General features: G+C 42.1%; 43 protein-coding genes, 1 pseudogene and 3 CRISPR repeat arrays (2 of these 47 cut by a window edge). Of the genes and pseudogenes, 16 read left to right on the top strand and 28 right to left on the bottom strand.

The window, feature by feature from the left end:
* The 3 genes from ABN764_RS00465 to ABN764_RS00455 all read left to right on the top strand — a co-directional run.
* A protein-coding gene (locus ABN764_RS00465) for a methyl-accepting chemotaxis protein (RefSeq protein WP_446670647.1) crosses the window boundary here: on the top strand, window positions 1-1,314 show its 3' portion. Its footprint begins 747 nt before the window's first position; the window shows 1,314 of its 2,061 coding nt (coding positions 748-2,061); its start codon lies beyond the left edge, outside the window; the stop codon is at window positions 1,312-1,314.
* 260 nt (window positions 1,315-1,574) lie between these two features.
* Window positions 1,575-3,623: a methyl-accepting chemotaxis protein gene (locus ABN764_RS00460; protein WP_446670646.1), complete on the top strand. Its 2,049-nt coding sequence runs from the start codon at window positions 1,575-1,577 to the stop codon at window positions 3,621-3,623.
* A gap of 444 nt (window positions 3,624-4,067) precedes the next feature.
* Window positions 4,068-4,256, top strand: coding sequence for an aspartyl-phosphate phosphatase Spo0E family protein (locus ABN764_RS00455; protein ID WP_065293698.1), 189 nt, complete (start codon window positions 4,068-4,070; stop codon window positions 4,254-4,256).
* A gap of 229 nt (window positions 4,257-4,485) precedes the next feature.
* On the opposite strand, the gene ABN764_RS00450 is transcribed toward ABN764_RS00455, so the two are convergent.
* The 7 genes from ABN764_RS00450 to ABN764_RS00420 all read right to left on the bottom strand — a co-directional run bounded on the left by ABN764_RS00450 (window position 4,486) and on the right by ABN764_RS00420 (window position 12,553).
* Window positions 4,486-5,052 (bottom strand): TetR/AcrR family transcriptional regulator, encoded by a 567-nt coding sequence (locus tag ABN764_RS00450; RefSeq protein ID WP_446670888.1) that lies wholly within the window; start codon window positions 5,050-5,052, stop codon window positions 4,486-4,488.
* Window positions 5,053-5,176: 124 nt separating this feature from the next.
* A complete protein-coding gene (locus ABN764_RS00445) occupies window positions 5,177-6,862 on the bottom strand; it encodes a long-chain fatty acid--CoA ligase (RefSeq protein WP_446670645.1) in 1,686 nt (561 codons plus the stop codon).
* 62 nt (window positions 6,863-6,924) lie between these two features.
* Window positions 6,925-7,704: an enoyl-CoA hydratase/isomerase family protein gene (locus ABN764_RS00440; RefSeq protein ID WP_446670644.1), complete on the bottom strand. Its 780-nt coding sequence runs from the start codon at window positions 7,702-7,704 to the stop codon at window positions 6,925-6,927.
* Between the two features lie 65 nt (window positions 7,705-7,769).
* Window positions 7,770-8,855, bottom strand: a complete 1,086-nt coding sequence (locus tag ABN764_RS00435) for a phosphotransferase family protein (protein WP_446670643.1) — start codon at window positions 8,853-8,855, stop codon at window positions 7,770-7,772.
* Window positions 8,856-8,942: 87 nt separating this feature from the next.
* On the bottom strand, window positions 8,943-9,719 hold the full coding sequence (locus ABN764_RS00430) for an SDR family oxidoreductase (RefSeq protein WP_072727788.1): 777 nt from the start codon (window positions 9,717-9,719) through the stop codon (window positions 8,943-8,945).
* An 85-nt stretch (window positions 9,720-9,804) separates the two neighbouring features.
* Entirely contained in the window at window positions 9,805-11,031 is a 1,227-nt protein-coding gene (locus tag ABN764_RS00425) for an acyl-CoA dehydrogenase family protein (RefSeq protein ID WP_446670642.1), read from the bottom strand.
* Between the two features lie 163 nt (window positions 11,032-11,194).
* Window positions 11,195-12,553: a cohesin domain-containing protein gene (locus tag ABN764_RS00420; protein WP_446670641.1), complete on the bottom strand. Its 1,359-nt coding sequence runs from the start codon at window positions 12,551-12,553 to the stop codon at window positions 11,195-11,197.
* A gap of 484 nt (window positions 12,554-13,037) precedes the next feature.
* Between ABN764_RS00420 and ABN764_RS00415 the strand changes: the two genes are divergently transcribed.
* Entirely contained in the window at window positions 13,038-13,325 is a 288-nt protein-coding gene (locus ABN764_RS00415) for a divalent metal cation transporter (protein WP_446670887.1), read from the top strand.
* A 159-nt stretch (window positions 13,326-13,484) separates the two neighbouring features.
* Entirely contained in the window at window positions 13,485-13,874 is a 390-nt protein-coding gene (locus ABN764_RS00410; protein WP_174811425.1) for a BsuPI-related putative proteinase inhibitor, read from the top strand.
* Window positions 13,875-13,912: 38 nt separating this feature from the next.
* Here ABN764_RS00410 and ABN764_RS00405 read toward each other — a convergent pair whose 3' ends face one another.
* On the bottom strand, window positions 13,913-14,368 hold the full coding sequence (locus ABN764_RS00405) for a macro domain-containing protein (RefSeq protein ID WP_446670640.1): 456 nt from the start codon (window positions 14,366-14,368) through the stop codon (window positions 13,913-13,915).
* An 847-nt stretch (window positions 14,369-15,215) separates the two neighbouring features.
* Here ABN764_RS00405 and ABN764_RS00400 point away from each other — a divergent pair.
* Together ABN764_RS00400 and ABN764_RS00395 are read left to right on the top strand one after the other, a co-directional pair.
* The gene (locus tag ABN764_RS00400) at window positions 15,216-15,719 is read left to right on the top strand and encodes an ArsR/SmtB family transcription factor (RefSeq protein ID WP_446670639.1); all 504 of its coding nucleotides are present in this window, start codon (window positions 15,216-15,218) and stop codon (window positions 15,717-15,719) included.
* Between the two features lie 26 nt (window positions 15,720-15,745).
* Window positions 15,746-17,047: an MFS transporter gene (locus ABN764_RS00395; protein ID WP_446670886.1), complete on the top strand. Its 1,302-nt coding sequence runs from the start codon at window positions 15,746-15,748 to the stop codon at window positions 17,045-17,047.
* Between the two features lie 528 nt (window positions 17,048-17,575).
* Here the strand turns inward: ABN764_RS00395 and ABN764_RS00390 are convergent.
* From ABN764_RS00390 to ABN764_RS00370, 5 genes are all read right to left on the bottom strand, one after another.
* Window positions 17,576-21,613 carry a non-ribosomal peptide synthetase gene (locus ABN764_RS00390; protein ID WP_446670638.1) on the bottom strand — a complete coding sequence of 1,346 codons (4,038 nt, stop codon included), beginning with the start codon at window positions 21,611-21,613 and terminating at the stop codon, window positions 17,576-17,578.
* Window positions 21,610-24,699 carry a non-ribosomal peptide synthetase gene (locus ABN764_RS00385; protein WP_446670637.1) on the bottom strand — a complete coding sequence of 1,030 codons (3,090 nt, stop codon included), beginning with the start codon at window positions 24,697-24,699 and terminating at the stop codon, window positions 21,610-21,612. The genes ABN764_RS00390 and ABN764_RS00385 overlap by 4 nt, the downstream gene beginning before the upstream one ends.
* A gap of 40 nt (window positions 24,700-24,739) precedes the next feature.
* Entirely contained in the window at window positions 24,740-25,741 is a 1,002-nt protein-coding gene (locus tag ABN764_RS00380) for a TauD/TfdA family dioxygenase (protein ID WP_446670636.1), read from the bottom strand.
* Between the two features lie 18 nt (window positions 25,742-25,759).
* Window positions 25,760-28,573, bottom strand: a complete 2,814-nt coding sequence (locus ABN764_RS00375; protein WP_446670635.1) for a condensation domain-containing protein — start codon at window positions 28,571-28,573, stop codon at window positions 25,760-25,762.
* 135 nt (window positions 28,574-28,708) lie between these two features.
* Window positions 28,709-28,939, bottom strand: a complete 231-nt coding sequence (locus tag ABN764_RS00370; RefSeq protein WP_446670634.1) for a hypothetical protein — start codon at window positions 28,937-28,939, stop codon at window positions 28,709-28,711.
* Between the two features lie 79 nt (window positions 28,940-29,018).
* Here ABN764_RS00370 and ABN764_RS00365 point away from each other — a divergent pair.
* The 8 genes and pseudogenes from ABN764_RS00365 to ABN764_RS00330 form a co-directional block, all read left to right on the top strand.
* Window positions 29,019-29,246: pseudogene (locus ABN764_RS00365) on the top strand (bacterial surface protein); the annotation flags it as partial.
* Window positions 29,247-29,320: 74 nt separating this feature from the next.
* Window positions 29,321-29,500 carry a hypothetical protein gene (locus ABN764_RS00360; RefSeq protein WP_446670633.1) on the top strand — a complete coding sequence of 60 codons (180 nt, stop codon included), beginning with the start codon at window positions 29,321-29,323 and terminating at the stop codon, window positions 29,498-29,500.
* Window positions 29,501-30,666: 1,166 nt separating this feature from the next.
* Entirely contained in the window at window positions 30,667-31,944 is a 1,278-nt protein-coding gene (locus tag ABN764_RS00355) for an ABC transporter substrate-binding protein (RefSeq protein ID WP_446670632.1), read from the top strand.
* A gap of 150 nt (window positions 31,945-32,094) precedes the next feature.
* Window positions 32,095-32,481, top strand: coding sequence for a hypothetical protein (locus tag ABN764_RS00350; RefSeq protein ID WP_174809034.1), 387 nt, complete (start codon window positions 32,095-32,097; stop codon window positions 32,479-32,481).
* Between the two features lie 64 nt (window positions 32,482-32,545).
* Complete coding sequence (locus ABN764_RS00345; RefSeq protein WP_446670631.1) at window positions 32,546-33,844, top strand: ABC transporter substrate-binding protein; 1,299 nt, start codon at window positions 32,546-32,548, stop codon at window positions 33,842-33,844.
* A gap of 245 nt (window positions 33,845-34,089) precedes the next feature.
* The gene (locus ABN764_RS00340; RefSeq protein WP_446670630.1) at window positions 34,090-34,539 is read left to right on the top strand and encodes a hypothetical protein; all 450 of its coding nucleotides are present in this window, start codon (window positions 34,090-34,092) and stop codon (window positions 34,537-34,539) included.
* A 160-nt stretch (window positions 34,540-34,699) separates the two neighbouring features.
* Entirely contained in the window at window positions 34,700-35,065 is a 366-nt protein-coding gene (locus tag ABN764_RS00335; RefSeq protein WP_021253174.1) for a hypothetical protein, read from the top strand.
* A 371-nt stretch (window positions 35,066-35,436) separates the two neighbouring features.
* Window positions 35,437-35,700, top strand: coding sequence for a hypothetical protein (locus ABN764_RS00330; protein ID WP_446670629.1), 264 nt, complete (start codon window positions 35,437-35,439; stop codon window positions 35,698-35,700).
* Between the two features lie 263 nt (window positions 35,701-35,963).
* On the opposite strand, the gene ABN764_RS00325 is transcribed toward ABN764_RS00330, so the two are convergent.
* From ABN764_RS00325 to ABN764_RS00270, 12 genes are all read right to left on the bottom strand, one after another.
* Window positions 35,964-36,128 (bottom strand): aspartyl-phosphate phosphatase Spo0E family protein, encoded by a 165-nt coding sequence (locus tag ABN764_RS00325; RefSeq protein ID WP_268627846.1) that lies wholly within the window; start codon window positions 36,126-36,128, stop codon window positions 35,964-35,966.
* A 365-nt stretch (window positions 36,129-36,493) separates the two neighbouring features.
* Window positions 36,494-37,777 (bottom strand): helix-turn-helix domain-containing protein, encoded by a 1,284-nt coding sequence (locus tag ABN764_RS00320; RefSeq protein ID WP_446670628.1) that lies wholly within the window; start codon window positions 37,775-37,777, stop codon window positions 36,494-36,496.
* A 235-nt stretch (window positions 37,778-38,012) separates the two neighbouring features.
* Window positions 38,013-38,905: direct repeats of the CRISPR family, unit length 30 nt; unit sequence GTTTCAAATCCTCATAGGTACGTTCAATAC.
* A gap of 194 nt (window positions 38,906-39,099) precedes the next feature.
* Window positions 39,100-39,363: a CRISPR-associated endonuclease Cas2 gene (gene cas2 / locus ABN764_RS00315; protein ID WP_446670627.1), complete on the bottom strand. Its 264-nt coding sequence runs from the start codon at window positions 39,361-39,363 to the stop codon at window positions 39,100-39,102.
* An 8-nt stretch (window positions 39,364-39,371) separates the two neighbouring features.
* The gene (gene cas1b / locus ABN764_RS00310; RefSeq protein ID WP_446670626.1) at window positions 39,372-40,373 is read right to left on the bottom strand and encodes a type I-B CRISPR-associated endonuclease Cas1b; all 1,002 of its coding nucleotides are present in this window, start codon (window positions 40,371-40,373) and stop codon (window positions 39,372-39,374) included.
* Between the two features lie 3 nt (window positions 40,374-40,376).
* Entirely contained in the window at window positions 40,377-40,886 is a 510-nt protein-coding gene (gene cas4 / locus ABN764_RS00305; RefSeq protein ID WP_446670625.1) for a CRISPR-associated protein Cas4, read from the bottom strand.
* A gap of 11 nt (window positions 40,887-40,897) precedes the next feature.
* Window positions 40,898-43,231: a CRISPR-associated helicase Cas3' gene (cas3, locus tag ABN764_RS00300; RefSeq protein ID WP_446670624.1), complete on the bottom strand. Its 2,334-nt coding sequence runs from the start codon at window positions 43,229-43,231 to the stop codon at window positions 40,898-40,900.
* Window positions 43,219-43,902 (bottom strand): CRISPR-associated protein Cas5, encoded by a 684-nt coding sequence (gene cas5, locus ABN764_RS00295; protein ID WP_446670623.1) that lies wholly within the window; start codon window positions 43,900-43,902, stop codon window positions 43,219-43,221. The genes cas3 and cas5 overlap by 13 nt, the downstream gene beginning before the upstream one ends.
* 9 nt (window positions 43,903-43,911) lie before the next feature.
* Window positions 43,912-44,871: a CRISPR-associated protein gene (locus ABN764_RS00290; RefSeq protein WP_446670622.1), complete on the bottom strand. Its 960-nt coding sequence runs from the start codon at window positions 44,869-44,871 to the stop codon at window positions 43,912-43,914.
* A 4-nt stretch (window positions 44,872-44,875) separates the two neighbouring features.
* Window positions 44,876-46,867 (bottom strand): hypothetical protein, encoded by a 1,992-nt coding sequence (locus ABN764_RS00285; RefSeq protein ID WP_446670621.1) that lies wholly within the window; start codon window positions 46,865-46,867, stop codon window positions 44,876-44,878.
* A 12-nt stretch (window positions 46,868-46,879) separates the two neighbouring features.
* On the bottom strand, window positions 46,880-47,632 hold the full coding sequence (cas6, locus tag ABN764_RS00280) for a CRISPR-associated endoribonuclease Cas6 (RefSeq protein ID WP_446670620.1): 753 nt from the start codon (window positions 47,630-47,632) through the stop codon (window positions 46,880-46,882).
* Between the two features lie 165 nt (window positions 47,633-47,797).
* The gene (locus tag ABN764_RS00275; protein WP_446670619.1) at window positions 47,798-48,082 is read right to left on the bottom strand and encodes a transposase; all 285 of its coding nucleotides are present in this window, start codon (window positions 48,080-48,082) and stop codon (window positions 47,798-47,800) included.
* 410 nt (window positions 48,083-48,492) lie between these two features.
* A CRISPR array of direct repeats spans window positions 48,493-49,054; the repeat unit is 30 nt; unit sequence ATTTCAATTCCTCATAGGTACATTCAAAAC.
* Between the two features lie 243 nt (window positions 49,055-49,297).
* Window positions 49,298-49,510 carry a helix-turn-helix domain-containing protein gene (locus ABN764_RS00270; RefSeq protein ID WP_065294466.1) on the bottom strand — a complete coding sequence of 71 codons (213 nt, stop codon included), beginning with the start codon at window positions 49,508-49,510 and terminating at the stop codon, window positions 49,298-49,300.
* A gap of 158 nt (window positions 49,511-49,668) precedes the next feature.
* Between ABN764_RS00270 and ABN764_RS00265 the strand changes: the two genes are divergently transcribed.
* Window positions 49,669-49,944 carry a hypothetical protein gene (locus tag ABN764_RS00265; RefSeq protein ID WP_446670618.1) on the top strand — a complete coding sequence of 92 codons (276 nt, stop codon included), beginning with the start codon at window positions 49,669-49,671 and terminating at the stop codon, window positions 49,942-49,944.
* 291 nt (window positions 49,945-50,235) lie between these two features.
* Window positions 50,236-51,398: a CRISPR direct-repeat array (repeat unit 30 nt; unit sequence GTTTCAATTCCTCATAGGTACGTTCAAAAG).
* Window positions 51,399-51,677: 279 nt separating this feature from the next.
* Here the strand turns inward: ABN764_RS00265 and ABN764_RS00260 are convergent.
* The 3 genes from ABN764_RS00260 to ABN764_RS00250 form a co-directional block, all read right to left on the bottom strand.
* Window positions 51,678-53,147, bottom strand: a complete 1,470-nt coding sequence (locus ABN764_RS00260; RefSeq protein WP_446670617.1) for an MDR family MFS transporter — start codon at window positions 53,145-53,147, stop codon at window positions 51,678-51,680.
* Window positions 53,144-53,371 carry an MbtH family protein gene (locus ABN764_RS00255; protein WP_315743978.1) on the bottom strand — a complete coding sequence of 76 codons (228 nt, stop codon included), beginning with the start codon at window positions 53,369-53,371 and terminating at the stop codon, window positions 53,144-53,146. Before ABN764_RS00255 ends, ABN764_RS00260 begins: the two co-directional genes overlap by 4 nt.
* A 161-nt stretch (window positions 53,372-53,532) precedes the next feature.
* On the bottom strand, window positions 53,533-57,671 hold the 3' portion of the coding sequence (locus ABN764_RS00250) for a non-ribosomal peptide synthetase (RefSeq protein ID WP_446670616.1). Its footprint extends 3,076 nt past the window's final position; the window shows 4,139 of its 7,215 coding nt (coding positions 3,077-7,215); its start codon lies off the right edge, out of view; it ends in the stop codon at window positions 53,533-53,535.

Here is a 57,671-nt window from a genome sequence, read left to right as displayed (position 1 = left end):
AATAAGCTTAAATCGATTTTCCAGGCTTCTGGAAACAAGGAAATTGTTCGCGGTAATCTTGACGATGCCGATCAATATGTTCTGTATTCGAAGATTCCAGGAGCAGACTGGACTGTATTCTCGTTCGACAGTTATGCGAACATTAAGCGCCCACTCGATCATTTATTTATGAACATATCACTCATAACGATCGGCGCTCTGCTACTGTCTGTAGCTGCTGGCTTACTTATCTCGCTTTCGATAACACGGCCAATAGGCAGATTAACAGAATCGTTCAAGAAGCTGGCGTCCGGCGATCTCACCGTCGCTGCTACAGGAAGCTATAAGAGTGAATTCAAAGACCTGGCAGACAGCTTCACGGTCATGGTAGAACAAAATAAAAACTTGATTGGCCACATGAACCGCTCCATTGCACAGTTGAATACAAATACAGACGAATTGGACGCTGCTTCCAAACAAACGAATATATCCATTCAGGAAACTTCGATCACCACGATGGAAATCGCAAAAGCGATGGAATCTCAATCGTTCGATACGGAACATATTGTTAATCAATTCAGTGATCTCGGTGACAAAATCGCAGTCGTTAACCAATTGTCGTCGGCAGTTAAGGAGCGTACGGACTCTATTATTGACGTCTTCCATACCGGAAATGAAGTTATCAACCAGCTCATCCGGGCTCATGACGACAGCGAGAAAGAGGTCAGTTCCATTTCGACCATAACCACCAAGCTAGAGGCAAGCTCGATCAGCATTGCTTCGATTACGGAAGCGATCGGCAAAATCGCCAAGCAAACGAACTTACTAGCACTGAACGCATCGATTGAAGCCGCTCGCGCCGGTGAACATGGCCGAGGATTCGGTGTCGTTGCTTCCGAAGTCAGACAGCTCGCAGAACTGTGTGCGCAGCAGTCTAGCGACATTGAGGAAATCATTACAAATAACCTAAGCTTGACCAAGGAGGCGAACGATTCCGTACGCAGTCTCCAAAACGTATCCACTCAGCAAGATCAATATGTCGACCAGACAAAACAAGCATTCGAAGTGATCCTGAATAATGTCATGGATATCACCAAACAGATTAAAGACATGGCCCATGAGATCGATATTATGAAACAGAACAAAGATGACGTTATGGAGCTCGCACAGAACTTATCCGCCTCTGGCGAAGAAGTATCGGCTTCCGTTGAGGAGGTTACTTCGACCATTCAAGTGCAATCAGCTATGGTGCAGCAATTGTCCTCGATGATTGAGGAGATTGACAGCCTTACCAAGCAGCTGAAGGAAGCTTCTTCGAAATTTAAAACCGAATAGCATGCAAAATGGGGCTCCCAAAAGTCATTTGACATGACTAGGGACGCCCCTTTCTTTATTTCTGCATGACTCAAGTGTTCACCGCGCCCACTTACCGGAATTTACCTATATAAAAACACGTAAATATTTCCGTTGAATAGATTAACAGACTTCTGATCATATTTGTCCAAATAGTTGGAAGGAGGCATATACAGAGATGGAAAATCGGATTTACATAGGAGTCATAGGAACATATTTTGTACATCAGGGGTGAGACGAGGATGATAAAACCTAAGAAGTGGGGCTTTCGCATCGGGAATATGTCACTGCAAGTAAAGCTTCCGTTGTTAATCAGCACCTTGGCGGTATGCATGTTGATCGGAACGAGTTCCATATTGTACTGGTACGGATCCGACATGCTTTTGAAGGAAAGCAAGAACAACATGATTTTGAATGCCAACCGCATCGGTGAAGGGTTATGGTCGTCCGTGCAACTGGAGGAGCAGTCCATTTATTTGGCGTCTATTAATCAGACATACCTCTCCTTGCTGCAGCTTCGGGCGGAGCATTCCTTAGAGGATGCAGATTTTTTCTCTGAACGTAATCCGCTTTTCACGAAGGCAAATAAGGTGATGGCTGATAGTCTCAAAACGAGCTCGGGCAGTCTCATCGATAAGAACGGCATCATCATTGCGAGTTCGAACCGAGACAACATTGGAAGCAGCCGCACTGATCGAGCCTATTTCCAAGCGGCAATGAAAGGACAATCGTTCATCAGCGAGTCGATTGTATCCAAAAGTACCGGCAGTCAGGTGGTTGTGTTCGCACAACCAATCCTGGGGGATGGCGCGGATGTTGAAGGTGTTTTTATTATGACCGTGAACACCTCGTTTTTTGTAGATCAACTGAAGCATGCGGACGATAATGGGCAAGGAAGCACCATAATCTTGGATCGCGAAGGCAGAACCATCTTCCACTCGAACAATAATTCGGCAATCGGAAAGATGGTCGAATCCGACAAATTTAATTCAGTCGTTCAGACTCCGGTTAAGGGGCAAATCTCCCGAGGAGGTATTGAGGATCCGGAATACTTTATCCGTTATTCCAAAATTCCGAAAGCAGATTGGACAATTGTGGTACAAAACAGCTATAAGAACATTAAGAAACCTCTTAATGATCTATTCGCCAAAATATCGATCATTACGCTTGTTGCCCTATTGATATCCTTGACGGTGGGTATCCTCATCTCACGTACGATTACGCGGCCAATCGCAAGACTAACCGACTTATTCAAGACATTGGCGTCCGGCGATCTTACCGTTGCTGCAACAGGCAACTACAAGAGTGAATTCAAAGACTTGGCGGATAGTTTCACCGTCATGGTCGAACAAAATAAGAGCCTGATTTCCCAAATGAATCACTCAATCGAGCATTTGAACACAAGCACAAATGAATTGGATACCGCCTCCAAGCAAACGACGATATCCATTCAGGAAACATCGATTACGACCATGGAAATCGCCAAAGCTATAGAGTCCCAAGCGCTTGATACCGAGCAAATCGTAAATAAGTTCGGTGATCTCGGGGATAAAATTGCAGTTGTCAATCAATTGTCATCCGCTGTGAAGGATCGGACGGATTCCATTATTGAAGTCTTCCATAGTGGAAATGAAGTCGTGAATCAGCTTATTCATACCCATGGTGACAGTGAACAGGAAGTTGCTTCAATCGCAGCCATCACGGCCAAGCTGGAGGAAAGCTCCTTGCGCATTGCCTCCATTACGGAAACCATTGGCAAGATTGCAAAGCAAACGAACTTGCTCGCCCTTAACGCATCGATAGAAGCCGCACGAGCTGGGGAGCATGGCAAAGGATTCGCTGTTGTTGCTTCCGAAGTAAGACAATTGGCAGAGCTATGTGCAAAGCAGTCAAGCGAGATCGAGGAAATCATCACAGACAACCTAAGCTTGGCGCAGGAGGCAAACGGATCAGTAAGAAGCCTTCAACATGTGTCAACCAAGCAAAATCAATATGTAGACGATACGAAGCTGGCGTTTGAAGCCATTTTGAACAACGTTGTTGACATTACAGAACAAATCAAGGGCATGGCCTACGAAATGGACAACATGAAGCGGGGCAAAGAGGACGTTATGGAACTGGCTCAGAACTTGTCCGCTTCTGGCGAAGAAGTGTCTGCTTCCGTTGAGCAGGTAACCTCTACGATTCAAGTACAATCGGCTATGGTGCAGCAATTGTCCTCGATGATTGAGGAAATTGACAGCCTTACCAAGCAACTGAAGGAAGCTTCTTCGAAATTTAAAACCGAATAGAAAGAAAAATAGACCGTTTCCTTACTGGGAACGGTCTATTTAATATTATCGTGTGGAACGATTTTCCTATTCTATTGTCATGCCTCTCCTATCATGATCCGCATTGTATCGTTTTATCATAGGTTACTTCTTTTATCTATAATTCGAATCTGCAATATCTCATTTTACTCGATTTGGTCATCTCGCGATGCGAATTGGAGCTTGTACTTTTGTCCCATTTTATAGAAAAACCCTTCACAAACTCTCCCAAATCTCCGATAAACATCATAATATCTCCCAACTTATATTTCCTTAGGATAAAATACCCTCAACACAATAATCACATTTATCTTGCTAATGGAACACATTCAGCAAGTTTTAGATTCAAAAAAAAGTTGATGTGGTATATTTTCCATTATAGGAGCCAGAATGAGCCAGAAACATTTATCAACGTAGAGAGGGTGAGTGGCTATTGCCCCGTCTAATTCTGATGATCAGCAAAAAAAAGATTTGAAAGATAAAATCGAGCGAATTCGCCAGCAATTGCTTAAAGTGGCAACAGAGAGAAAAAGCCTTACCGATGAGAAGGTAATTGTCTTAAGCCAAGAGCTGGATCATCATCTATTAAAGTTCCAGCAGGAAACAAGGAAATGAACGATTCCAGGTAGAACCTTTCGAAACAGTCGGGTGTACGAAACTTGCGATTACGCGATGATTGTCTTGCACAAGCAAAAAGCAGACCACGGATTGCTTGGTCTGCTCCTTGCCGGGGATAGATTCGAAACGGGAGGTCTCGTCTCTATAGTGGCCAATAAATACGATGAAATTGCCGTGATTCACGAACCTCCACAGCCTGAAGCGTATTGTCAATTAAGAATACGTGCTATTGCTTATTCAAACCATTCAAAAACATCCTCGTATAGATCGAAGCAACCTCGACATCGGATACGGCGCCTTCCGGATTGAACCAGGTGTAACACCAGTTACAGGCACCAAGGATACCGAATGTCATCATATCCGCCGGGATATCATTGCGGAATTCTCCGTTCTCCATTCCCTGCTCGATGACGGATTGTAAATTGAACCGGAACTGATCCCGCTTCCCCTTGATTACATTCAGATCCTCGCCCGAAATATGAATAAGTTCGCGAAAAAATATCCGTGCGCTGGCACCCTTTTCTGCGATTTCCCGAATCATCATGTTGATTACGCCAGCCAGCTTTTCCTGACATGATCTATCCGGGCGATCAAAAATGGTTTGCTGTTCTGCTAGTAAATAGTCAATATATTGCAGATGAATATGCGTTAACAGCTGTTCTTTGCTCGTAAAATAATAATAAAAGGTGCCCTTTGTCACGCCGAGCGTGTCGACAATATCTTGAATCGAGGTTTCGCTGAACCCTTTCGATTCGAACAGCGCAATACTGTGTCTGATGATTTTATCCTTCATGGACAGCTCCAAGCGTGATTCTCCCCTCATGTCGAATAATATGTTTCTATGTTAGCTTGAACAATAGAGACATGTAAAGGGAACAAGTGGATATTTTGCATTTCAAATCGTTGATACGATTCTTCTATCTGGAGCTCGATTTTTCCCCGGCTTTCTTCCATGCCTCGTCCTGCAATTTGCGCCACAAAATTTTGCCGCTGCCAGTAACCGGAAGCGAAGCGACAAATTCGATAATTCGAGGGTATTTATAAGCTGCCATGTGCTCCTGCGCCCAGCTTATCATATCGCCTTCCGACACGTTGCCGCGCTCCCCTTCGCGCAGGACGATGTAAGCCTTGATTTCCTCTCCCTTGCGCTCATCCGGAATGCCAATGACGCATACTTCTTGGATCGCCGGATGCCGATATAGAATCGATTCTACTTCCGTCGGCCATACTTTGAATCCCGAAGCGTTAATCATGCGCTTCATTCGATCGACGATGAAGAAGTATCCATCTTCGTCGTACCGCCCAATGTCTCCCGTGCGGAAGTATGATTTGCCTTCCACCGTTACAAAAGCGGACCGCGTAGCCTCTGAATCATTCCAGTAGCCTTGAAATAACTGCGGTCCGTCTATAATAATTTCTCCTTCTTCCCCCGGCCCTTTTATTTCAAGTGTCATCGGGTCAATGACCCGCGAGTCTACGCCAAAGGCTGGAATGCCAAGACATTGCAGCTTCGGACGGTCAAGCGGATTGCAGTGCGTCTGCGCCATCGTTTCGGATAAGCCATACCCTTCTACAAATCGCAGTCCCGTAACCTGGTAGAGCTTCTCGCCCACGACCTCCGGCAGCCCAGTTCCGCCACCGTTAATCAGCATAAGCGAGCTCAAATCATACTGAGATAGTTCAGGGTTTGCTAAAAAGTCAATAATCATCGTGCTGATTCCTGTCCAATACGTACATTTGTGGCGTTCCATTAACAGGGCAGCCGTGCTGCGATCCCAACGCGTCATGATGACCATAGCTGCACCGACAAAAATGGGAGCGTGCATGCCATGAATCATGCCGATGACATGGAAGAAGGGAAGTGTCGCCAATCCCCTAGCCTCCGGTGTCAATCCCCCCCAGTAGGCAGATGAAATCACGTTCGCTTGTACAGATTTATGAGTGTGCATACAACCCTTTGGCTTGCCGGTCGTGCCCGATGTATACGGGAGAACTGCCAGATCACTTCCCTTCGTCGTCGGGAAGGAACCCCGATGAACAGTCGCTACTTTCATGGCCTCCGTCCAGGACACAGCTTGGGGGGATATTGATTCAAGACGTGATGCCCTGACGATGTCAGGCACTTCTTCACCCACAATGCTGCAGTAATCCGAATAGGTAGCAACAATAATGCGTTCAAGGGAACGATCTGATAACAACGGTTCGATACGTGAGTACAGCTCTTGGCTCACAAAGCCGACTCTTGCATCGCTGTCTTCAATAAGGTAGGAAAGCTCTTCGGTGAGATTCATAGGATTGATAGGTACAACGATAGCGCCGGATCGCATAATCGCGTAATAAGAGATAATATACTGAGGACTATTCTGCATATATAACAGCACGCGATCGCCTTGCTCTACGCCGAGATGGAGCAAATAAGCGGCCATCAAATTGACTTCTTTCCATAAGGTTCGATAGGAAATAAAGTTGTTATAATAAATGATTGCCGTCTTATCCGGATAACGGCGGGCAGAAACCTCCAAGTTGTCAGTAAGCGTCGTGTCCGGAACTGAAATGGAAACAGGCAATCGTGCGGGCCAATACGCATAATGGGACTGCGTCATCAAAAATCGCCTCCTCATTGCTAACCATTTTGTCATTCAGAACGAATAAAAACCGACAAGTGCTACAGACCGTTGAATGAAGGCTGTCTCTTCTCGACGAACGCCCGAACACCTTCCTGGTGATCCTCGGTCGTGACCATCATGGCTTGCGTAACTCTCTCCCGTTCTAATATGTCATCCAACGAGGAAGTCAACGACTGGTCGGCGATTTTCTTAAGCATCCCATACGCCTTAATGGGCCCCTTCGCCAAGCGGGAGGCGTATTCCAGCGCACCGGATTCCAATTGCTCCAAAGGATACAGCTTATTTACGATACCCAAACGGTGGGCATATTCCGCATCGATCGGCTCGGCATTGAATAGCAATTCCTTAGCTCGGTGTATGCCAATGAGGCGCGGCAAGAAGAACAATCCCCCTCCATCGGAGATGAGACCGACTTGGGCAAAGCTCATCGCAAATTTGGCATCATTGGCTGCAACAATCAAATCGCAAGCTAACGCGAGATTGAAACCTGCACCTGCCGCGAATCCATGCACGACCGCCATCACGGGCTTCTCGATTTCTTTAATGGAATGAACCAGTTCATTCATCATTCCAATATGATCATAGACGTTATTCGGCTTTGCGCCGCTCATTGTCGTCACGTCTCCGCCTGCACTGAAGGCGCGTCCCGCTCCCGACAAGCAGATGACTCGAATGTCTGTGTTTCTCTGCGCCTCCTCCAGCGCATCGATAATCCCCCGAATCATCGAAGGACTGAACGCATTCAGCTTCTCTGGACGATTCAGCTTCAACGACAGAACATGCCCTATCTTTTGTACAAGTAAATGCTCATTGCCCATATCTCAAAGAACCTCCCTATTGTGATGAACCGCAACTCTATCTTGCGCAATAATCGTAATCTAGTTTACAGCTTGCCACGTTCTGCTTGCTGCCAAGCGTGTGCAATCAGCGTCTGTACGGTATCGTTGAAACGGCCGAAGCGCTCATCGCTCGTCTGCCCTTTTTTCCAACGGTAGTAAATTTGCTGACAGATGACCGCCAGCTTGAAGTAAGCGAAGGTCAAGTAGTAATGGGCCTCCGATACATCTCGCCCGCTTTTTGACGCATATGCCTCTAGGAATTCGGCACGCGACATGAAGCCCGAGCGAACCGTAAGCGGAACATGCCCCAAGCCGTGCAGCAGCTCCGACGGGTCATTCGGTTCGAACCAGTAGCTGAGCGCTGCTCCGACATCGGCCATTGGATCGCCCACCGTTGCCATCTCCCAGTCAAATACGCCGACGATCTCTGTAAGATTGTCGCCTGCGAACATGATATTGTTCAGCTTATAATCGTAATGGATGACGGTCGGTGTCTGCGAATTCGGCAAGAAATCAGCCAGCCATTTTTTGAGTTTCCCTTCACCTGGGATCTCATCCGTCTTGGCTCGCTCATAACGTTCTATCCAGCCATGCACTTGCCGACGCATAAAGCCGTCTGGCTGGCTAATCGCCCTTAGATTCGTTTCCCGATAAGGAACTTCATGCAGCCTGGCCAATGTCGAGACCATCGTCTCGGAAATATCCCTGCCCAGTTGAGGCGTATATTCCACATCCGAAGGAAAGCTTCGATCCAACACGACTCCATTCCGGCGCTCCATCACGAAGAAGGGACTGCCAATGATTGAGGTGTCGCCGCAGTACAAATACGGACGAGGCGCAAGCGAAAAAAATGGATGCAGTCTTGAGAGAATCGTATATTCGCGCTGCATATCGTGTGCTTTAGGAGCGACTGGCCCCAGTGGAGGACGGCGCACTACTGCCTGCCAATCCCCGCCCCTTATCGCGTATGTTAAATTAGAATGTCCCGCCCCGAACTGCTCCACTTCCAATGGGGCTTCCGGAATATCGAGATGCTCACGTAAATACTCTTCTAGCGCAGCAACATTCAACTCCTCGCCCTTGCGAACGGGAATCGTATCCTGCTGTAATGTCTCTTGCCTGGACGTCATGGTATACAGACCTCCTTCATTCTTTCAAAATAGCTTTACTGGATAAAAAAGACGAGACACTTGCCATGGATCGCGATTCAGGGACAGTTACATGGCTGTCATGCCGCCATCCACAGTCAGCACCGCACCGGTGATGTAATCGGAAGCCTCGGATGCCAAAAATACGACGCTCCCCTTCAGATCGCGATCAGATCCGAGCCGTCTCAACGGGGTGAGGCTTACTATTTGTTCCCCTCCGTGTTGAAGAACATCACGGGTCATCTTGGTTGGGAAAAATCCCGGAGCAATCGCATTGACATGAATGTTGTGCTTGCCCCATTTGACCGCGAGATCCTTCGTGAATGCAATAACCGCGCCCTTGCTTGCGCTATATCCAATGGCATCCAACCATGCTGGATCCGAGCCGCCCAGTCCTGCCACAGAAGCGATGTTAATGATTTTGCCGCCGCGCTGCTCAATCATGATCTTCCCTGCCGCCTGCGACATCAAAAACGTACCTGTCGCATTGATGTCCATTACCTTATTCCAAGCTTCGAGCGGCATATCAACAGCTGGCGCGCCCCAAGAGGCTCCGCTGTTGTTCACTAAAATGTCGAGACGACCGAACTTTTCTGCCGTCTGTTCCACCACACGCCGCACGTCCTCCGGATTTCTAACGTCACAAGCCATCCCATGACATGAGGAGCCTGTATCCTGTTGGATTCGGGCCGCCGTCTCCAAACATGCGTCAACCCTGCGCGAACATAGAACGAGATTCGCACCCGCTTCAGCCAAGCCATGAGCAATCTGCTCGCCGAGTCCTCGCCCGCCGCCAGTTACAATCGCCGTTTTACCCGATAAGTCAAATAATTGCTTGACGTTCACCTTCCATCCCCCATTCATGAAAAGGCTAAAGTCTCGTTTGTACCTTCAAATCTGTTCTAATCTGTTCTAATCTTTTCTACCCTTTTCACATCGTAATCGCTTTCATCTCTTCGTACTTGCGAAGCTCCATTTTGGCGATGGCGGCCTTGTGCACCTCATCCGGCCCGTCCGCTAAGCGCAGCGTTCTTGCATTGGCCCAATGCGAGGCAAGCGGGAAGTCTTCGCAGACACCTGCGGCCCCAAGCGCCTGAATGGCCCTGTCAATCACCTGCAGCGCCATATTGGGAGCGACCGCTTTAATCATGGCAATTTCCGCTTTCGCCGCTTTATTTCCGACTGTGTCCATCATGTAAGCCGCCTTCAGCGTCAGCAGGCGCGCCTGCTCGATTTCAATACGCGAGGCGGCAATCCAATCCTGCACGACGCCCTGACGGTCTAGCGTCTTGCCGAATGCCGTACGCTGCCGTACGCGCTTGCACAGTACTTCGAGCGCGCGTTCTGCCGCACCGATAAGGCGCATGCAATGATGGATACGTCCTGGACCAAGCCTTCCCTGCGCAATGGCAAATCCCTTGCCCGGTTCCCACAGCATGGAATCGAGCGGTATTCGTACGCGATCATACTCCATTTCCGCATGTCCGTGCGGTGCGTGATCGTAGCCGAACACGGGCAGCATGCGCTTGACCTTTACACCGGGAGCATCCATTGGCACGAGAATCATAGACTGCTGCTCATAGGCCAGCGCGTTCGGATTCGTCTTCCCCATCACAATCGCCACCTTGCAGCGCGGATCTCCGGCACCAGAAGACCACCATTTGCGGCCGGTCACGACATATTCGTCGCCTTGCCGTTCAATGGTCGCTTCAATGTTCGTTGCATCCGAGGACGCGACATCCGGTTCCGTCATCGAAAAGCATGAACGGATATTCCCTTCAAGCAGAGGAACAAGCCATTTGTCCTTCTGCTCCCGCGTTCCATACCGCACAAGCACCTCCATGTTGCCCGTATCCGGCGCCGAACAATTGAATACCTCTGGGCCAATAAGGGAACGTCCCATAATCTCGCACAGGGGCGCATATTCTAGGTTGCTGAGGCCTGCACCGTATTCGCTGTCCGGTAGGAACAGGTTCCAGAGACCGGCCCGCTTAGCCTGCTCCTTCATCTGCTCCATGATCGGAGGGATCTCCCATCTGCTTCCGGCCTGACCAAGCTGTTCCTCGTACGTTCGTTCTTGCGGATACACCACTTCATTCATGAATTCCAGCAACGTTTTCCGCAAAGATTCAACCTTCTTGGAATAATCGAAATTCATTGGCATAGCCTCCCTTCACTCAACATACTGACCGGTTAGTATGTTAACGTCATACTTACTATAGATCCATTTTCCAAATTATTCAAGACGATTTTGGTATTGAAACTCTTCTGTTTGCTTGATCAAACAAAGAAAGCCGCCCCCATAAGGAGCGGCAAACCTATTATTTATTGAAATCGTAGTTCGGATTAGCCAAAATTGCATTCGTCAACTGAACGAGATCGACATCCGCAACATTGCCTGTGGAGCCCAACAAGTTTTTCAACTCATCGGTCAATTTATTTTTGTCCTCTGAATAGTTAAATCCCAAAAAACCAAGGTGTTTCAGTGTAAAATTCGTTAACTCCCCACCAATAACCTCAATCTCTTTTTCACCGCAATTTTCTTCGGTCAATGTAACCTCAGTGGTTCCGTTATCCGCGATTTTCCCTTTTGTTGCGTCAATTTTACCTTTTCCAAGACCGATTGCTTTGAACGTAAAGTGAACCAATGTACCTTTTCCGTTGATGCCATAATCTTTACCCAAGCTTGCAGTGATCAATCTTACTGTATCATCGGCTACTGTTCCATTATGGAATAACCCCATATGGTCTGCCGCTTCTACCTTTACAAGCTGGAAACGCGTTTTATCATATTTCACGTTAAAATCTTCTGCGTAAATGTTCGTTGCATTGTTCAGTACAGCTTGTACAGTAAAGGTCTCATTCAGAAATACTTTGTCCTTCGCAGACTCAATATCCAGGGTCACTCCTGAAGCCTGTGGCATAGCCGAAGCTTCATTCGTTCTTGGCCCATTCCCTAAGCTGTTGAATGGAGTAACAATGTAGTAGTACGTTGTGCCGTTCACCACGTTCAAATCCGTGTAGGTAGTCTCTGTTACGCTAGCAGTGGCGATTTTCTCATATGGGCCGCCATGCGTCTTGGAACGCTCGATTGTATATCCAGTTGCATTTTTTACTGAATCCCATTTCAAGTTAACACTGTTAACAGCCCCGCTGGCAGTCAGTTCGGACTCTTCTGTCACATATCCATTGTCGTTATAGAGATTGAACTCGTAAATATCTACGGGCACACTTAAATCGTTAAACAAAATAGCCTTATATATACCTTTAGTTTGAGGAATCGGAATCAGTCTTCCATCTGCTTCCTCAGCCGAAATTTTATTCAACGTTTTTCCGTTGACCGTAATATATCTTCCATTTTTATCGTAGAACCCGACATTAATGGATTTATTGGCCTTCACTCTTATAGCACTAACGGTTACAGGCTCCGTAAACGGTTTTACGATATGATCCCGGTCACCGCCTACATTACGGCCTGTCATCGCGATTTTTGTTTCTTCATTATTATCTGTAGCTTCATTAAATAGCGAACCGCCTACATTTTCGCTCGAATTGAGATACAAACTAGCTCCGTCTAATATCCCTCCACGGTAATCCACTGCTGCATAACCCTTCTGTGGTACCACCAGCAAAATTAGCATAAAAGCTAAAAATGCCAGGTACTTCTTCGATGCTTTCATCTCTCTTACCCCCATTGATTTATATTCCTCAACCATCTTAGGGAAGAAACATGAAGCTGTCTAAACAATATTACCTATAAAATACAGAATTTATATTATATTCGAATATTTTTCGACATTGTTTCATTCTTTTTTCAAAAATACGTGAATCACCAATGTTCCTTTACTTTCTCCGCCCATGAAATTTATTCAACACATATATTCCGAGTGAATACGATACGATTGTCGAAACCACCATTAAAATAAATGTACCTGTACTCATATTCTCCCCCTCTTGCTGTTAAATTTTTCTATATTCTACTTCTCCTGTTGAGTAAAATGTGCTTGTCCAACTGAAATAATGTTGAGAATTTCTCAACGTACTGCTTGTTCCCAGCCGCTCTGTTGCAAAATCACAACAAAATTTTAGGTGCCCATGCACTTTTTGCAACATGACTCATAGGATATTCTCATCTCACAATGAGAACCACACTTAAACAATAAGATAAAAGAAGCGCCGAAGTTCTATCTCGTCTATATCGGCAGTCTTGTTTTAGCTGCACTGCTTATTTTGATCCCGGATTTGCCGTTCAACTTCATCGCCGTACTCACACAAGCATTAGGCGGCATGCTGATGGTGCCGGTTCTTATCTTTATCATGATTCTAACGAACAACAAGAAGTATATCGGCGAGTATAAAAACAGCCTGTTCACAAACATATGGGGTTGGATGGTGGTTGGTTTACTTACGAGCTTAATTGTAATGTTATTCTATGAGACATTTTGGACGTAACATTGATAGAATCGTTTACAGAGACGGGAAAAGAATTTGTAAGAGAAACCGACTTCGGAGATAGTAACTCTCGGGTGGAATCTTTCGCAGCAACTTCACACTATGAGGAATGAGGTTGTTTCTGTTTTTTATCATATAGATGGATAAGGGGCGAGTCATATGCTTACAACGTTTCTCTCAACAGAGCAGCATAAGGACTACATAACACTGCAATTCGGGATACACAATGTGGCAGGAGAAGATCTAGTCATTTCCTACGGCTCGCAACCGTATGACTTTATCGTCACGAATGAAGTTGGCAAGGAAGTGTACCGTTGGTCGTTGAATAAATTTTTTACCGCAGAAGTAGTCGAACGAACCTTGAACAAGGATGAGAAGATGAGCTATGAGGAACGATGGTCTTTTCTAGACCATGAAGACAAGCCGGTACCTAGAGGCAAATACAAGATAGAAGTAGTCTTCCTCATTCACCTGCCTGAGTTGATCGAGCCACAATCTCCTCAGTACCTGTCAATCAGCTCCGAGATCAGTACCAACATCGATAAGTAGCGGGAAGAGGTATTGATTGGAATATCGAAACGATACAGTTATAGCTTGTACAACTTAACATCATAATCGACGAATACATGTTCAATAATCTCACTGACAACATCCCAATCTCCATTCGCCAAGCCACATCCGATACCATATGGCAAAGCAGCAGATAATTGGTTCTGTACAGCATATTCTCGTAACGTAGTCAGGGAGGCTCGAAGCGCCTCATAGTTCGTATATACTCTACTCTTTTGTCTGCCATAGTCTACTTGACCGAACAGATTCGCTATATGTCTGGAACCTTCCTGGACGATATGACACTTGCCCAGCAGTTCATCTGGACTGTTATGCTGGGAACAATACCGCTTATAGCTTGGATACAACATACTGTATTTGTCCCGCAGCGCCTTCGCTATGCCTGAGCCCATGACCCCTTGGCAGTTAACCTGATGTCCAATAATCAATTCCTTTGCATTTAATAAGTCGCCAACGACTATGTGTACGGCCATTCGGCACCTCTCCTTGTTTAACTGGCAACTATATTATAAACAATAATTCGAAAATAAAAGATACACCATAACGTCTGCTTCATTTTGCAAATGCGAAATTTATATCCAGCCCCACTCCTTAAATTGAATGTACAGCGTTCAAAGGAATACGATCGTCAGCATCCAGAGTGCTATGCCCTCCCACAATTGATCTAACATTTTTGTAATTTCCATGATATTTCCGAAACACTATTTCGATCTTTAGCAAGGAAATCCCTGCTACATGTAAATAGAGACCCGAATTCATGAAAAAATACTTGACACCCGCTTTATTATCAATCTTTCTCGTATCCCGCTCAAGCAACCAGAACAACCCGCCAAAAGCAGAACCACCGCAATGCTCGCCGAGTAGCCAACGTTAAACGCTTCCGATTTGGCCGCGGGATTAGGAACCTTGGTGAATTGTTAGTATGGAAGAGTTCATTTTAGACATATCAATATAGAGCCTATTTCTCATCCATTTAGTTGTTTACAAATATTTGTAATCCGATTATAATAACTTTACATATTCATTCTATAAAAATAGATCGAATAAATAATATAGATTGAGTTATGATTGCAGTAGTTTAACTTTATCTGATGGAAAACCATTATCAGAACTCGTTCATAAAGGGGAATGGGAAACCCACCAGTAACGAGGCAAGTCAGGCTCCGATCCTCTGAAGAAAACTAGTTTCCTCAAAGTCCTAAGCCCTGGGTGATGTTTGTATTGAGCTACGGTGTACGTTTCATAGAAGGTTAGGTTTGGATATAAGATGGAATAACAAAGTTAACGAACATGTAAATTATATAGTGGGGGTGAATTGGTATGGATAAAGAACTAAAGCAGACTGTTGAAATTTCGGTTGAGCAGGCGAAATTACTAGGCAGCGCACAACGAGTCAAGATTATCGCAACATTAGCTAATAAACCAAAAACAGCCAAACAAGTGGCAGATGAACTTGGTGAATCTCCAGGTAATATTCACTACCATATACAGAAATTATATGTTGGCCAATTAATTGATTTAGTAGAGACGCGGACAGTTGGAGGCATTGTGGAGAAGTACTACAAGTCTAAGGCAAAGTGGTTCAACACACAAGGAACGCAGTTAGTGGAGCCCATTTTAGCTGATGACTACGATGCAGCCACTAGTACGAAAATTAACTTACGAATGCTGCTATCACCTGAGCAACAAGAGCAATTAACGGCTGACTTCAAAGCTTTGTTGGAGAAATGGATAGACATCTCTTCTAACTCTGCAACAGAAAATAGCCAAGAGTTTGCAATTGGAATTAAAGTAGTTTCAGAGAAAATTAAGGTGAAAAGCTAGTCAAAATAAAAAAGGAGTTGTTGATTCTGGAGATCTTTAAGAATCGAAATTTTACTCTGTTGTTTATAGGTCGTATACTTACGAATATTGGCGATAGCCTATATGGAGTTGCTGCTATGTGGTTAGTGTATAGCCTTGGAGGATCAACGCTTTATACTGGGATTGCTGGTTTTCTGTCTATCCTTCCGAGAATCATTCAACTGTTTTCAGGACCTATGATCGACCGTATTCCATTACGGGGACTGTTAGTATATACGCAACTGTTTCAATGTCTACTGCTTCTGACGATACCTGTCGCATACTATTTTGACTTTCTAACTGTCGGATTAGTTCTTGTCATCACACCAATACTAACGACTCTGAATATGTGGTTTTATCCCGCTCAGTTGTCAGCACTTCCTAAAATACTCGAAAAAAAACAGCTAACACAAGGAAATTCTTTGTTTTCCATTGCATATCAAGGGATTGAGGTTGCCTGCAACGCAATTTCGGGAGCATTAATCATTGTACTTGGAGCTGTTTCTCTTTATTTAATTAATTCACTGGGATTCTTCATCGGAGCACTTTTGTTTTTACAGCTGCGGATCCAAGTACCTACCAAAACAGATAAATCCCTAACAAAAGTTAAAGAGCAGGATCAAAAAAAGAACCGGAATTCAATAACAGAATATCTATCAGACATGAAAGATGGCCTTAGATTAATCATTGCCACACCACTGTCTCGAATTTTATTCGGTATTATTATCATTAATGCCGCGGGTGGAGCTACCTTTACCGTCATGCCTGCATTTGCTGATAGCATTGGTGGGGCTGAGGTATATGGAATATTGCTCATGGCGCAAGCTTGTGGAAGTTTGCTTGGGGCGATTCTCGCTCCTTATTTAAAACTGGAGAAAGTACGACTAGGTCATCTTTTTACAACTGCCTTTTGTCTGTCTGGAGCCGCCTGGTTTCTCAGCGTATTTAGTCATTTCACCTGGCTAATAATCTTGGTCTACGGATTGGCATGGTTACCTGGTGGTGTAACCAACGTAATTATTAATACTGTAATTCAAAAAGGTGTGCCTGAAAAAAACTTAGGCACTGTATTTGCAGCATCATCTGGGTTAAGTGGTATAGCTACGCCGCTTGGCAATTTAATTGGTGGGAGCTTGGGAGTTATTGTATCAAGCTCTTCTATTATCGCTGGTTGCGGAATTGTAGTACTTGGTGTAGGGGTATTCTGGATGTTAAGTTCTGTTACACGTAGTCTCCCAACTGCTCATGATCTAGATGAATCATGGTTTGTCCCTGCTAATCGTACAACCTCTGTCTCATTGCCAACTTAATTCATCCTCGTCCATTTGTTTTAACAGATTATAAAAAAATTAACTTATAACGGTTACATAAATGAACATAATGCATTTTTTAATCGAGCATATAGAAAGGTAAAAAAGCTGTCATCGGTAGTGATACTGACGACAGCTTTAAAGGACGGATCATTTTATCATTGACTACGATATAAAGTACATGCTCTACAAAACTGATCTGCTAAATATGATCATAACTGAACTACGCAATCTTCGCTCTTAACTGGTACGATAGTGCACTTTCTTTTAGAATTTCACAGCCTAGTTTAAGATTTTTCTCAGAGATATTTAAAGGGGGAATAATTTTAATTACACTATCATTCCTACCTCCCCTTTCTAGAATTAGCCCCGGACATAGGAAAACCCATATCCACTTATAGACTTAGACAGAACAACAATTTTCGATAAAATCCAGCTTAGCTTTGGTTTACATATACCTGTCAAGCCCCTGCATGATCTGATCAGCAGAAACGTACTCACTAATATGTTTTTTATATAGTTCTATTTTTAAAATATATTCATATCCCTCCCTTTTACCAAGTTATTAACAAACGAGGCTACATTTTGGGCATGATTATGGTCGATAAGATTCTCATGATGACCTGGAATTGGAAAACAAACACATGAGCCGTTTGTTTTTATCTTCCACTGCTCATGATCCGTTAATGGGACTGGTACTTTATCATCTTGCTCAACTGCATATAATAAATAGATATCTGAATTAATTGGGTATGAGGAATAATAATTTTCAAAAGCAACCTCATTTGCTAGACGAACGCGGAAATGTCTGAGAGATCCGTTATCCGAAATTTTGTTGAACAAACTTTTAAGCAATTCCTCGTAGTCGATATCAGTGGATATTTCAACCCCATTTTGGTGGGAAATTTGAGTTAAGAGCTCATATTTATTTATATTTTTCCGCTCACTCTCATGGTTTTTGGCGGGAGCGTCGAGGATAATTAGCCACTCTAAGGATTCACCTGCTTCTTCAATTTTTCTGGCTAATTCAAAAGCAACATTTCCACCATAGGACCAACCTAATATTCTATAGGGTCCTTTTTTGTACATCTTTTTAAGTATCTGATAATAATATTTTGCCAATTCCTCTACAGTGTATAAAGGTTGTTCATCATTTTTAAATCCCTGGGGAACGAAACCATAAATCGTAATGTTATCTAGTAAATGAACTAATTCATAATAATTTATTAGGCTTCCGCCACCAGTTGGAACTAGAAATAAAGGATGTTCCGAGTCTTTACCTTCTTTCAAAAGAACAATCGATTTGTCCTCATTTATAACCCCGGTACGAATAATTTTCGCAATCTCTTCAACCGTTGCATGCTTAAATAACGTCGTGATAGAAATATTTCTATTAAATGTCTTATTCAATACATCCATCAGTTTGACTGCTTTAATTGAGTGTCCACCAAGATCAAAGAAACTATCATTTATATTGAGGTTATCTATTCCAAGTATATTAGAAAAAATTTCTAGTATCTTTTCTTCGAGTTTATCTCTCGGGGAAATTCCTGCATCTTTTAATATAGGGTACTTATTATCTCTTAGTCGTGATTTATCCAATTTCCCGTTATTATTTAGTGGAATAATATCAATAACAAAAAATTTTGTTGGAATCATGTGATTAGGCAACATTGTTCTGCAAAAGTTTCGTAGCTCCGTGCATTGAATTGATGAATGTTCAACAATTTGAATGTACGCTACCAGTATCCTGTCTCCTTCAGTAATTCCTGTATTTTCAGTAACTACCGCACATTCTAAAATATCAGGATGTCGAGATAATACGTCCGCGATTTCATCTAATTCAACCCGCATTCCTCTGATTTTTAATTGACTGTCCGTTCTACCTACAATATATAAGTTTCCTAATTCATCATAATAGGCAATATCACCTGTTTTATAAATTCGCCCTTCATGAAACGAATTTTCAAAAAAAGCAGCTTCTGTTTTTACTTGGTCATTATAATAATCCCTAGCTAATCCTACTCCACCAATATACAGATTGCCACTGACGCCAATAGGCACCGGTGCCATTCGATCATCCAAAATATAAATATAATTGTTCCCTATTGGTCGGCCGATAGAGATGTTTCTCTTTTTATTTTTTGTATTATTCTGGACACATGTATTAATAGTTGAATCAATTGAAACCTCTGTGACTCCATAGCTATTGTGGAGGTTCTTTTTAGAAAAACGCTCACGAAATAGTGTTATTATTTCAGGTTTTAATGCCTCACCACTAGAAAAGACTTCTCTCAATGCCGAAAGATTTCCATCACCGACTGTATCTATTCTTTCAATTACCATCTTAAGCATACTTGGAACGAAGAAAACAATAGAAACGTCATATCTTCTTAACGCTTTAATAATTTCATATGGATCCCTATGATGTCCGGGTTCCAAGACAGCTACTCTGGCCCCAGTCATTAATGTCCAAAAGTACTCTAACCCAACATCATCAAAGGTTAAAGTTGTTTTTTGAAGAACCGTTTCCGTCGGTTCTAATTTAAATTTTTTCTGCATCCAAAAAATTCGATTTACCCATCCTTTATGTAGAACAGACACCCCTTTTGGTTTTCCCGTGGTTCCTGAAGTATAGTATATAGCCACCAAATGATCTGAAGTTACAGTAGAATTAGGAGAGTTATTCGGATAATCGGCATAAACATCTTCCTGTGCTAAATTGACAACCATAGTCACATCATCCGGTATAGGTAATTCTGGACGATTAATGAAACAAATGGCTGCATTCGAATCCATTAAAATATGACGATTTCTTTCAATTGGAGCGTCTAAATCAATAGGAACAAATGCCGCACCAGCCTTTAAAACAGCAAGCATGGCGATAGGCAATATTAAAGATCGCTCTACACCAATGGCTACCGATTTGTCCGGGCCAATTCCATGATCTATTAAGAAGTGAGCAAGTTGATTAGACTTAAGATTTAATTCCTGATAAGACATCTTTGTGTTTCCGTATACTATTGCAGTATTTTGAGGATATTTATTTGCTGCTTCCTCAAATAATTGATGGACACACCGCGTATTTGGAAAATCCATAGCTGTATCATTCCACTCAAAAACTACTTTGTTATGTTCGATTGCATTTATGGCACTCATTTTGTCAATTTGTTGCTCTGGATTTACAACAATTCTTTCCAAAAGAGCAATATAATTTGCTACTAATCGCTCTATCGTGTTACTTTTAAATAAATCACTTCTACATTCAAAAGTTCCACTTATAGTATTGGATTCTTCTGTTAAATCCAGAGATATGTCAAATTTTGACGTTTCATTGTTCTTTAGACTTAACTCCCGAATATCTAAAGTTTTCCCCCTCTCCTCATTAGTTATAGATTTTTCTAGGCTAAACATTACCTGAAAAATAGGGGAAAAACTCTCGTTTCTAGATTTGATCAGATCATCAAACAACAAATCAATGTGGATATCTTGATTATCAAATGCATCTAGAATTGTATTTTTCGTAACTTCCAATTGGTCTGTAAAAGTAAAATTATCATGAATTCGGCTTCGTATCACAAGCGTATTAACAAAAAAACCCACAACTTCTTCTAAATCTGCCTGATACCTGTTCGAAACGGGAGTACCTATCAAAATATCTGTTTCCCCTGAGTATTTCCTTAATAAAATACTGAAACAAGTAAACATGAGCATAAATAAGGTGCAATTTTGTTTTTTTGATAATATTTTCAATTTATTTGTTAGCGAGGAAGAAATTATAAAATTCACTGTGATTCCTTTTTCACTCAATTTCTGTGGGCGTTCATAATCACATGGTAGTGTAAAGGTATACGAATGATCCTTCAGCTGATCTAACCAGTATTTTTTTTGCTTCACAAATCCACTCGTATTAATTAGATTATTTTGCCATACTGAATAATCTATATATTGTGTGGCTACTGAATTAAATTCAGGAAGAGTTAAACCTTTATTGATATGCTCATAAAACGAAAAGATATCCCTGCGTATTATTCCAATAGATTGACCATCCGATATAATATGATGCATTTTTAAAACAAAGATATGTCGGTTATCGCTTACTTTGAAAAGCTTGAATGTGCATAGATTTTCTTTTGCAAAATCGAAAGGGCCGTTGGCCCTTTCTACAATTCTTTTCATTTCATACTCAGCTTGTTCAGATGTCATTAAGGATAGATCCAAATATCGGTAATCCGCTTTTTCTTCACTTATAAATTGATAGGGAACTCCTTCATCTGAAGATATTTTTATTTTTAGTATCTCTTGTCTCTTCACAAATTCCTTTATGGCTTGTTCAAATGCAACTAAATTTAACTTTCCCAATAACTCGTAAGAAAATAGCATGTTGTACGCAGTACTGTTAGGCTCAATTTGTTGCATAAGCCACAATCTCTTTTGTGAGAATGATAAAGGGAATTTGTTGATAGTCCGGGGGGCTCGCTCAATTAATTTTGATGTCCTTCTCTTTTTCAAGATATTGTCAATTAGCTCATTCTTGTTTTTCATTGCACTGAATGTTTTTTTCAACTATTCCCCACCTCAACCCCGCTATTCTCCAATATCAAGTTTTCAACAACGACAGAAAGTTCTCTAATAGTCGGTGCATCGAAAATTTTTCTCAAAGGTAGAATTACACCGGTTTGTTGGCGAATTTCCGATATTACTTGCGTGGCTATTAAGGAGTGCCCTCCCATGGCGAAGAAATTATCATCTATGCTGATTTTCTCCCGTTTCAACGCACTTTCCCATATATTAGCCATCAGAATCTCAACAGTTGTCATTGGAGCGACATATTTTATTGTCGTACTATTTGCCTCAGTTAATGCATGATAGTCTATTTTCCCATTATTCAAGAGAGGCATTTTATCCACTATTTGAATTAAATTCGGAATCATATATTCCGGTAATGACAAGGAGATAAATTCTCTAATATCACCAACATCTGTCTCCTTTTCTAATTCCACATATCCGACTAACAGTTGATCTTCCTTTTCGAAAACTTTGACTGCAGAATACCTTACGCATTCATGAGCACTGAGTACTTTCTCAATTTCCCCTAGTTCAATCCGATAACCTCTTAGTTTGATCTGACTGTCAGCCCGGCCAATATAACCAATTTGACCATCTAAATAGTATCTGACTAAATCCCCAGTTCTATAGATTTTCGTTTTCTCATCAAATGGATTGTTTATAAATGCTTCCTCATTTAGCTTTTGATTCATGTACCCTAGTGCTAATCCATCCCCGCCAATATATAGTTCACCAGCAACACCAGGCGGAACCAAATTAAGATCCTCATCCAATACAAACAGATTTGTATTGTAAATTGGTTTGCCAATCGTCTCAAACGTATCATCTTCATTGCATATATGATAAGTCGTATCAATACATGCCTCAGTTGGCCCATATAAATTAATAATCTGGGCATTAGATTTTTTGAAAAATGCCTTTTGTAATGGAAGTGTCAACCGTTCTCCACCACTGAATACTCTTTTCAACGGCAAAGAACTGAACAAATCCTTTTCTACTAGAGCTTGCAACATGGTAGGTACCACTTGCAATGTGGTAATATTTTGTTCTTTGATCACCTCTAACAGGTAATCTGGGTCTGTATGCATTCCAGGCTTTGCTAGTACTAATTTCGCTCCTGTCGTTAGAGGAGCATAAAACTCCCATACTGAGGCATCAAAACTTACTGATGTTTTTTGTAGAACGGAATCCCCATCATTTAGTTCAAACTTGCTATTCATCCAATTCATATGATTACAAATCGCTTTATGTGGTACTTTTACCCCCTTCGGTTTCCCTGTTGATCCTGAGGTATATATCATATATGCGATATCCATTGGAGCCAGTTCAACTTCTGGAAGCTTGTTAGAGTGGGTGTTAATATGAACAGATTCCTCTTCTAAAAATACCGAGTTTGGGAAAATAGAGCTAAAGCGAGGGTTGTTTTTATTTTTCAATATTACTGTTTTCGTATTTGCATCATTGTAAATAAATTCAAGTCTATCATCTGGATAATCTTGATCAAGTGGAAGATAAGCAGCTCCAGCTTTAAGAACAGCTAATAAGGATATAACCAATTCCAGAGATCTGTCCATACATACGCCGACAATATCTCCTTTATTAACACCTGTCTTATGTTTTAAATAATGCGCTAGCTGGTTTGATTTCTCATGTACTTCCTTAAAAGTAAGACTTGAAAACTCTGAAATAACAGCAATATTGTCAGGTGTTTTCAGTACCTGTTCTTCAAGCAATGTTACTAACGATAAGACTCTATTTACTACTAATTCTCCTTGTAATATAGAAAGGAGCGGGGCTTTTAAAATATCTGAAATGATATTTGATGTGATTTGCTCTTTAGGGTCTCTGTATGCTTTATTGCAAATTTGGATAAGAATATCCTCTAAAAACTCAATGTGTTTTTGATCAAATAGTTCACTATTATAGTTTAGTGTAAGAATTTTATTGTGCTGACCATGATTGATTCTTAACAGAAGGTGAAAAGGCTCGAAGACCTCTGATTGAAATAACACCTTAAATGTGTTGTTTCCTGATTGAACAGTTGTACGATATTGACTCTCAAACCCATAAGAAAAAAATTTCTGACTGCTTTTCGCTCTTTTAAAAATATGATAATCAAAATAGTCTGCGTATTCCTGACTGTCTGTCATTTCAACAATTGTTCTACTTATCAGTTTCTCGAAAGTATCAGCCTCTTGCCAATTCGAATACAGGGGAACAAATCTGTTTAATGGTCCGACAACCTTCCCCAACTCTTCGTCTTCTCGACCCTTTGTGTGTATGCCAATTGTAAGCTCTTTTTCTTCTCCCAATACATGTAACGTTACATTCCAACATGACAAAATAACTGAGTCTATCGAACATTCATACTTTTCTGTTAATCTATTCAAACCGTTCCATGTATCTTCTGGAAATTCAAATGTGTACGCTTTCGAAGGAAAATATTCAACTTTCTTATTTTTAATCATGGAAAGTTGATTCTCATAATGGTAGAATCGCCCGTTGTTCCAAAAACTTCTTTCCTCGGAATATTCATCATTCGTCAATAAATCATTTAACCATTCAGAAACAGCATAGTAGGGAACCTCTTCCTGAAGCAATTTACTTTCAATGTCAACTTTCATCAAAACGGATAACTCTTCAAGAAATATTGAAGGCTCAATATCAGAATTTTGAGGATTAAATGCCAATATCAAAACTTTTTCATCATTCGAAATATCAATACTCACAGCCTCGAACAGGCTATCTCCAACAAGTGCATCTATCTCACAACGAATTCGTTCATCTAAATCTCTGCTTTTCTCAATTGATTCAGTAAGAACATTTTTATATCGGTAATTTGGAGCCGAGTCAATCTGTTGAAGATGCAAATTATACTTAGGGTCTACACCAATTCTTGTTCGTAACGCACTGTATTTTTCAGCTAGCCTTTTAATGGCCAACTCAATGTCAAAATTTGAACATTCCCCTTCTATTCCAATGACTACTACGTTAGGTTTAGATGAAATCAAACCCAGGTTTTTAAGTTCAAAAATTCTTTTCTGCTGTGGTGACAGAGTGTATTCTTGCATTACATTTTCCATGCCAATCCTCCCCAGTACATTTTATTAATCAATTGGATTTTTAACGGCTCACAGGTTCTCCCATTGCTACAAGCACTTTTCTTTCCCCTTTATATGGATTACGTGCATGAGCTACAAGCATGTTATCTAACATAAGAATGTCTCCCTCTTGCCAAGGAAAAGTAATTGTACAATCTTCATACGCTTTGCGTATATGCTCAGCCACCTCAATCTCAATCGGGCTTCCATCACCGTAATAAGTTTGATACGGTAACCGGCTTTCACCGAATTCTTCAAGCATTAAATTTCTTACATCTTCTTTTAAACTACTGCTGTGCCAAAATACAATGTGATTAAACCATAAATTTTCATTGGTATCAGGATGTATTGCAACTGCAGGACGTACTTGCTTCGTAGTTAATGTATCATCATCATTCCAGTAGCAATCAATGTTATTTTCTGAACAATATTTTTCAACTTCTTCCCTGGACTCCGTATGGAAAACATATTTCCAACTCTGTCCAAATCCGTTCCTAAAGTTTCTGACCAACATCCAGCCCTTTTCAACAAACTTATTCCTTATTTCAGGATCGATCTTATTATAAACTTGCCGGACATCTGCAATGGGGGTTTCACCACCTTGAGCGGCAACTGTAATACTGGAAAACCATATTTTTTTCGGCCAAGTCATGACATATGATAGTTCATTATGCAGTGCAATCGTTTCCTCATTCGGAAACTCCGTTGAGGTATACACCTTTCCTTTTACTTGCGTTCTTGGTGTGGCCCCTTCCTTATAACTAAGGGGTTCCGTACAACTGACATCGATAAATTTATAGAAGCTTTCTGCTGTTTTGGTTTCAAACCCTCTAAATAGAACTCCGCCATATTTCAGGATTTGATTTTCAATCATATCTTTATTAGTAAGATACCATTGATTAAGATCCAGTTCAGTTACCGTTGGCTTTATGACTAATGGCAATTCCGTACCTTCCATGAATGATTCCCTTACAACATCCTTCTTTACAAGAAGATGTGCATCTTTGTTGAATTTCTTTTTCACAGTAACACCTCCAAATGATTATTTGAATCGATTAAATCTCTTTTTACTTTTGCTATTATTAAGCATTAAAAGCTTATATTCATGTACCATTCTGTCCCACTCGTCTCGTGCTGAACGTAGATCCCTGGAGGAATCAGATACAATAATTGAGATTACTGACAAATAGTCATGCAATATTCTTTTTATAGTAGCCTTGCTAAAAAGCTCTGTTTTGTACTCAATTACAACTTTCATTTCATTATTTTCAGCTTCAACAAGATTCATTGTTAAATCCCACTTGCTTTTACCACTGTGCCCCCACCAAATTTCATTTTGTTCCACTTTTAAACCCTCAATGTTTGTTTCTCCCTTTACATCGAGAACAAACCATGTCTGGAAAAAGGGAGTTAACCCCGTTCCCCTTTCAGGATTTAATATTTCAATAAGTTTCCCAAATGGCATCTCTTGATGGTCAAGAGCATCAAAAACAGTGTTTTTAACCGAGACAATAAGTTCATCTAACGTTTGATTTGGCTCAATGACTGTTCTTAGAACTAAACTATTAGAAAAATACCCTAATATATTTTGTACTTCAGGCCGATTTCGATTCGCTACAGGGGTACCTACCACAATATCTAATTCATTAGAATAAAAATATAAAAGCATCTTATACGCAGTGAGTAGGGTAATATACAAGCTTGCATTGTTTTTAATTGCTATTGATTTAATCATCTCGATAGAAGAGCTGGGGATTTCACCAAATAATACTTCACCTATATCTGTAGTTTCAAATGAAGGTTCACGATCATAAGGTAGTATTTTTCTTGAATGAGCACTAATCAATTTATCTTTCCAATAATCCAATAGAGCTGGAAATTCAGATCCAAACCAAGTATTTTTTTGCCAATATGAATAATCGGAATATTGAAATTGCACATTCTCGGGGAGCACATTTTTATCTCCACTCAAGTAGAAGCTATAAAATTGCCCTAGTTCTTTCATAAAAATATTTCCTGACCAACCATCAAAAATAATATGATGAAAGTTCAAGTAAGCGAAATATGTATGATTACTTAACTGATACAGAGAAAAATAGTATAAAGGCCCAGTTTCCAATTCAAACTGGTGTTTAGATTCTTCTTCAATCACTCTTTTTAAACTTTCCTCAGAATCATCCGTAACGGAAGTATTAATTTCTAGTTCAAAAGGTTCATAAGGTTGAGTATCTTGATTTATTGAATTCCCGCATACTTTAAAATACGTTCTCAATATATCGTGCCGTTTTACGATTTGATTAAGGGCATAAACATATGCAGATACTGAAAAATTCCCTTTAAAAATAATGTGACCTGGTATGTTGTATTTGGTACTCTTCCCTTCAAACTGTTCAACAAGCCAAAGAGATTCTTGATTAAATGAAATTACTCCTTTTATTGTTGAATCATAACTTTTAGTATCCAACGAGGATAATAATGGCCTGTCCAAAAATCTATTCATAGATTTATATTTCGCTTTCTTTTTATCGTTTTTTTGTATATTCACTATCTTTTTGACAAGTTCATTAATTTCACAATTCGGATTTCTGCATATTTCCTCTAAAATAGCTATATATTGTTTAATAAAACTATCAATGAACTTGTCATTAAATAACTGTATACGATATTCCACTTGAATGAAAATTCTTGCTTCATTTATTCTTTCGATTACATTGATTTGCATATCATTTATTTCATGGCCATTGAACTTAATCTCCATATCCAAATCCAGACCATCCATTTTATCTAGTTTTTCTGGACGGTAGACGAATGAAACCCCAAACAACCTTCCAAGTTCAGGTAATCCGAGTTGTTCTTTGAGTTCTTGAACCAATTGATTATACGGATATTTTTGGTGCCTAAGGTACTCTTGCTGCTCTTTGGAAATTCTCTGTAACAGAGTAATTACGCTTTCCATAGGAGAAATTTCTATTCTTAGCGGAACCGTACTTACAGTCATTCCGATAATATCTTTTAGCTCTTTACTTGTTCGATTAGCATAACTTGTTCCAACAACTAAATCTTGCTTATGTGTGATTTTATTTAGAAGGATAGTTAAAGAAGAGAGACATAAATTAAAAATGCTAATATTATTTTTTTTACAAAATTCTTTCACATTTAGATATAAGGACTGATCCATATCTAAGATTTTTCTTTGGGCCAAGGTTTGAGTTATGAGGGGATTATGTTGTTCAAATTCAGTGAAGTCAGGAATATTTCTATATTTCTCCAACCAAAATTGTCTATCTTTTTTGTATCGTTCTGATGTTAAATAGTTTCTATCATTTATAAAAAAATTAAAATAGTCATTTTTATAATGTTCTATCTTATTTTCATCTTTATTTAAAAAAGATTGATATGTTTCTGATATTTCATTTATTAACTTAAATAAACCGAGTCCATCGCAAATAATATGATGGATCCTAATCATATAACCACATTCGTCATGAGCCTTTAGCATCAAAAACTCACATAAATCGTTACTGTATACACTGATTTTTTCTTCATCAAAAAATTCATGATAATAATCAACCGTTTTTGTTTGAGTCACACTAATTAACTTAATTTTTTTATACTCATAAGGTTTAATAGATTGTTTATTCTCACCGTGCTCTAGCACTATATTTGTTCTTAATATTTCATTGTTTCTCATGATAATATTTATTGTCTTTTCAAGCAAATCAAAATTTATAGTCTTTTTTATACTAAGCTTTGCTGTAATCAGCCATGCATTGGTATACGGATAAATCATCTCCATATACCATATTCTTTTTTGCGATTCTGTCAACGACTGCATATCAGAGATTACCCCGTTCATTTACCCTCCCAAAAAAAGGATAGACCCACACACTCTAACTTTTATTCCATTCCATCATTAACCAAGTATGGATTTTCCATGATTTCAAATACATAAACAATCTAACACGGAAATTTTTTACATGCAACAACAATTTCAAATTTTTATTGCTAATTTTTTTGTTAAGAACCCCCGTAATTTCCATCGTATCGCATCTTCCACTGCCTTTGACATGGTTGATGCACCTTCTACAGGAAAACTAGTACATAAACGCCCCGCCTGTTTCATCAATAAAATCTGTTTTTGCAATCGTAATGGTTTGAAATGGAAATGTGCAATTTTGCGAAAATGGCTTTCCCTCATTTCATAAACGTTCCGATTCTTCAAAGGATGCCTCATTCATAAGCGCCCTATATCATTGTTCGATCATCTACATGTTTTTTCATTAATTTTTATTTAATACCAATTAATAGTCGTTACCATGATAACGGGGTTAGAAAAGGAATTTGACCTGAGCATGGGAGAAGTGAACGCCTTTATCAACTGGTATGAAAATAAACAAGCCGGTTCAGGCACGGCATCCTATGCCTTAAACAAGCATAACAATAACAAGGGCCCGTTCAGCAGCCGCAAAGACTATGTAATTTTCGATAAAATACTAACGTTCGAAGTAAATGAGTATTCCATAAAATAATTCTGAGAGACGTAGGAAAAACCTCCTCATTTGTCGAAGTATGTAGAACTATCGACGAAATGGAGGTTATTCTTTTGGATAAGTCTATAATTCTTAAACTAGTTAACGAAGTTACCGAAGAGGTTTTCGCCAAAAATAAAGAAGCCCTAGATGATGAATCTGTCTTAACAGGTAATGTTGAATTGACTGTTCGCTTATCAGCTCTGACGACAATTAAAATTCTAGAGCGCCTCGAACTTATTGATTCAGAGTAGGATTTTTCTTCTATGCTTTTCAAAGCCTCCGCAACAGTTCTTTCCAACTCTGCTTAATCGATTTCAATGACTATTCCTCTAGCTGCCCCGATTGAAGGGCAGCTAGTTCTTCCCTCGCAAACTCCCTTATTCGTTTTCGTTGTTCACATCCTTCGCCTCCTCTCAATCAAAAAAGGCCTCGCCGTAAGCGAGACCTAAATGTTAGTGATATTGACTTATTTTTGTCGTAAAAGCTTCCTCGACAAGACGAATCTCCTCAATATTTTCTGCAATCATTGTATCGTATTCAGCAAGTTACTTTTCTTTGACCTTGATTGCAGATGCTTCGTCCCCTGATTCTCCTATGTTTTTTCAAGGTTGCTATTCCTTATAGGTACTTTCAAAACTACATGGGCAGCAACAACAGACAATGGTACTACCTAGTTTCAATTCCTTATAGGTACTTTCAAAACGCATCACAAGATCGATCCTCGTCAGATCCGAGAAGTAGTTTCAATTCCTTATAGGTACTTTCAAAACGGGACCGGCTAAAGAGTATACCTGCACTAGTTACTAAGTTTCAATTCCTTATAGGTACTTTCAAAACTCATCCCCATCTGTACTTTTGTAATATAATTTTCCATGTTTCAATTCCTTATAGGTACTTTCAAAACCCCAAAAAGTGGCGCCACTACGCCAATAATATCAAACAGCAATTACTCGTACAAGTCAGCTTCACTAATTTCTATTTAACCAAATACAATAACATATCTTAAAATATCTACTTCTTACTGACGATATCTTCAACTTTCAAATTGTCGTCGATCCCCCGGAGATTTTACGCTATTGGAGGTCGACGACGATTTGTTGAAATCATACACGTAGATTCCAGCTAGCTCATTCACCTTTTATGTAGAATCGCACTTTCTTTCTATCTATCTTTAATCTTAACTATCTGAACATTCATAAGCAACGGGTTAAATTTAATTAAACATACTCTTTAGTCGTACTCATCATTGTTGTTCCGTGAAAGCTCGTCGACCAACCGAACAACTGCGACTTATATAGATGTTCTTCTAACACCTCAATATAACTCCTCCACTCCCTATTTACATTTATACCAATATATAGTATAAATGACTTACAGACTAATTGGTATATTTTAGAAGTCTAATTTCCACATCGAGGTGTTTCAATTGAAAAGAAGACTCTTTCCAACGCTTCTCGCTTCAATACTATGTTTAGCTAGTATATTAACGGGGTGTCAAAAAAACGAGGCCCCTCCATTCTCTAAGGATAAAAAGGCAGAGCTTACGATTGCGTATACGAATGAAAATGCTTTTCTAAAGCGCTACGGCAATCTATTTAATCAAGAGTACCCTAATATAAGGCTTTCAATCTTATCTACGATTCCTCTCGTGACCAAGAAGTTATCTGTGGAGAATTGGGTTCAGCAGAACAAATTCGATATTATCTATTTGCCGCCTGATCTAGTAAAAGAAATGGCTGAACGAAACGATTTGCAAGAATTAGACTTATGGATAAAGCGAGATTCCTTCCCGCTGGAAGAATACATTCCGCAAGTCATCGAATATGCCCGCTCAATTGGAAATGGGAAGCTATATGGGTTACCTCCTACCTTCTACGGACAAGCTATCGCATACAATAAAGACCTTTTCGATACGTACCATATCGAATATCCGCAAGAAGGAATGACTTGGGAGGACTTGCTCCGCTTGTCCGGTAAATTTCCAAAGGATGACGGGCGTGGCAACACGCTTATCGGTCTTGGAACCAATGATTCTTCTTCCTTTGAATTCATGCTGAAGGTCGGCTTCGGGCAAGGCCTAACCATGATGCAGGGCAATCCACCCCAAGCGACAGTCTCAAGCGACTCCTGGAAGCAAATTTGGCAGCTTACGCTTCCCTTATTGAAGAGTGGACAATTAATAAATAGCTCCGATCTCAATACGTATATGGATGCCTTCCTTGCTGGAAAACAAGCAATGGCTGTGGTCACGTATGAAGAGTACAAGCAGTTGACCGCCCAGAAAAAAACTACATCTCAATGGGCACTAGCTCCATTTCCTGTTAACCCCAACCAGTCGGACAACAACGATACATTGCTAATCGACGGATTGTATGCAGTATCCGCTCAATCTACAGAGAAAGAAGCTGCTTGGGAAATGGTGAAGTTTCTTAATTCTCGTACCGTTGCGAAATGGAATTACCGCTCTTTATATGGCTTTTCCACCTTACAAAACGAATTGAGCACGAATCAAGAGGAACGTGAACGACTATCTGCCATGTATGCGTCGCGGCAATCCTATCATCCCATAGGAGAAGTACCGTTTGAACTTGTAGATAAGGCGAATGCTGCAATCAAAAACATACTGAAAGGCGGTCAGTCGCTGGAAGAGGCTTTGCAACAATTGCAGAACGAGGATCAGCAGATTCCAAAGTAATTCCGATGTATGCGGATCATTCCGTTTACATATATCACATCATCCAGATTGTACAAGTGAGTCGTTACTACGTCTTGCTGGGGGTGATTCATTGTTGCACCGCAGAACTGCAGAATGGATTTGCAACAATAAATGAAGGAGATGTGAAGAATGAAAAAGAAAATTACTGTGTTATGCCTTGTAACTGCCTTGTGCCTCGTTAGTGTGGCGTCAGTATCAGCTGCCGGAAAGGATCCGGATGCAGAGACGGTTGCATACATCGACTATGTCATTGGAAACCAAAAGAAAGTGAAAGGCAAATCTTATGCCCGAACAACCAATTCGAACATGAAAAAAATTAATGTGTTCGGAACCTTCTACGAGGGATCAACCCAGAAGGAACAAGGAACCAATTCTACGACTACCAGCGGTAATGAAACAGCATGGTACACAGGCGAATACAGTGCAACAGGTTCTTACAAGTTGAATACATTGTCGCGTACATACTACAAGGATGGAACAGAAAGCGATCAATCATCAGCAAGCGATTCTTGGTAATAACTTAAAAAGGGTGGGTCTCTCCCACCCTTTTTTCCAGTTTATATTCGTTGGAGGTATCATCATGGGGAAGAACAAAGTTGCAATACTCTGTATTATACTCTCGATGCTATTATTATCAGCTTGCCAAAGCAACGTTGAGAAGCCGATAACGATCACGGTGGAGTACCCTTCACCAACCGAGTTCTACAAAAGATATGGTCATGCCTTTGAGCAAAAATCCCCCTCTATTAGCATTCAAGTTATCCCTGAAGCGGATCAGTCATCACCGGCTGATCTACGTTATATGGACAATTTATCCGCTTATAAGAAGCTTAGCGACTCAGGCGATCTGCTTAATCTTGAACCGTTTATCAAGCAAGATCCTGATGCATGGAAGAATATATCTCCGATCATGTTAGATTCCTTAAAAAGGATTTCTGGAGATCGGCTTTACGGTTTGGCGCCTACCTTTTCAAGCTACGCCATTTACTACAATAAAGATCTGTTTGCTACATACAAAATCCCGCTTCCGAAGAATCAATCCACTTGGAAAGATATCTTTGACTTGGCGACCCGCTTTCCCTTGCAGACCGATGATGGAGAACCGTTATACGGATTTAAGCCCAATTACTATGAAAATGTAGGAATCTCGCTCATTATGCGTTGGGGACAAACGGAAGGATTGCGATTCATCGATCCCGAAACCTTAAAAATCCAGATGAACACACCCGCATGGAAGGCAATATGGAGTAGAACGATTGACGCGCTGCGCTCTGGACGCATCTATAAGCAAACGCAGCAAACCGAAGGTACGATGTCACTCGACCCCATCTACACAGGCAATGCCGCTATGGTGCTGCAATCCCAGGTCGCCGCTTATAATTTTGACATTAATCGTAATTTCGAGGGCGGAAAGGCTATTAATTGGGACATGGTAACTGTTCCTGTAGATCCGCGCAAGCCGGAATTCAGCGATTACTATCGCATTGAGGAAATTTACGGAATCTCAGCAGCTTCGGAGCGGCAGGAAGCAGCTTGGGAGTTGCTGAAGTGGATGATGCAAGGAGGAGCCGTGACTTCCACGGAAATCAACCACGGACTTCCGGCGCGAACCGAACTTATTGCTACCGTGAAGGGTCATGACCTATCCCCATTGACGATGCTTAAGGCTACCCCATCCAATCACAATCCTTATGATTCCGTTCATTACGATATCATCAACGCTTTCAAAAGCGTCGGGAACCAAATCGTGGAGGACGTCATTGCGAATAAACTAACCATTGAAGAAGCATTAATTCAAATCGATGAAAAAGGCCAACAGGCTGTCGATGCCGCAGCCATTGAAGTATCCAAATCCGAGGAAAATAACGGTTCAGAGTAAGGACGCTCCGCTGCAATTATGGATAATCCATATGTACAGGTAAACCAAAAAGTCGAGTATGGAGGCACTTGCAAGCCCTAACTCGACCTATTGGGTTGCCGTTTTTTTTCACCTCCTAACTCCTTTTTCCTATCAATTCGTTCAATCCTAATAGGTACGTTCAAACGAATCAGTTTCGTCTATGATGTTTTTCGTGCGTATATGAGCAATTAGTCATATAATGTAGAAAAAAGGAGGTTATTTATTTGAAGAAATTTAGTGCAATATTCTTGATTTGCGTATTAGTATTGGTAGGCTGCGGAGGTGGACAAGCATCCAAAGATGAAGCTCTAGCACTCGATTATGTCAATACATACCTAAACGGCACCGACAAAGAGGCTAAGAAAAAGTTCGTTGAAGAGAAGGTACATCCAGAAGCTATGCCGCTGTTCGCTATGGGGATAAGCCTAGAAATTCCTGAAAAGAATATGTACAAAAACCCGAAAGTTATTGAATCAACGGATTATGAAAAGGATGGAGAGAAAGCCACTATCGTATTGCTGTCAGGAACTGTAGACGGGAAAGATAAAGAAATGATCGTGTTAACGATGGATGGGAAAATAGGATTCGGCTTCGAGTCTGATAGCAAAAGTGAGAGTATGAAGAAAAATTATGATGAGATGCGTTCCAAGTTCAAAACTGAGCCACTGAAGTAACAAACAAGCCTCGGGCAATCCGAGGCTTTATTTTTTATGGGGCAGCACCAACACGTCATTCGCACAACAAAAAAGTAAATTTAAGGTATTAATAACGCAAAATGGAATATATAAAATAAGGAGGTGGCCACCTCTCAGTTTGAAAGAAGGAGTGTTTAAATTGAAAAAAGGATTTCTTGCCGTATCATTGTCCCTGTTTTTGGCTATTGCTTTAATCGTGTTTCCTTTCTCCGGCACTAATGTAGATGCTAAAGGGGTAAGTGGCTCAATCACGATCAACAAAGAAACATATAAATATATCGAAGAATCTTTCGGAAAAAATCGAGGGATTACATTCAATCCAGGCCAGCATACGTACAAAATAACCCCGAATCCTCACGACAATCCCAAATACAACAAAAAACAAGAGCAGTTCTATGAGGAGATCGCAAAAGGCGTTAAAACTCTTGTAGAAAAATCAGGCTGGAAAGATACTCTCAGCAACATTACAGCTCTGGGTGAAACCTATACATTAGCTCCACGCTAAATTAGTTCTACAAGAAGAATACAACATGTTGTATCACTCAGTACCTTGTTTTACCCATCTTCAAAAATATGTACTTCTCAAAAATACATGTGATTGAATAGAATCTTTCCGAGCCCTTGTTATGACAAGGGCTCTTTCCATTTTGTCTCCATCCAATATCAATAAGTCCTTTATGCTGCACCCAAAATATCACTAAGCCTTGCGACGCGCCTAGCTTGGTGTTTTTTCGAAATGTCATCAAGCCTGCGACCCGGAATGGTCATGAATGTTTGTTTTTCGAAGGCAATCCTGCTGATTATAGGGCTACAACCCACACAACGAAGGAGTGAACAGAATATAAAAAAATATGCCTATGATAAGGGAGTGCAGTCATGTCAACAGCCAGTCTAAAAAAGTTTGTCGGTAAATATGTGTTCGTACGTATTAAGGGGCAAAATAAAGGGTTTCCTTCCTTTGTACAAGAGGTAGTCGTCAGACAAGGGAGCGGTTGGATTACACTGTGGAAATGTTTTAAGTGTGCAGGTCCCGTTCAAATTCTCTATCGAACGAACCAAATTTCCAGTATTCGTGTTGTCGATGATCCTTTGTCAGAGAATAAATGCAATAGCAGCAGAGGAACAAGAAAGCAAAAGTAAAACCAACGCCGTCCTAGATAGAGTTCACTGTGAAGTTCGTTGTTGTATTCGGGTTAATCTTTTCAGACCTTGGTATTTCCGACTGGAAAGACCGGGGTCTTTGTGTAAAGTGCACCGTTTAAAGGAAACCCTCATATCTACTTGACTCTGCAGTTCCCACACTTCTTGAAGCCATTGCATCATGCCTCCTCTATATGAATCTGTTATTACCATTTCAATTAAAATAACCCCAATATGTTAAGCAAAATATCGGGGTTACTAAATTATTGATTCTTTCTTTTTTCCTGACGTGATTGCATTTGCACAATGTATGTATCAAGTTGTTGGCTGATTCGTATTACTTCTTCGTCTGCGAAGCCACCCTTAATCTGAACAATCTCTGTAAGCTTCTTCCTAAGCTCATTTATTCTATGCTCCAATGAATCCATAACGCTCACCTCACGTACACTATCTCTCCCTGAGTATAATGCACGTTCCAGTAAGAAATGTGAGAAAATACCACTGTATCACTTTGTCGAAAAACGAAAAAGAGCATCAAATGATGCTCCCAACATTACCACGGATATACGCTCCTGATCCGCCTGAGAGTGCCGCTACTGTTGTCACAAAGGTAACTGTTTATAGAAGAGACTTGAAATACAGGCTTTTGATTAAGTTTTTCATACTTAACCCTCCATTTCTTACCACGGATGAATGATCCCAATATCTGCAGCCAATGAATCAGTTGTTGTTACAAATATAACTAAGTAGAAACAGGATTTGAAGAAAAGTTTTTTTATCATTTTTTTCATACCTAATCCTCCAATTCTTTTGAACTCTGAATAAAGTATGTGTTCAATTTTTCAAATGTGGACTGAGGGGATACGCTATGCTCTAAATGGATACGCACAACGGTATTCAGACATTCTTTTTCTTTAGTCGTATCATTGACTTTGGAGTAGTTCAAGGCTGCCTCCACCATATAGGTAACGCATGTTTCATAATTGCCTAATGCTAAATAATATTCGCCTTTTATCCGAAGGTAATCGGCGTATCCTGAAAAAATGAAAGGATTGCCTTTGTCTAGGATTGTCGAGTCTATCTTACTGTTCTCCAGCAAAGTCTTTGCGTCTTTCAGGTTGTTTTGCTGTAAGTATAATTGAAGGAGATTTTTTGTTGCAGGAAGGGCAGAGAGATCACTGCAAGTCTTAAGAAATGTAAGGAGTTGTTCGATTGCTAGGTCTGTATTTCCTTTCTTGGCCTTTATTAACGCTTCGGCAAGAACCACGTTTTCTTGGACATTGGGATAATTAAATTGTTTGTACTGTAGACAGTAAAATTCTGATTCTTCGTATTCTCCAATGCAGAAATATGCTTCAATAAGGATACCAAGTGCATTTACTTTATGGTGACTTGCATTGCTGTCTTCAGCAAGTATTTTCTTACAGTGATGAATACTCTCTTTATAGAATTTTAAGTTGAATGCATGAACACCTAATTTGTAGTATAGCTCGATCTGCTCTTGTTGAGATAAGAAATCAATATAATGAAGGACATATTTTCCATGGGAATAAGTTTCCTTCAATTTGCTAAAATCATTTCTTTCAATTAGGTAACATCGATACATCCCCTTGGCAATATAAGGCATAATTCCATGTGATCGAGAGTGTTCAACGATGAGGTTATACAGTGATAATTTAATGGAGGTGTCTTCTATGGAGTCAATATGTTGATAAAGCCTTTCGGTCAAGTCAAAACTGTCTTCATTCGGAGATTCAAGATATTTAGTCGCAACTTTTCGGATCAGTTCAGTAGAACTTTCTTGCCGAATCGTTGATTGTAGAATGTGTAGCAAGGATTCCGCTCTTTTCTCAACCTCTACATAATAATCAACCAATGTTTCAAAAGGTATATTCAATGTCACTGCCAATGGACGTACACTCGAAAATTCTGGACGCTTTACTTCGCCGTTCTCGATTCTTGAAATCGTAGCTCTAGGAACACCTGATAATTCTGACAATTGAGTGATCGTCATATTTAATGAGCGCCTTGTATTTTGGACTAGCTCTCCAATTGTTTTAATGATTGTTGCGTCCAATATCATCCCTCCTTCTCTCAATTAGACACCTATATTTTACCATGTTGTGTAGCTCGTGTAAATTTAATGAAAATAAGAGGTAAACATGAAAAGGAGCAAGAATTATCTCGCTCCCTCGTTTTTTGGCGGCTTGTATACTCAATCTTATCACAGTCTTCATATCCATCCAGTACGCAACTTCTTTTTGTAGAGTATCCTACTTTCTTTATTGCATTTACAATTTGCTTCTTGAACATTTTCAATTCCTCATAGGTACGTTCAATACGACGCAAAAATCATTACAACAATCGGTGAACTAATCGTTTCAAATCCTCATAGGTACGTTCAATACCAATACCAAGCTTGTGACGCATCAGAAGAGTGGCCGCGTTTCAAATCCTCATAGGTACGTTCAATACGCAGATTATTACAAGTACATGGATCAACAAAAGAAGTTTCAAATCCTCATAGGTACGTTCAATACCAATACCAAGCTTGTGACGCATCAGAAGAGTGGCCGCGTTTCAAATCCTCATAGGTACGTTCAATACGCAGATTATTACAAGTACATGGATCAACAAAAGAAGTTTCAAATCCTCATAGGTACGTTCAATACCTAAATATCTATCGGAGTTTGGTTTTTCCGTTGGTGTTTCAAATCCTCATAGGTACGTCCAATACCGATCTGTGGTTGATCCCCTCTATAAAGATCACCCATGTTTCAAATCCTCATAGGTACGTTCAATACTTAGTACGTCCGGTAGGCGAGGCAGCCGAGGTTATGGAGTTTCAAATCCTCATAGGTACGTTCAATACATCCTTCATCCCCGCGCCGTATTGCATCGATCATTGCAGTTTCAAATCCTCATAGGTACGTTCAATACCACGCCAGAACCCGTTCTTTGATGTTCACTGCCTCGTTTCAAATCCTCATAGGTACGTTCAATACGGATCGGTGTCGGGCTGGAATTAATCGAGGTTCTATGTTTCAAATCCTCATAGGTACGTTCAATACAATCAAAAACGTAATACCGCAAAGGAAGGCAAACATAGTTTCAAATCCTCATAGGTACGTTCAATACAAATACCTCCTTTAGAGGGGCATTGCACCCCTCTAAAGTTTCAAATCCTCATAGGTACGTTCAATACCCAAAATATCTTGCTACTAAGCTTATCCTACCAAACGCTAAAACCCGCCGGCAAGCAAAAACATTTAATCCTGAATATCCATTAATAAAGGTTTATTTACAAATCTCTCTGTGATTCTGCCTTATTCTCGTTTTTTCAGATTGTCGTCGATCCCCAGAGGTTTATGCGCTATAAAGGATCGACGACAACTTAGGTTAAATAAAAAACTCATCCCCGCCCTTCTTTAACCCCATTTCTTCTCTCTTGGAATATTTTTGAGTGCGAAACGTATAAAAAATAACGGAGTCCTCCGTTGGATCCATTAAATTTTCTAATTCCATTTTCAGCTTTACGTAATTGGCTCCCGACATTTCGCCTTCAAATACCGAATTTTGAACCCAATGCAGGTATTTCCTTACGATTTTAACTGCCTTACCCACTCTTTTTTCATTAAAATCATAGACTAAAATCACGAACATATGATCACCTACCACATCGAATGATATGGGACATACTTTTGTTCCCCGAGAAAATGCTTTTGCAGCTTGTATAATTCTAGCCTTATTAATCGACGATAGGAGACCGATTTTCCTAAATGGCGGTGATTAACAGTTGTTTGCATTCGTTTATCAAGCTCTTGGGCAAACTTTCTTCTCCCGTCTTCTGTAAGCATAATGCCGTCCGTGTGCTCGTCAAAATCTTTCTTGCCCAGCATATTTTTATTTACCATTGTAAATATAAGACGATCCACCATAATTGGCTTAAAAATCTCCGCCACATCCAAGTTTAACGAAAACTTTCGAAAATTTGTGGCATGTAAATATCCGATTCTCGGATCGAGAAATGTTTTATAAATTTCACTTAATACGATCGTATAACAAATTGAATTTCCGAAACTGATTAGAGCATTCAAACGGTTTAGCGGCGGCCGTTTCGTACGTTTTTCAAAAATAAAATCAGGGTTCCCCATAATAGAGTCAAACGCCTGGTAATACCGTTCTCGTGCATGTCCTTCGACTCCCATTAATTCTTCAATGCTGACAACATCATGTATTTGTCCTGCATTCTTGCTTAGCGAAGTAACAAGTTCTTCAAAAAATTGTTTATTATCACGTCTACCACCATAGTATTTTAGTACTTGCAGCATCTGTCCAATAGAACCTTTTACAAAAGTTCGCGCCAACTCCAAACGCAGATCCATATTGATATAGTGCTCCACTTGCTTAACGATAAGATGTCCTGAATTATAATGCTCTCGCGGATAAAAAGTGCCTATGTAATAACCGTAATGATTGAAATAATGTATTATGATTTCCTTTTGTGTTGCAAATTCTAGAAAGCGCTTCGAAACATCTACTTCTCCAAAAATAAAAATATCGTTCGTATCTTCCACCGGAATATATTTTCTGCGCGATTCCGATTCAAAATATAAGCTATTGTCCTTTCTTCGCAACTCACCGTTCTGAAAAATATATAAGGACTTCTTCAACGCTCATCCCTCCGCCCAACAAAATTCCCGATATGCGCACTTGCGACAAAACCCAATTTTCTTCGGAGCTGGCGGTATCGGATTTTGTGAAAGTGCCTGTATATCCTTGATCGCAGCTTCAAGCTCAGTGATTCCTTCTTCCGTCAGTTCAACATGTTCTTTTCTCTTTTCTTCTGGAAAGAGTAGTTCTCCTCTCGCCTCAATTCCCATCTGCTTCAGCGTATATAAGTAATACATAAGCTGATAGCGAGAGCTAGTCAAAAACTTGGAAGACTTTTTGATTTCTCTAATTACGAGCTCACCTTTTTCACGCTTCAGCCGATCCATCTTTATCGAGCCTATCGCTACTTCCTTCTTCTCTCTCCCGTAGCGATATTCGTGAATGAAGCGACCAATCTCCACATTTTCATCTTCTTCATCCGGAACAATCTGGTGCATATTAAGCCAAGCTTCCCGTTTACAAATAAAGTAGTACCAAATATCCGTTCCACCTACTGGCAGTCCTGAATTCACGGCACTTCCTCCTAAATAAAATTGTCAAACTGCTCGAACTGTGTGCGAAGGCCAATTTGCGAATCATATACCTCGGTTCCATATAGCAAAGGAATTCGGTGCGTTAAAAAGTCCTCCTTGCTTGCCACCTGTAGCGCCTTTTTGACAGGCAAATTTAAGACATAATAATGAACTAAAATCATAAACTGCTTTCGATCGTCGAACGTCATCTTTTTCATGAAAGTCTTATCCGAATATCGTTCATATATATCGGCTGCATGATATAACCCAAACTTTTTTTGCAAAATGGAATACGACTTGGGCAATAGCTGCCGCTCATCTTCATTCGGATTCCATGGAACGAAAACAGGCAACCTCATCACGCTCTCATCAAAGGGTTGAAAACTGGATAGTTTCTCCCACTCTCCTTCATATGCGTCTCGAATGTATGCCATTGCCGCCTCATACGTATTATGGCGGAACATTTCCTCATAATAATGCTTTACTAGTTCCGTAAGCTCCGATTCCATCCACGTAGGTTGTTGCTGCAGCAACCGATCCGTAATCTTCTGTAGCAATTTAGGATAAATAAAGCTGCGCGTATCCCTCTTACCTTCCCGATAAAACGGGAAGATCGATATTCTTCCTAATACAGATCCCTCCAAATGGCGATTGACGCGTCCAGCCGCTTGGACGATTGAGGGCATAATCGGCATCGCTCTAGCTACATGCTGAAAGCTGACATCTACTCCCGCTTCAATAATTTGGGTTGAAACAACATACAAAGGATGCTTGCGATGCTTATCTATTAACCCCCGCCTGATCGTTTCAATTGCGATTTTTTTATGAAGAGGTATCATTAAGCCATGAAGCAGATACGCCTCTTTCTCCTCTATATTGCGATACACCCGGTAAGCGTCTTCGATTGTGTTCAGTATAATCGCCTGCGAAGATACTTCTTTTTCCTTCAAAAACGTAACCAACGAATCTTCATCCTGAGCCTCTTCAATAAATAACCGATACCGATCATGGTTAGAAGACGCTTTGACTTGAAGATCGATAGGCTGTTTGGACAGCCCATAATGGAAAGGCGGCATCGTTGCGGACAAAAAAATGACCTTAAGGTTTAAAAGTTCGCTTAAGGCTTCAAGTCCACACAGAAATACATTCCATACATCAGGATTCAATATTTGCGGCTCGTCGATGATAATGACGGCATCTTGCAAAAATGCCCGACGCAATACATCTTGCGATCGTTTAGGAAACAAAGCCTTCCCAAATTGATGGAAGCTGGTACACACAATTGCATGTGCCCACGATTCTACAGACAGTTGACTTTGGCTTGTACTTTGCTTATGATCGTCCTCCTCCAGCAAGGCTAGTGAATGATGCTCTAATGCTTTCTCTTGAATGACTTCTTCTATTACACCGCTGGTCTGTTCGATAATGGACAAGTAAGGCCCGACATACACAATCTTTTGGAAATGTTGCTGCTCACCGAACCAAGAGGCAATTTTCATAGAGGTAATCGTTTTTCCGTATCCGGTTGGCATTTGCAGTGTAAAGAATCTCCCCTCAGGGTTCTGCAGCAATTGTGCCATGATGTCCGCTTGGGCATGCAGCCGTATCACGGACATTGATCCATTTTGTTTTCGACAGTAGTTGTCGATCAACTCTTGATGGCGATAGTGGGTATTGGTATCGAACCAGCTAGTATATACCTGCTTCACATCAAATCGATCACCTGCGATTAAGCTGGCCGTATTCTGCCTCCACTTTTGAACACGCTTCATCAGTTTAAGCGGTTTCCAAGCTCCATAGCCGATTTGCAATGTCTCTAGCGCTTCTTCTACAGCTTCCTCCGCATCTTTTTTCAGCCATTCCCTTAAACTTTCCGCATTGATCTTGATTATAATTAATTCATTGTACTGCTCATATATGAATGCCTCTATACCCACAAGATCAAGTTCTGACCAATCATAATCTTTAAGCCAGCCTTTATCAGATAAATTATGCAGTTGGCTATGGTGATCCGCGATATCTCGCACGAACCACAGCCACTCTATGCAATATTGCTCCCACTTCCCCATACTCTGCAGCATATGGTACCCAAGATATGAAAAGAAGAAGGCCCCGCAGGCAGAATGATTGGGGCCCTCCTTTGTTTTTTTATGAATGTAGTCTTGCCATTTAGTATGACTCTTCGCTATATCGTGGCAAATCCCTGACAGTCCGGCTAATTGTATAAACGCATTGAGTTCGTTATTCAGAAACCCTTCTACCGATTGCCTTACTTGTATGAGATGTTCGCTTAATAACGATCCCGGTCTGGCAATGCATTGATCGAAGGGGATTATACGAGACATACTGCCTCCCCCTTAATCAGGAACACATCACAGCTTCCATCTGTGTCCGCTTTTTTCCGAAAAGAGATCGGCCCTCCATCTTTCTCATAGATGTAAGATATAGATTTCTCGAAGGTCCGATTCCCCTTATAGTCCTTCATAAAGCCTCCTGCACGGCTGTACGTAGACTTAGACTCGGTTAAAATCAAATCCTGGATAAGCGGTGTTGGAACTGCAGTACGTGTCGTAATCACATCTTCTTCAAGGCGCTTTACCTGATGAACGCTTCCCACTAACTGAGGAAATGTTAGCGCAAAGGCCACTCCCAAATACGTCGGATAAACAGAATACCTCTTATTCAATTGCTCCTCAAGCCGATCAACATGCTCGTAGCCAGCGTAATATATACGGTAAGCTGGATTGACTAACAGTTCCATTGCGGTTGGACGATTAAACGTAGTACCCGCATCTTTACCTAACATGGACATCTGCTGTGCCGAAGTGCGCACTGGGCGCAAAAGCTGTATCCCAACCCGATCACTGGTTACAAAATCCGATATGCCAATAATTGCGCCCACCATACCTTTGACCGCCGTTGGTGTGATAAATGGATACGTTAGATGGGTCGCTGTCGTATCCGGTCTCCGGAAATGGGCGATTGAGCCCTTCACGTCAAAAATAACTGCTTTCATCATCATCGCCTACCATAATGGTTGTAGATATGGTGTAATATCACTCTCTACACGCAAAGAAGGATGAACCCAAATTCGGCAACGTTCTATTTTCTCTTTATATTGTTCTAGAGTACGAACCAATTCCGATACATCCAAAGTAATATCTTTCAGAGACGACGGCCGTCTTCCTCCTTCTCTCCATGCCGCTTCTCCCGGCTGCAACGCAATCAAGTCTTCCAAATATCCGATTCGGAAGAATGGGTCTTTATACTCTACATGCACCAGCATGAGAGGTTGCTGCTGTCCCCGGCCGCGAGCTTGGCGATGCTGCGTTCCCTGCCATAACCCTTTGAGCAGAAGTTCCTGATCGCCAACAGTCATCCCGGTTTGTTCCGCATTTTTAGCATTAATGACGCCTGGCATGGCGAATACGGCAAAAGGTACGATATAGCTTGTCCAAATCGTTCCTTGCGATTTTCCATCCTCCCCGTCTTTGGCATCGGTGCTCGGCATCACCACAGTCCCTTGAATATATTGACTGTCTACTGGATGAAGCGAATGCGCCCAGCCGAACTGTACAGGTCCTGTAAGATGGAAGCTAGTAGATTTGACCGAGTATACAATCCCGAATGCACGAGCATCGAAGCTATGCTCCAACAGCACGGACTTCATATTTTCCTTTGCTTCATTTTTCTTATCTGCCTGCTCTGCAATCCACTCTGCCAAGCTTCCCCGTCCAAGCAATTTCCCTTTATCATTAACCTTACCTTGTACAAATATATAATTACGCTGGCTTTCTCCACCGTTGGGCTCTGCCTCTAACACATAATCGCGCACATCGCGTTTGATGCTTACATCACTCAGCGAAATTCTCCCGTCCTCTTCCGGAAATAATCTACGCGCGTCACTATCCTGCAGCGGATCGCGGTTCGGTATTCCGTCCTTTACCGATTTTACGAACAACAATTCACCATTATGTACACTCATCTTCTTACTCCTCCTCTTTCTCTTTCTTGTACATTAAATACCCGGACCAAAAAGCTGTCATGAATTTGTCTCTATCAATACGAAGCGCTTGCGTTTTTTCAGCGTCTAAGAATCCGAGCAAAACTTGTGCCAAAATAGGCCAAAAATTCTTCCCGATTCCCATGTTCCACTGCTCTGACAGCTCTTGGCAGCGAAGCACGCCGTATTTCCATATCATATCCGGCGTTAGCTTACTACCGAACTTCATCACCCGATGCTTCACATAGTCCTTTCCTGTTTTTCTATGGTAGGAATTCGAGAACTGCTTTAATAGTAATCCCGTCACAAATCCCAACTCTTCAGCCGATTGCAGTTGAGATAACGATATTGTTCCAGCTTGATAATACTCTATGACACGTTCCCAATCCGCCAACGTATTCACCCTTTCTTTATTTTGTATCACTTCATTATGATATCGAGCATGGAAGGCAAGAAAAACATAATGGAATACGAGTTCTTCTCTCATCCCCCATTCGTCTTCTTTCAGCGCCAATTCCAATAGCTTTATCGAGGTATTCATATATAGCCGATGAACAGTAATCGGTTCGCGGTGTAGTACCGCCTGTAGACTGCTCCATACATATCCCGGCCCATAAGCATTCGCCAATAGCGATGGCAGTGAACGAAGTCGATAATATTCCTTATCTGTGTTACACCGGAATGCTTTCAAAATGGGAAGTAATTCTTGGCGATTCAGATCTTTTATAATTTGCTGCAACACAGTAGCAACACTCGGAACAACGTCTTCAATCACCTTACGAATGTGCATATTGCCCCGTGACAAGTCACCGGAATAATATACGAGTGTCAGTCGATGCTCATCACTCATTTTCGGAATGAACTTATGAATGCCTGCCAGTAGTTCTAGATGAATATCATTGTCGCTTTTATCAGACTGATTCAAGATACGCTTATATTTGTGATATAGCTGTTCCGAGTCCCCTTCCAAAAGCGGAAGCACGAGCAGAACCCCAAAAATCGGTTCGAAACTGGTAGATTTCATATGGCGTTTCGCTTCCAGACTTGTTACCGGAGCAAACATTTCTTTAAGTACCGAGCTTGTTACCGGGACAGTAATCTGCTTCAGAAACTGCGTGCCGTACAAAAAAGCTTCATAGCTTGCGCGATCAATCTTGATTCCGCGTATCCACTCATCCTTTCCCCAGTAGATAGAACGAGGCATCTCCCATGTTGGCGACATCCACAGCCAGAATTTATTGTATATTGAAGCAACTTCATCTTCTTCCTGATTCGTGAATGTAGAGATTGCATTGTCCGCACTTCCCAATGACTTTGCTTCCGTGAATTTTGCTTCGATGATACCCACCAATGCCTGATCACCATCAATATGAAGCTGTATGCCGGGGAATAATCGGCTTTCTGTTATCCAAAGGTAGCGTTCATCCTCGCTTCTCTTCTCTAATGTGCGATAAATAGGCAGGCTATGATCGAATATGTATAAAATACCTAGCTGCTTCTCATCTTTGATAAACTGTTCAAAGTAGGGGGCTATCGTTGTAGCAGAACGTCGAGCAATTTCCAATAACTGCTCTTCGTTTCTATGCCTGAACGACACCGTATTCTTAAGTCGTGGAAGAATGACATCCACCGCAAACGATTCTGCATGTTCCATCGCATGAATATGCGCTTCATACATAAGATAGCATGGAACGGGATACATCCCCTGCGCGTGGAGAGGATTTCCTCCGTTCGGATATAAAATTGGAAAGGCATTATTTCTTAATGAATTTGGAACGAAACTTTTCCCTTCCATATTTCCGATCTCCATGAGGTGAAATGCTGCGTTATCCCCATCCAGTTCAACAAGAAATACATGTTGGAAAAAGTTTTTGCAATTTTCACTATCAACGTCGGTCAACCATCGGATACGCTGTTGATTCGGCAAATCGCTCTGTGCGATAGGTCGGCCAATGCGAATGATGGATTCTGCCAACATACTGCTCACCTCCTATAAGTGGCGTACAACTTCATATAATCCGTGTCCGTTAGAATTTTTAGCCCCAAGGCCCACATCATAAGTCAACTGAATAAGATCCAGATTGCCCTCTAATACAAAATCACCCATCCAGCCCTTAATTAGCGTAGATTTGAATTTTGTCGTTTTGGAAATAATTCGCTCCCGATGTAGGGGCGTCAAGCAAAGTCGACGACTATCGCCTTCAAGAACGTCCCCATGCAGCGCCTCATATTTTTTGAGCGCATTTGCTTGAATAAGTGGATTGAATTCTTCTTCCCATGGTGAGTAAAAATAAGTCTTCTTTTTGTTATGCAGCAGAAAAGTACTATACATCGTGATCGGAGTAAGGAAACGTATCACCATTTTTTCGCTAATGTTAGTATGGATTTGTTCGACGGATCCAACCTTAACTTGGTTAGCTCCTAAGCGAAGATCCTCACGAATTAACAAAGAAGAGACTAACTCTTGAACTAATTTTTTATCAGATGCGGAAAAAATGAAAGAAACATGCGGTGGTGTAAATTCTAAGGTGTGGGAGTTTTTATCTAGTCTATATGAACCATTTAATCTAGAAAAGGTAAACATGCGAAACTGACGTTTCCCTTGTTGATAACCGGTATTATGGAGAAAGTCACGGTACCCGTCATCACGGATGCTATGATAGATAAGACCATGGAGCCACTCTTGATGATTAATAGGAACCGTAAGCTTCTCATCAAAGCTCAATGTAATTCGAATTCTCACTGCCTAGTTCCTCCTATCCTACTAGGTCTAGTATACTGTTTCATTTCATATTTTTCCAAGGAACAATCTTTTTTGTCGAAATTTTGTTGAATAATAACGAATTCATTCAGATACGTAGGTAAAATTGAAGATAGGTTTATAATACGGGGAGCCTGTTTCCTGTCTCTATTCTTTCGTTAATAAATGCAATGTTTGCTTTAAAACTCTATTTTCTTTATGCAATTCTTTAATCTGAGACTTTAATTTCCTGGTATCTGCATTTACAGTATTCAATCGGTGCTTATTCACACCGAATGCAGTTACACCCTCTTCTCTAAATTTTGTTATCCATCGATGCAGAATATTTGCAGATATTCCCTGACTTTTAGCAACTTGAATTAATGGTAGCCTCAGTTCTTCAACCATCAGAACAATCACTAACTTATAGGCCTCTTCATAAGGCTTTTTCATTAGCTCCCCCCCTTTATCAAGTAACATTATTAATAAGTTTCTTTTGAAAAACTAGTATTAACTCGTAAAATTAATATCTCAAAAAAATTATTCTACTCACTAGGATCTCTATGAAAAGCCTACATCATATATACTTGAGCTAAGTCCTTATAGGTATATAAAGCCAAGAAACATCATTAAATTTAAATTCCTAAGAATTAGGTATTACAATGATTTTTGTGATTTCAAAAAAAATAGGAAGCCAACCCAAATCTGCAGTAACCATATTTTACCGACTAATTTGAGAGTTGTAAACCTATTAAACCCATAACGACAAAATATGAGTTATGCTAGCAAAACATCATCTGAAATATTCCTCTTAGGTACATTCAAAACAAGAAAATCATTTCCTGTGAACGAGTGATATATTTGTTTCAATTCCTCATAGGTACATTCAAAACCTAAAATTGAACAGCTTCAGAAGCATAACGAGAAACAAGTTTCAATTCCTCATAGGTACATTCAAAACTGCTGCTAATCGATCATCTCGATTTCCTATAACGTCGTTTCAATTCCTCATAGGTACATTCAAAACGAACGATGTGATCAGTCATTACACTAGCTACGTAATCCGTTTCAATTCCTCATAGGTACATTCAAAACGAACACGAGAATCCAAATTTTCAACGGACGGAGTAGCGTTTCAATTCCTCATAGGTACATTCAAAACGACCGGCTAAAGAGTATACCTGCGCTCGTTACAAAATTTCAATTCCTCATAGGTACATTCAAAACTAGAATCATCCCTCAATGGCTGAAAATCTCGCGGTAATTTCAATTCCTCATAGGTACATTCAAAACATGCTCCAGTCTTCCGCCGTTCCTCCATGCGTTTCTCATTTCAATTCCTCATAGGTACATTCAAAACTATTCATCCTGGCAAATCACTTTGTTACGATTCGAATTTCAATTCCTCATAGGTACATTCAAAACCCCAAAAAAGTGCTGCTGTTCCGCTAATCTTACTAAATGTTCCTGCTTCATACAAGTTTAAAGAGGTAATTAGACAAACACAGTAAATCGAAGATTTTCACATTCAATCTGCGATTCTCGCTTATTATCTCCATATTCCAATTTGTCGTCGATCCCCCGGAATTTTTACGCTATTGGAGGTCGACGACAAAATTTCACAGTCGCAATTCCAGTCACTGTTACTTTTCATTATTAGATCAATTCTCACTTTTCCGGTACATATTCAATCAAGTCAGAAAGCTTGCAGTTAAATGTATCGCATAGCTTTATTAAAGTTTCCATCTTTGTAGTTTCAATATTCGTTTCACGATACAACTTATTAATCGAATTTCTGCTGAGTCCTGATCGATTCATTAATTCGGTAATATCATCGATCCGATGTTCTGCCATTAAAGTCCTGATATTACACTTTATCATGTATGTCCCCTCCTATAGCTATAATATTAGCCCGTACGTTTAAATACAATAAACCAACTACAAATTCACCTTGTAAAGTTAATAATTAACTTTACAATTAACTCTATAATGTCATATAATAACTCCATAAGGTTAACAGAGAGGAGGATAAATCTTTTATGTTGGATTCCCTTGAAGTGTTGGTAGAACCACTGATACGAAATCGATTGGAAGCATTGTACGGTGAACTTTTAAAAAGCAATGCCTACTACATAAAGCTTTCTACTGAACGTGACCAATATATTCAACAACTACAAGACTCAATTCCTGCAAATCTTCAACCTACTATGTTTCTTCTTCAAGACGTTCAATTATCCCTCCAGAATATTTTTGAACCTACGGTTTACTTGAGAGGATTTAAAGATGCTTTATATTTGAGAAACGAAATTCACTAAAAAAGAGCCCAATTGGCTCTTTTTTTATTTTCTGCATTCAATTTTCCGTAACTTTTGAAGCTCTGTTTGTCTTATTCATCTTCGCCGGATCTTCAACAGACATCGATCTTTAAACCGTCGCTTCGAGCACGATCTATCCCCCCAGTTAGGCAATCAAGCAATTAATAAACCTATTTGTAGGGATAAATTAGAGGTCTCTGAATAAATGCAAACAGAGAGAATTCAGAAGAAAATACAAACTATACATTCAAAACAAGACATGTGTAGTTGTAGATGAGTTAGGACATCACCAATTTCAATTCCTTATAGGTACATTCAAAACCAAGTTCATGTTACAGTGTGGGGCAATGGTTACGCGTTTCAATTCCTCATAAGTACATTCAAAACTCTTCCGATGCATCTACATCATCGTGGGTTGCATATACGTTTCAATTCCTCATAGGTTCGTTCAAAAGTTAGGTCACTTGACACAGGGAACCTTGTGAATGTAGAAGTTTCAATTCCTCATAGGTACGTTCAAAAGGAAGCGTCGCACGCTGCCGACATGCTGGCGGGGACTGCGTTTCAATTCCTCATAGGTACGTTCAAAAGGAGATGTGCAGAGTATCGGGAAAAATTGCGATTGCTGGTTTCAATTCCTCATAGGTACGTTCAAAAGAATTTTCCGTCTTTGTACACGATCTGATTTTCATCATGTTTCAATTCCTCATAGGTACGTTCAAAAGTTAACTCTATTTCCAATATAAAATGCCAAGGGTATAGGTTTCAATTCCTCATAGGTACGTTCAAAAGCGACAGCAAAATCGTCCCCCGGTTCTTTCGTTATTTGTTTCAATTCCTCATAGGTACGTTCAAAAGTGATACGCTTCACGCTGCGCCGTTCTTACAAGCTTGTTTCAATTCCTCATAGGTACGTTCAAAAGCAGTGTCGCCACAGGAACAAAATAGTTAGTAACAGCGTTTCAATTCCTCATAGGTACGTTCAAAAGATCTTCCATCGCATCAAGAATTTTGACGCTGCCAGCGTTTCAATTCCTCATAGGTACGTTCAAAAGGTTTTTCACCGACAACCAGCGTCTCGCCGTCCCGCTCGTTTCAATTCCTCATAGGTACGTTCAAAAGTATTTTTAAGGCTTCTGAGTCTTCCAAAAATTTAGACGTTTCAATTCCTCATAGGTACGTTCAAAAGTGAGTTGAAGTTCCTAGGCGAATTCAAGCCGGGGGAGTTTCAATTCCTCATAGGTACGTTCAAAAGCGATATATATCCACCGAATCAGTCCACGTCTGAACTTGTTTCAATTCCTCATAGGTACGTTCAAAAGTGATTTCTGGACGAATAGGATCAGCATTGATGACTCCGTTTCAATTCCTCATAGGTACGTTCAAAAGTTTTCATGCATATTACCTACTGGAAACAATCACGGGTTTCAATTCCTCATAGGTACGTTCAAAAGCCCAAAAAGTGCTGCTGTTACGCTCATTTTACTAAATGTCTCTACTTCACACAAGCTTTAGAGAGGTGATTAGAAAACAGAATAAATCGAATATTTTCACGTTTAATCTGCGATTTTCGCTTCCTATCTCCATATTTCAATTTATCGTCGATCCCCCGGGTTTTATGCGCTATTGGGGGTCGACGACAATAATTCACAACGAACACCAACACTTGTACAATAGTATATACACTGTAATGCTACCACAAATCTAGCTTTTCAGGATACTTCCTTTATCCCCTATCCCCCTGCCTTTACGGGCTTCGTCGCAGGATTAGAAGATTGCCGAGATTTCATGGTCGCGGCGGCGTCGCTGTCCTGGATTCGGAAGGCGGCACATAAGCCAAGAAGCAGAAATGCAGCAGCACCAAGCAGGGCGGTACGGTAAGCGAGAAGATTCATTTCAAGCTGTCCAGCATCGGCAGCTTCTACAGCTCCGTTCGTCATTTGGCCACTTGCCATTGAAGCCATAATGGCGGACAATACGGCCATTCCTATGGCCGGTCCGAGTCTGTTCTGAACCGCGAACCAAGTGGTTGCGCGCCCCATCGAGGCTGGAGGTACGTTGGAGAAGGCTGCGATCTGAACGGCTCCGACGGTATGTCCCAAACACAAGCCGACCGCGAACAGCATGCCTCGTATGAGCCATGGGCTCGTTCCTGCTCCAACCATGCTAAGCAGCACGAAGATCGCTGACGTGCAGAGCAGTCCGATCATAATAATTCGCTTGGGCCCGTACCTTGGATAGAACCGTGGTACAAGCTGCGAGGACACCATTAGTCCCAATGCCTCGGGGAATGTCGTCAATCCAGCATCTAAGGCCGAAGCCTGCAGTGCATGCTGATACATGAGCGGAAATACATACAGCATGCCGAGCAATCCCGCAGCGGAACACATGGCGACAAGTCCTGCCGTCCGGAACAAACGGTCTTGTAAGAGCCTCAACTCTAGTAACGGCTGCTGTACTCGCAATTCAACGAAGACCAGTGCTGCCAGCAGCACCGTTCCCACACTGCCCGCAACGACTATTTCAGGTGAACTCCAGCCCTGCAGCGAACCTTGGCTAAGCGCATACATTACCAGTCCGAGCCCTGGTGCTGACAACAGGACGCCCGGAATATCCAGACGACCTGCCTTTGGCTCTTTATGCTCCTGCAAGTACAGAAAGCCAAGCAGCAGAGCAGCAATTCCAAGCGGCAAATTCACATAAAAAATCCAGCGCCATGAAAGATGCTCGACCATCACACCGCTCAGGATTGGCCCCACAGCAGGTGCAATTGCGATTGGCAGCACGAGCGACCGTGAAATTTTGGCCCGCTCCTGGGGAGGAAATGTCCGGAACAGCATGGCCATTCCGAGTGGAGTAATTAAACCTCCCCCTATCCCCTGCAGGATGCGGTAGAAGATCAGGGAGTGTACATCTACAGCTGTTCCACACAGCACCGACGCACCCGTAAATATCGAAAGTGCAAGCAAGAAGATGCGCTTGGTGCCCCATCTGTCTCCCAGCCAGCCTGCCAACGGGAGAACTATCGCAATACTTACTAAGTACCCTACGTTAAGCGCTCCGGATGCGGCTGGCGGAATGTGAAACTCGTCGCTTACCGTCTTCAGCGCTACGTTGAGGATAGTCGCATCCATGGCAACCACGAACATGGCTGCCACGTACACGATGCACACTGCTTTTTTCGGATCCAAGCGCCTGCTCATTGAGCCTCTTCCAGCACAGATGTCACTGACGCCACTAAGCTTCGGGGCCTCATATCTATCCAATGTAAATTAATATATTCGATGCTCTCTTCCCGAGAAGCAGGGCCAAGAACCTTGCACCAGCCCTCAGGTACGGCCGCGAATGCCGGCCAGATCGAATATTGCTCCTCATCATTTCGCAGCACCAAAAACGAGCCGTCTGCTTGCTCAAAAGGATTTGCCATTCTGCTACCCCTCCCCTTCATAAGTAGGTTTCATGTGAATTTCATTGAAAATAATTAGTTCGCACTTTGCCACGAATATATTGATCCCTTGTTCCCCTTCCCCCTAACTTGCTCAATTAATCACTTCAAAGGGAAGATGGTCTCCTAAAAATAGAGGATACCTACACATGCATTTCAGAAACATCCTTCCTACTGCTCGCATTTTGAAGCTTCTGTAGGATGCTTGCCCCAATTTCAGTTAAAGGCCCTGGCTGGCATAAATCTTTATGCCGGCATGCAATATCATGGCGTTCGATCTGCCCACCCACATAAGGAATCCACATCTCCGGCTCAATCGGATCGAACCAGTCTGGAATGATGGTCGAGCGGAAGAACAGCAGATCACCATCGTACCTTCTCGGCACATAAGCACCCAACAGGCGAACCGAATTCTCATACGTAACCTTCAAATTCATAATCGTCGCTTCATCCAGCGTAGCCAAGGCGCTGCTGTCGCTGCGCAAAATGCGGATTGCGCTTGCAATCGTGAGCGGTTCATCGCCGATACTGTCGCGGTCATAGCCTCCCAAGGCAAGCAGGGCGGTCAGCGCCTCCTCTTCATCTGGTTCCCCTCGAATCGGCAAGTAGTGGCTCGGATAGGCGTCCAGCATCGCTAGAAACGCAACCTCTTCCCCTTCCTCTTGCAGCTGCACAGCCATCGCATGCGCGACATTGCCGCCCAGCGACCAGCCCAGCAAGCGGTACGGTCCCTGCGGTTGAACCATGCGGATGTGGCGAATATAGTCAGCCGTCATCTCCTCCAGTGTCTGCGGAAGCTCCTCAGCCTGTGCAATTCCGCGTGCCTGCAAGCCGTAAATCGGGTAATTTACACCAAGATGCTTCATTAATCCGGCATAGCACCAGCTCAAGCCCCCTGCCGGATGGACGCAGAACAGCGGAATCTCTTCGCCATGCGTCCGCAGCGGCAGCAGCACCTGGAGCGCACTGTTCCCGCTGTCCCGATCCAGCTCCATTCGCTCCGCAAGGCCAGACACGGTTGGCGCCTCGAACAATACCGCAATGCTAAGCTCTCGACCAAGCGCTTCGCGGATGCGGCTGATGAGCCGAACCGCAAGCAGAGAATGTCCTCCCAGTTCGAAAAAGCTGTCATCGATTCCGACGCGGCGAAGACCCAGCACTTCGGCGAACAAATCACAGAGCACCTCTTCATGCGGCGTTCTCGGATTGCGCCCATCTGCATCAAGGGTAATATCAGGCGCCGGGAGCGCCTTGCGATCCAGCTTGCCATTCGGCGTGAGCGGCAGCGCATCCAGTCCAATAATGGCTGATGGCACCATATAATCAGGAAGCATGGAAGCCGCATGTCGGCGCAGCTCCGCCGCATCCCAAGGGGCATTTGCAGCAGGAACCACATAAGCCGCAAGCCGCTTGTCACCTGGGTTGTCCTCCCGCACAATGACCGCCGCCTGAGCTACGTTTGGATGTCTGGCAAGCACGACTTGAATCTCGCCCAGTTCAATTCGGAAGCCGCGGATCTTCACCTGATGATCGGCACGTCCCAAATAATCCAGTCCACCACCAATAACGCGCTTCGCCAAATCTCCGGTGCGGTACATTCTGCTTCCAGGCGGGCCGAATGGATCGGCCACGAACCGTTCTGCCGTCAAGCCCGGTCGGCCCCAATAGCCGCGTGCCAAGCCTGCTCCGGATACGTACATTTCACCTGTTACACCATACGGTACAGGCTGCAGTGCATCATCCAGCACATACACTTTCAAATCCGGAATCGATCCACCGATAAGGCTTGATGCTCCCGGAACGTCGCTATTGCGATTCAGCTCATTGAAGCTGACATGAACTGTCGTCTCCGTAATCCCGTACATATTAATAAGCCGCGGCGCATCATCCGCATGCCGTTCGTACCAATCTCTCAGACGACCCAGCTCTAATGCCTCTCCTCCGAAGACGATATAGCGCAGCGACAGCGATTGCCCGAGGTTCGGATGCTCCCTGTCCACCTGCATGAGTTGATAGAAAGCAGACGGCGTCTGATTCAGAACCGTTACCCCTTCTTGCACAAGCAGACCCAGGAACTCCTCTGGCGATCTGCTGACAGCGTGAGGCACGATGACGAGTCTGCCCCCGTGCAGCAGCGCGCCCCATATTTCCCATACCGAGAAGTCGAAGGCATAAGAATGGAACAACGTCCACACATCATCGGCGCCGAAATGGAACCAATGCTCGGTTGCGGAGAACAGCCGCACCACGTTCTGATGCGGAACAAGCACGCCCTTCGGTTTGCCCGTCGAGCCGGACGTATAAATGATATAAGCCGGACTGTAAGGAGAGAGCTTGCGTCTGCACATCTGTTCTACAGGATCAGATTCGGAACAGCTTGCTAACTGGCGCATCACTTCTGGATTATCCAGTAAGATGCGCGGCACAGCCCCCATCCCCTCATCCGGGAGCTTGTCAATCGTGCGCTGATCCGTCACGATACATACAGGTCCTGCGTCCTCCAACATATAGGCAAGCCGTTCCGCTGGATAATCAGGATCAAGCGGCAAGTAGGCTGCCCCTGCCTTTAATACAGCCAATACGCCGACGATCATTTCCATCGACCTTGGCAAAGCAAGCGCTACAATATGCTCCGGCCCAACCTTGTGCTCCATCAACAGATGCGCCAAGCGGTTTGCCTGTTTGTTCAATTGTCCATATGTTAAAGTCACGCCTTCATGAACAACAGCAATGGCCTGCGGCGAACGTGCAGCCTGCGCTTCAAACAATTGCGGAATTGTGGCCTGAACAGCATCTGGGACAGATGAACTCCATGCCAGCCAATCATTCGCTAGATCGTGCCGCTCCTCTGGCAGCAATATATCAATTTCTCCAATCGGTTTGCTTGGTTCTGAGACGATGCTTTCCAATATGCGCACATAACGCGCAGCGAGCATCTCAACCGTATCGCGCTTGTACAGGTCTGCGCTGAACTCCACAATCCCATCCAGACCATCTGGCGCTCCATCTGCATTGCGGCGCTCGTTCAATTCCCATGTCAAATCGAACTTCGCCGTACCCACGCTCTCCAACTGCAGGCTCGATGACAAGCCTGGGAATTCCAGCGACGCTTCCGGTGTATTTTGCAACACCAGCATGATTTGGAAAAGCGGATGCCTAGCACGCGAACGAACCGGATTCAGTATTTCCACAAGGCGCTCGAAAGGCACATCCTGATGCTCATACGCCTCCAAACTGATCTTGCGTACTCTGGACAGCAGCTCTTCAAAGCCTGGATTGCCCGACGTGTCGGTGCGAATAACAAGTGTATTGATGAACAGACCAATCAAACCGTCAAGCGCATCATCATTACGACCTGAGATCGGACTGCCAAGCGGAATATCATTGCCCGCTCCAAGTCGGGTGAACAGCACGGCCAACGCAGCCTGCAGTACCATGAACAAGCTGGCCCGATTGCCGCGTGCAAGCTCTGTCAGCCGACCGTGCAGGACAGGATCAATTTGCAGCTGGACGGTGCCTCCCATATGGCTAGCGGCTGCAGGTCTCGGATAATCAGTAGGCAGCTCCATCTCCTCTGGCAATCCCTTCAGAGCTTCCGTCCAGTAATCGAGCTGGCGCGCAATAAGACTGTCCGCTTGATCGGCACTTCCTAGCAGTTGTTCCTGCCACAGCGCATAATCAGCATATTGGACAGGAAGCCGTGTCCACGCAGGCGCCTTGCCCCGGCAACGAGCCTCGTACGCAATCGACAAATCACGAGTCAACGGCATGAGCGACCAGCCATCGCCTGCAATATGATGCAGCAGCAGCAAGAGAACCTGCTCGTTCGCCGCCGTTCGGAACAAGTGAACTCGCAGCGACGGCTCCTCCGAGAGACGGAAGCTGTATCGTACTGCTTCCGCTAGCTTGCCGTTCAGTTCCTGCTCGCTTACGTCCAGCACCTCGAACGGTATTTGTACATCCTTGGAATGTTGTATCAGTTGACTTGAAGTGCCATTCTCATCTGGGAAAATCGTGCGCAGTGTCTCATGACGATCCACCACATCATAAACAGCTGCCTGCAGCGACTCGACATTCAGCTCGCCCGACATTCGGGCAACGAGCGGAATATTATAAGTAGGCATTGGTCCCTCCAGCCGGTACAGAAACCATAATCGCTGTTGGGCAAAAGAAAGTGGCAACCGCTCAGGCCGCTTGCCTAAGCTCGCGCGAATAGCTGGTCTCTGCTCCTGTGCAGGTTCGAGACGCCGCACAAGAGAAGCAGCGGTAGGCGCTTCGAACA

This window comes from Paenibacillus wuxiensis (assembly GCF_040195695.1).
In the GTDB taxonomy this organism is placed as follows: Bacteria; Bacillota; Bacilli; order Paenibacillales; family Paenibacillaceae; genus Paenibacillus_B; species Paenibacillus_B suaedae.
The sequence above is the reverse complement of the archived record's forward strand: the minus strand, read 5'-3'. Positions and strand labels throughout refer to the sequence as shown.

Coding starts and splice junctions, on each gene's coding strand:
- ABN764_RS00460 (WP_446670646.1), top strand. CDS start 1,575: ATGATAAAACCTAAGAAGTGGGGCTTTCGCATCGGGAATATGTCACTG.
- ABN764_RS00450 (WP_446670888.1), bottom strand. CDS start 5,052: ATGAAGGATAAAATCATCAGACACAGTATTGCGCTGTTCGAATCGAAA.
- ABN764_RS00445 (WP_446670645.1), bottom strand. CDS start 6,862: ATGACGCAGTCCCATTATGCGTATTGGCCCGCACGATTGCCTGTTTCC.
- ABN764_RS00440 (WP_446670644.1), bottom strand. CDS start 7,704: ATGGGCAATGAGCATTTACTTGTACAAAAGATAGGGCATGTTCTGTCG.
- ABN764_RS00435 (WP_446670643.1), bottom strand. CDS start 8,855: ATGACGTCCAGGCAAGAGACATTACAGCAGGATACGATTCCCGTTCGC.
- ABN764_RS00425 (WP_446670642.1), bottom strand. CDS start 11,031: ATGAATTTCGATTATTCCAAGAAGGTTGAATCTTTGCGGAAAACGTTG.
- ABN764_RS00420 (WP_446670641.1), bottom strand. CDS start 12,553: ATGAAAGCATCGAAGAAGTACCTGGCATTTTTAGCTTTTATGCTAATT.
- ABN764_RS00410 (WP_174811425.1), top strand. CDS start 13,485: ATGCTTACAACGTTTCTCTCAACAGAGCAGCATAAGGACTACATAACA.
- ABN764_RS00405 (WP_446670640.1), bottom strand. CDS start 14,368: ATGGCCGTACACATAGTCGTTGGCGACTTATTAAATGCAAAGGAATTG.
- ABN764_RS00400 (WP_446670639.1), top strand. CDS start 15,216: ATGGATAAAGAACTAAAGCAGACTGTTGAAATTTCGGTTGAGCAGGCG.
- ABN764_RS00385 (WP_446670637.1), bottom strand. CDS start 24,699: ATGGAAAATGTAATGCAAGAATACACTCTGTCACCACAGCAGAAAAGA.
- ABN764_RS00375 (WP_446670635.1), bottom strand. CDS start 28,573: ATGAACGGGGTAATCTCTGATATGCAGTCGTTGACAGAATCGCAAAAA.
- ABN764_RS00350 (WP_174809034.1), top strand. CDS start 32,095: ATGAAAAAGAAAATTACTGTGTTATGCCTTGTAACTGCCTTGTGCCTC.
- ABN764_RS00345 (WP_446670631.1), top strand. CDS start 32,546: ATGGGGAAGAACAAAGTTGCAATACTCTGTATTATACTCTCGATGCTA.
- ABN764_RS00330 (WP_446670629.1), top strand. CDS start 35,437: ATGTCAACAGCCAGTCTAAAAAAGTTTGTCGGTAAATATGTGTTCGTA.
- ABN764_RS00325 (WP_268627846.1), bottom strand. CDS start 36,128: ATGGATTCATTGGAGCATAGAATAAATGAGCTTAGGAAGAAGCTTACA.
- cas2 (WP_446670627.1), bottom strand. CDS start 39,363: ATGTTCGTGATTTTAGTCTATGATTTTAATGAAAAAAGAGTGGGTAAG.
- cas3 (WP_446670624.1), bottom strand. CDS start 43,231: ATGTCTCGTATAATCCCCTTCGATCAATGCATTGCCAGACCGGGATCG.
- cas5 (WP_446670623.1), bottom strand. CDS start 43,902: ATGAAAGCAGTTATTTTTGACGTGAAGGGCTCAATCGCCCATTTCCGG.
- ABN764_RS00290 (WP_446670622.1), bottom strand. CDS start 44,871: ATGAGTGTACATAATGGTGAATTGTTGTTCGTAAAATCGGTAAAGGAC.
- ABN764_RS00285 (WP_446670621.1), bottom strand. CDS start 46,867: ATGTTGGCAGAATCCATCATTCGCATTGGCCGACCTATCGCACAGAGC.
- ABN764_RS00275 (WP_446670619.1), bottom strand. CDS start 48,082: ATGAAAAAGCCTTATGAAGAGGCCTATAAGTTAGTGATTGTTCTGATG.
- ABN764_RS00270 (WP_065294466.1), bottom strand. CDS start 49,510: ATGATAAAGTGTAATATCAGGACTTTAATGGCAGAACATCGGATCGAT.
- ABN764_RS00265 (WP_446670618.1), top strand. CDS start 49,669: ATGTTGGATTCCCTTGAAGTGTTGGTAGAACCACTGATACGAAATCGA.
- ABN764_RS00260 (WP_446670617.1), bottom strand. CDS start 53,147: ATGAGCAGGCGCTTGGATCCGAAAAAAGCAGTGTGCATCGTGTACGTG.
- ABN764_RS00255 (WP_315743978.1), bottom strand. CDS start 53,371: ATGGCAAATCCTTTTGAGCAAGCAGACGGCTCGTTTTTGGTGCTGCGA.